General features: G+C 56.5%; 46 protein-coding genes and 1 riboswitch (1 of these 47 running past the window's edge). Of the genes, 22 read left to right on the top strand and 24 right to left on the bottom strand.

The window, feature by feature from the left end; all coding sequences use genetic code 11:
- The 16 genes from ACVCAM_RS17650 to leuO form a co-directional block, all read right to left on the bottom strand.
- Positions 1-653: the 5' portion of a D-alanine--D-alanine ligase gene (locus ACVCAM_RS17650; RefSeq protein WP_023293286.1), read on the bottom strand. The gene continues 268 nt to the left of window position 1, outside the view; 653 of the gene's 921 nt are visible here — the first part of the coding sequence; the start codon lies at positions 651-653; its stop codon lies beyond the left edge, outside the window.
- Positions 646-2121 carry a UDP-N-acetylmuramate--L-alanine ligase gene (murC, locus tag ACVCAM_RS17645; protein WP_023326695.1) on the bottom strand — a complete coding sequence of 492 codons (1476 nt, stop codon included), beginning with the start codon at positions 2119-2121 and terminating at the stop codon, positions 646-648. The genes ACVCAM_RS17650 and murC overlap by 8 nt, the downstream gene beginning before the upstream one ends.
- Before the next feature lie 56 nt (positions 2122-2177).
- Positions 2178-3242 carry an undecaprenyldiphospho-muramoylpentapeptide beta-N-acetylglucosaminyltransferase gene (gene murG, locus ACVCAM_RS17640; RefSeq protein ID WP_021240525.1) on the bottom strand — a complete coding sequence of 355 codons (1065 nt, stop codon included), beginning with the start codon at positions 3240-3242 and terminating at the stop codon, positions 2178-2180.
- Entirely contained in the window at positions 3239-4483 is a 1245-nt protein-coding gene (gene ftsW, locus ACVCAM_RS17635) for a cell division protein FtsW (RefSeq protein WP_008501983.1), read from the bottom strand. The genes murG and ftsW overlap by 4 nt, the downstream gene beginning before the upstream one ends.
- Positions 4483-5799, bottom strand: coding sequence for a UDP-N-acetylmuramoyl-L-alanine--D-glutamate ligase (gene murD, locus ACVCAM_RS17630; RefSeq protein WP_023345434.1), 1317 nt, complete (start codon positions 5797-5799; stop codon positions 4483-4485). The genes ftsW and murD overlap by 1 nt, the downstream gene beginning before the upstream one ends.
- A gap of 2 nt (positions 5800-5801) precedes the next feature.
- The gene (mraY, locus tag ACVCAM_RS17625; protein ID WP_008501985.1) at positions 5802-6884 is read right to left on the bottom strand and encodes a phospho-N-acetylmuramoyl-pentapeptide-transferase; all 1083 of its coding nucleotides are present in this window, start codon (positions 6882-6884) and stop codon (positions 5802-5804) included.
- Entirely contained in the window at positions 6878-8236 is a 1359-nt protein-coding gene (gene murF, locus ACVCAM_RS17620; protein ID WP_025912172.1) for a UDP-N-acetylmuramoyl-tripeptide--D-alanyl-D-alanine ligase, read from the bottom strand. The genes mraY and murF overlap by 7 nt, the downstream gene beginning before the upstream one ends.
- On the bottom strand, positions 8233-9720 hold the full coding sequence (gene murE / locus ACVCAM_RS17615) for a UDP-N-acetylmuramoyl-L-alanyl-D-glutamate--2,6-diaminopimelate ligase (RefSeq protein ID WP_407223055.1): 1488 nt from the start codon (positions 9718-9720) through the stop codon (positions 8233-8235). The genes murF and murE overlap by 4 nt, the downstream gene beginning before the upstream one ends.
- Positions 9707-11473, bottom strand: a complete 1767-nt coding sequence (locus tag ACVCAM_RS17610; RefSeq protein ID WP_008501988.1) for a peptidoglycan glycosyltransferase FtsI — start codon at positions 11471-11473, stop codon at positions 9707-9709. The genes murE and ACVCAM_RS17610 overlap by 14 nt, the downstream gene beginning before the upstream one ends.
- Positions 11474-11488: 15 nt before the next feature.
- The gene (gene ftsL / locus ACVCAM_RS17605) at positions 11489-11854 is read right to left on the bottom strand and encodes a cell division protein FtsL (protein ID WP_008501989.1); all 366 of its coding nucleotides are present in this window, start codon (positions 11852-11854) and stop codon (positions 11489-11491) included.
- A complete protein-coding gene (gene rsmH / locus ACVCAM_RS17600) occupies positions 11851-12792 on the bottom strand; it encodes a 16S rRNA (cytosine(1402)-N(4))-methyltransferase RsmH (RefSeq protein WP_021240527.1) in 942 nt (313 codons plus the stop codon). Before rsmH ends, ftsL begins: the two co-directional genes overlap by 4 nt.
- A gap of 2 nt (positions 12793-12794) precedes the next feature.
- Entirely contained in the window at positions 12795-13253 is a 459-nt protein-coding gene (gene mraZ / locus ACVCAM_RS17595; protein WP_021240528.1) for a division/cell wall cluster transcriptional repressor MraZ, read from the bottom strand.
- A 600-nt stretch (positions 13254-13853) separates the two neighbouring features.
- Positions 13854-14861 carry a catabolite repressor/activator gene (cra, locus tag ACVCAM_RS17590; protein WP_025912170.1) on the bottom strand — a complete coding sequence of 336 codons (1008 nt, stop codon included), beginning with the start codon at positions 14859-14861 and terminating at the stop codon, positions 13854-13856.
- Between the two features lie 179 nt (positions 14862-15040).
- Positions 15041-15532 (bottom strand): acetolactate synthase small subunit, encoded by a 492-nt coding sequence (ilvN, locus tag ACVCAM_RS17585; protein ID WP_008501994.1) that lies wholly within the window; start codon positions 15530-15532, stop codon positions 15041-15043.
- A 1-nt stretch (position 15533) separates the two neighbouring features.
- Complete coding sequence (gene ilvI, locus ACVCAM_RS17580; RefSeq protein ID WP_008501995.1) at positions 15534-17258, bottom strand: acetolactate synthase 3 large subunit; 1725 nt, start codon at positions 17256-17258, stop codon at positions 15534-15536.
- 380 nt (positions 17259-17638) lie between these two features.
- Complete coding sequence (gene leuO / locus ACVCAM_RS17575; RefSeq protein ID WP_025912169.1) at positions 17639-18583, bottom strand: transcriptional regulator LeuO; 945 nt, start codon at positions 18581-18583, stop codon at positions 17639-17641.
- Positions 18584-19189: 606 nt separating this feature from the next.
- Here leuO and leuL point away from each other — a divergent pair.
- From leuL to leuD, 5 genes are all read left to right on the top strand, one after another.
- Positions 19190-19276: a leu operon leader peptide gene (leuL, locus tag ACVCAM_RS17570; RefSeq protein ID WP_071530973.1), complete on the top strand. Its 87-nt coding sequence runs from the start codon at positions 19190-19192 to the stop codon at positions 19274-19276.
- A gap of 91 nt (positions 19277-19367) precedes the next feature.
- Entirely contained in the window at positions 19368-20939 is a 1572-nt protein-coding gene (gene leuA / locus ACVCAM_RS17565; RefSeq protein WP_025912168.1) for a 2-isopropylmalate synthase, read from the top strand.
- Complete coding sequence (gene leuB, locus ACVCAM_RS17560) at positions 20939-22030, top strand: 3-isopropylmalate dehydrogenase (protein WP_021240531.1); 1092 nt, start codon at positions 20939-20941, stop codon at positions 22028-22030. Before leuA ends, leuB begins: the two co-directional genes overlap by 1 nt.
- A gap of 2 nt (positions 22031-22032) precedes the next feature.
- Positions 22033-23433, top strand: a complete 1401-nt coding sequence (gene leuC, locus ACVCAM_RS17555; protein WP_008501999.1) for a 3-isopropylmalate dehydratase large subunit — start codon at positions 22033-22035, stop codon at positions 23431-23433.
- 10 nt (positions 23434-23443) lie between these two features.
- The gene (gene leuD, locus ACVCAM_RS17550) at positions 23444-24049 is read left to right on the top strand and encodes a 3-isopropylmalate dehydratase small subunit (protein WP_023616037.1); all 606 of its coding nucleotides are present in this window, start codon (positions 23444-23446) and stop codon (positions 24047-24049) included.
- Positions 24050-24107: 58 nt separating this feature from the next.
- Here the strand turns inward: leuD and ACVCAM_RS17545 are convergent, their stop codons facing one another.
- A complete protein-coding gene (locus ACVCAM_RS17545; protein WP_025912167.1) occupies positions 24108-25286 on the bottom strand; it encodes a sugar efflux transporter in 1179 nt (392 codons plus the stop codon).
- A 120-nt stretch (positions 25287-25406) separates the two neighbouring features.
- Complete coding sequence (sgrT, locus tag ACVCAM_RS17540) at positions 25407-25559, bottom strand: glucose uptake inhibitor SgrT (RefSeq protein WP_008502002.1); 153 nt, start codon at positions 25557-25559, stop codon at positions 25407-25409.
- Positions 25560-25647: 88 nt separating this feature from the next.
- Between sgrT and sgrR the strand changes: the two genes are divergently transcribed.
- The 4 genes from sgrR to thiQ all read left to right on the top strand — a co-directional run bounded on the left by sgrR (position 25648) and on the right by thiQ (position 30723).
- Entirely contained in the window at positions 25648-27303 is a 1656-nt protein-coding gene (sgrR, locus tag ACVCAM_RS17535; RefSeq protein WP_407223053.1) for an HTH-type transcriptional regulator SgrR, read from the top strand.
- 36 nt (positions 27304-27339) lie between these two features.
- A riboswitch (TPP riboswitch) is annotated at positions 27340-27440 on the top strand.
- 31 nt (positions 27441-27471) lie between these two features.
- Positions 27472-28455 (top strand): thiamine ABC transporter substrate binding subunit, encoded by a 984-nt coding sequence (thiB, locus tag ACVCAM_RS17530; RefSeq protein WP_025912165.1) that lies wholly within the window; start codon positions 27472-27474, stop codon positions 28453-28455.
- Positions 28431-30041 (top strand): thiamine/thiamine pyrophosphate ABC transporter permease ThiP, encoded by a 1611-nt coding sequence (gene thiP, locus ACVCAM_RS17525; protein ID WP_025912164.1) that lies wholly within the window; start codon positions 28431-28433, stop codon positions 30039-30041. The genes thiB and thiP overlap by 25 nt, the downstream gene beginning before the upstream one ends.
- The gene (thiQ, locus tag ACVCAM_RS17520; protein WP_025912163.1) at positions 30025-30723 is read left to right on the top strand and encodes a thiamine ABC transporter ATP-binding protein ThiQ; all 699 of its coding nucleotides are present in this window, start codon (positions 30025-30027) and stop codon (positions 30721-30723) included. The genes thiP and thiQ overlap by 17 nt, the downstream gene beginning before the upstream one ends.
- 28 nt (positions 30724-30751) lie before the next feature.
- Here thiQ and ACVCAM_RS17515 read toward each other — a convergent pair whose 3' ends face one another.
- Together ACVCAM_RS17515 and araC are read right to left on the bottom strand one after the other, a co-directional pair.
- Positions 30752-31519 (bottom strand): DedA family protein, encoded by a 768-nt coding sequence (locus ACVCAM_RS17515; RefSeq protein ID WP_407223052.1) that lies wholly within the window; start codon positions 31517-31519, stop codon positions 30752-30754.
- 128 nt (positions 31520-31647) lie between these two features.
- Entirely contained in the window at positions 31648-32493 is an 846-nt protein-coding gene (gene araC / locus ACVCAM_RS17510; RefSeq protein WP_023293301.1) for an arabinose operon transcriptional regulator AraC, read from the bottom strand.
- 337 nt (positions 32494-32830) lie between these two features.
- Here araC and araB point away from each other — a divergent pair, with 337 nt between their 5' ends.
- The 7 genes from araB to ACVCAM_RS17475 all read left to right on the top strand — a co-directional run bounded on the left by araB (position 32831) and on the right by ACVCAM_RS17475 (position 46797).
- Positions 32831-34540, top strand: coding sequence for a ribulokinase (araB, locus tag ACVCAM_RS17505; RefSeq protein WP_135345821.1), 1710 nt, complete (start codon positions 32831-32833; stop codon positions 34538-34540).
- A gap of 10 nt (positions 34541-34550) precedes the next feature.
- Complete coding sequence (gene araA, locus ACVCAM_RS17500; RefSeq protein ID WP_135346508.1) at positions 34551-36053, top strand: L-arabinose isomerase; 1503 nt, start codon at positions 34551-34553, stop codon at positions 36051-36053.
- Between the two features lie 88 nt (positions 36054-36141).
- Positions 36142-36837, top strand: coding sequence for an L-ribulose-5-phosphate 4-epimerase (gene araD, locus ACVCAM_RS17495; RefSeq protein ID WP_055321283.1), 696 nt, complete (start codon positions 36142-36144; stop codon positions 36835-36837).
- Positions 36838-36911: 74 nt separating this feature from the next.
- Positions 36912-39269 carry a DNA polymerase II gene (gene polB / locus ACVCAM_RS17490; RefSeq protein WP_407223049.1) on the top strand — a complete coding sequence of 786 codons (2358 nt, stop codon included), beginning with the start codon at positions 36912-36914 and terminating at the stop codon, positions 39267-39269.
- Positions 39270-39397: 128 nt separating this feature from the next.
- Positions 39398-42304: an RNA polymerase-associated protein RapA gene (gene rapA, locus ACVCAM_RS17485; RefSeq protein WP_008502013.1), complete on the top strand. Its 2907-nt coding sequence runs from the start codon at positions 39398-39400 to the stop codon at positions 42302-42304.
- Positions 42305-42316: 12 nt separating this feature from the next.
- Positions 42317-42976: a bifunctional tRNA pseudouridine(32) synthase/23S rRNA pseudouridine(746) synthase RluA gene (rluA, locus tag ACVCAM_RS17480; protein WP_008502014.1), complete on the top strand. Its 660-nt coding sequence runs from the start codon at positions 42317-42319 to the stop codon at positions 42974-42976.
- Between the two features lie 308 nt (positions 42977-43284).
- Positions 43285-46797 (top strand): autotransporter outer membrane beta-barrel domain-containing protein, encoded by a 3513-nt coding sequence (locus ACVCAM_RS17475; RefSeq protein WP_348581695.1) that lies wholly within the window; start codon positions 43285-43287, stop codon positions 46795-46797.
- Between the two features lie 60 nt (positions 46798-46857).
- Here ACVCAM_RS17475 and djlA read toward each other — a convergent pair whose 3' ends face one another.
- Entirely contained in the window at positions 46858-47673 is an 816-nt protein-coding gene (djlA, locus tag ACVCAM_RS17470; protein ID WP_008502016.1) for a co-chaperone DjlA, read from the bottom strand.
- 239 nt (positions 47674-47912) lie between these two features.
- On the opposite strand from djlA, the gene lptD reads away from it, so the two are divergent.
- Genes lptD through apaH form a run of 6 tightly spaced genes read left to right on the top strand, consistent with a single transcriptional unit; the run spans position 47913 to position 54666 of the window.
- Positions 47913-50288 carry an LPS assembly protein LptD gene (gene lptD, locus ACVCAM_RS17465; protein WP_025912155.1) on the top strand — a complete coding sequence of 792 codons (2376 nt, stop codon included), beginning with the start codon at positions 47913-47915 and terminating at the stop codon, positions 50286-50288.
- Positions 50289-50341: 53 nt separating this feature from the next.
- Entirely contained in the window at positions 50342-51628 is a 1287-nt protein-coding gene (gene surA, locus ACVCAM_RS17460) for a peptidylprolyl isomerase SurA (RefSeq protein ID WP_025912154.1), read from the top strand.
- Complete coding sequence (gene pdxA / locus ACVCAM_RS17455) at positions 51628-52614, top strand: 4-hydroxythreonine-4-phosphate dehydrogenase PdxA (protein ID WP_008502019.1); 987 nt, start codon at positions 51628-51630, stop codon at positions 52612-52614. Before surA ends, pdxA begins: the two co-directional genes overlap by 1 nt.
- The gene (gene rsmA / locus ACVCAM_RS17450; protein ID WP_008502020.1) at positions 52611-53432 is read left to right on the top strand and encodes a 16S rRNA (adenine(1518)-N(6)/adenine(1519)-N(6))-dimethyltransferase RsmA; all 822 of its coding nucleotides are present in this window, start codon (positions 52611-52613) and stop codon (positions 53430-53432) included. Before pdxA ends, rsmA begins: the two co-directional genes overlap by 4 nt.
- A 3-nt stretch (positions 53433-53435) precedes the next feature.
- Entirely contained in the window at positions 53436-53813 is a 378-nt protein-coding gene (gene apaG / locus ACVCAM_RS17445) for a Co2+/Mg2+ efflux protein ApaG (RefSeq protein WP_008502021.1), read from the top strand.
- Between the two features lie 4 nt (positions 53814-53817).
- Positions 53818-54666: a bis(5'-nucleosyl)-tetraphosphatase (symmetrical) ApaH gene (gene apaH, locus ACVCAM_RS17440; RefSeq protein WP_044597163.1), complete on the top strand. Its 849-nt coding sequence runs from the start codon at positions 53818-53820 to the stop codon at positions 54664-54666.
- 41 nt (positions 54667-54707) lie between these two features.
- Here the strand turns inward: apaH and folA are convergent, their stop codons facing one another.
- The 3 genes from folA to kefF form a co-directional block, all read right to left on the bottom strand.
- Entirely contained in the window at positions 54708-55187 is a 480-nt protein-coding gene (gene folA, locus ACVCAM_RS17435) for a type 3 dihydrofolate reductase (protein WP_008502023.1), read from the bottom strand.
- A gap of 114 nt (positions 55188-55301) precedes the next feature.
- A complete protein-coding gene (gene kefC / locus ACVCAM_RS17430; RefSeq protein WP_159125666.1) occupies positions 55302-57167 on the bottom strand; it encodes a glutathione-regulated potassium-efflux system protein KefC in 1866 nt (621 codons plus the stop codon).
- The coding region (kefF, locus tag ACVCAM_RS17425) for a glutathione-regulated potassium-efflux system oxidoreductase KefF (protein ID WP_447093629.1) at positions 57160-57671 on the bottom strand (512 nt) is incomplete at its 5' end. The genes kefC and kefF, both read right to left, overlap by 8 nt.

Genomic DNA, 57671 nt, shown 5'->3' with positions numbered 1-57671 from the left:
GAGAGATACTTCGCCTCATAATCATAGAAGACTCCGGCGGGTTGGATACGGATTGACGGTAAAATTTCTTCGCCAAGCATCGCGACGGTAAATTCCGGCCCGCTAAGCCATTTTTCTATCAGAACTTCATCATCATGTTGAAATGCCAGCGCTAAAGCGGACGCTAAATCGTCAGCTTTGTCGACTTTGGACATTCCCACGCTGGAGCCTTCCCGGCTGGGCTTTACAATAACCGGTAAGCCCAGTTCAGCAATGCGTGCATTAACGCTATCCGGCAGGCCCAATTCAAATTCGCGACGCGTCAGTGCCACCCATGGCGCAACAGGTAAACCAGCGCCCTGCCACAGCAGCTTGCTGCGCAGTTTATCCATAGAGATAGCAGACGCCATCACGCCGCTGCCGGTGTACGGCAGACCGATCAGATCCAGAAGCCCCTGCAGGGTGCCGTCTTCACCGCCACGACCGTGTAAAGCGATAAAGACTTTATCGAAGCCCATGGCTTTTAACTGCGTCACGTCGACCTCTTTTGGATCGACCAGGTGCGCATTGACGCCACCTTCACGCAGGCCCGCCAGTACAGCGGCGCCGGAATTCAGGGAAACCTCGCGCTCGGCGGAGGTGCCGCCAGACAGGACAGCAATCTTATCAGCCATGATGCTCATCCTCCTGGTTTTGCGGCTTCAGTTTGATTTCAGCTAAGGTACGGGCGATTTTGCCGATATTTCCCGCGCCCTGAATCAGAATCAGATCGTTACCTGTCAGGACAGGTGCCAGAATTTCCGCCACCTGCGCAGGGTCAGAAACCAGAATAGGGTCAACTTTACCGCGTCCACGAATGGTGCGACACAGAGAACGACTGTCTGCACCAGGAATCGGCGTCTCGCCTGCGGCGTACACATCCAGCATTAACAGGGTGTCTACCTGTGACAGGACGCTGGCGAAATCGTCATATAGATCGCGCGTACGCGTGAAGCGGTGCGGCTGGAACACCATCACCAGATTTTTGTCTGGCCAGCCTGCACGAGCGGCTTTAATGGTGGCGTCCACTTCGGTCGGATGGTGGCCATAGTCGTCCACCAGCATCGCCGTACCGGCTTTACCGTTCACGGCATCCAGCGGGAATTCACCGAGGAAATCGAAACGACGCCCGGTGCCCTGGAAGCTTTCCAGTGCGCGCAGAATCGCATCATCATCAATGCCTTCTTCCGTCGCGACGGCCACTGCCGCTGCGGCATTGAGCGCGTTATGGCGCCCTGGTGCATTCAGCGTCACGTGCAGCAACTCTTTGTCCTGACGCGCCAGCGTGAAGTGTCCCTGCGCGCCAATCTGTTTGTACTCTTCCACGCGGACGTCAGCGTCTTCGCTGAAGCCGTAGGTGGTGATTTGACGACCCACGCGCGGCAGCAACTCGCGGATCACCGGATCGTCCACGCACATCACCGCGCGCCCGTAGAACGGCAGGTTGTGCAGGAAGTTGATAAAGGTCTGCTTTAAGTTCTCGAAGTCACCCTGGTAGGTATCCATATGGTCAGCTTCGATGTTGGTGACAATCGCCACCATCGGCTGCAGGTGCAGGAACGACGCGTCGCTCTCGTCCGCTTCAGCAATCAGATAACGACTGTGGCCCAGACGCGCATGTACGCCCGCGGCTTTGACCAGGCCGCCGTTGACGAACGTCGGGTCGAGACCCGCTTCTGCATAAATACTGGAAACCATCGCCGTGGTCGTGGTTTTACCGTGGGTCCCGGCAATCGCGATGCCGTGGCGGAAGCGCATCAGTTCCGCCAGCATTTCGGCACGGCGGATCACCGGAATGCGCGCGTCATGCGCGGCAACGATTTCCGGGTTGTCAGAGGAGATGGCGCTTGAGACCACCACCACGCTCGCATCGCGCACGTTTTCCGGGCGATGGTTGAAATAGATAGTCGCCCCAAGCGACGCCAGCTGCTGCGTTACAGGGTTTGGCGCCAGGTCAGACCCGCTGATCTGATAGCCTTCGTTAGCTAACACTTCGGCAATACCGCCCATGCCGGCACCACCGATGCCAACAAAGTGAATGTGCCGGACGCGACGCATCTCGGGCACGATTGAACGCAGTTTTGCCAGTTGTTGTGTATTCATTCTCTAAACGCCATCGACTACTTAAAATTCGTGCCGCGCTTCACGCGCTGCGAGGGTTAAGCCTGGGCTGCCAGGCTCACTTCTTTTGCCACCCGTTCCGTCGCATCAGGGATAGCCGCCGCGCGCGCGCGTTCAGCCATCTCAAGCAATACGTCTCTGTTCCAGCCCGCCAGGGTGGTGGCGACCGCGTCAGCGGTAAATTGTGGCTGCTCAAAAATTTTCGCCGCACCGGCTTTCTCAAGCGGCAGGGCATTCCAGTACTGCTGTCTGTCTTTGTGCTGGAAAGGCACAAACAGGGCTGGCAAACCCGCGGCAGCGATTTCGCTTACCGTTAAGGCTCCAGAACGACAGACCACGACATCGGCCCAGGCATAGGCTGCCGCCATGTCGTCGATAAATTCCGTCACGTTATGCTGCGGCTGCCCCGCCTCGGCGTAAGCCTGCTCAACGGTCTGCTGAGCGCCTTTTCCGCTCTGGTGCCAGATGGTGACGGCATCCCCCAGCTTTGCAGCAACCTGCGGCATCGTCTGGTTTAAAATGCGTGCCCCCTGAGAGCCACCGACGACCAGCACACGAACCGGCCCTTCACGGCCCGCCAGGCGAGCGTCCGGCAACGGCAGTGCCAGTACGTCCACACGGACCGGGTTACCTACCACGTCCGCTTTCGGGAACGCGCCGGGAAACGCCTGCATGACTTTGGTGGCGATTTTCGCCAGCCATTTGTTGGTCAGACCCGCAATACCGTTCTGCTCATGCAGGACGACGGGAATACCTAACGACCACGCGGCTAACCCGCCCGGCCCCGAGACATAGCCGCCCATGCCCAGCACCACATCGGGCTTAAAGCGCTTCATAATGGTGCGCGCCTGACGCCAGGCGTTAAAAATGCGCACCGGAGCCAGCAGCATTGCCTTGAGGCCTTTGCCGCGCAGGCCGGAAATACGAATAAAGTCGATCTCAATACCGTGTTTCGGTACCAGGTCGGCCTCCATGCGGTCTGCGGTTCCCAGCCAGCGTACCTGCCAGCCCTGATCCATTAAATGGTGCGCAACCGCCAGTCCCGGGAACACATGTCCGCCGGTACCGCCTGCCATCACCATTAACCGCTTCGGTTGATTCATCGTGAACCTCGTGTAAACGCCTGGGCTTTTTCCAGACGCGTTTCATAATCTATGCGCAACAACAGCATGATGGCCGTCGACATAATCAACAGACTGGAACCACCATAACTGATCAACGGCAACGTCAGACCTTTGGTCGGCAGCATACCCGCTGCGGCCCCGACGTTAACCAATGCCTGGAAACTAAACCAGATACCAATTGAGCAGGCCAGGAAGCCTGAGAAACGGTGATCGATCTCCAGCGCTTTCCGGCCGATGGACATGGCGCGGAAAGCGACGAAGAATACCATTAATAGCGCTAATACCACACCGATATAACCCAGTTCTTCCGCAATAATGGAGAAGATGAAGTCAGTATGCGCTTCCGGTAAATACTCCAGTTTCTGTACCGAGTTACCCAGCCCCTGCCCCCAGAGCTCACCACGACCAAAGGCCATGAGTGACTGCGTCAGCTGATAACCGCTGCCGAACGGGTCTTCCCACGGGTTCCAGAAAGAGGTCACGCGGCGAATACGGTAAGGCTCGGCGAGGATCAGCAGCACAACCGCTGAAATCCCCATCCCAATGATGGCGATGAACTGCCACAGCTTCGCGCCCGCCAGGAACAGCATGGCCAGCGTGGTCACAAACAGTACCACCACGGTACCGAGGTCAGGCTGCGCCAGCAGTAAGACCGCCAGCACCAGAATCACGCCCATCGGTTTTAAGAAGCCGCGCAGGTTATTACGCACTTCATCTACTTTACGCACCAGGTAGTTCGCCAGGTAGCAGAACAGGGAGAGCTTGGTAAATTCCGCAGGCTGAATACGCAGCGGGCCAAAGGCGATCCAGCGTGATGCCCCGTTTACGGAACTCCCCACCACCAGAACGATCAGCAGCATAATGATCGAGGCGATCAGCATCGCCGTACTGTGCCGCTGCCAGAACTCCATCGGTAGACGCAAGGTCACCAGCGCCAGGCAGAATGCCAGGATGATGTACAGACCATCACGTTTGGCAAACAGGAAAGGATCGTTCGCCAGACGCTGCCCGACGGGCATTGACGCTGACGTCACCATAATAAAGCCGACCGCCGCGAGCCCCATTGTGAGCCAGAACAGCGTGCGGTCGTACATGATCAGGCTGTCGTTATCTTTTTGACGAGAGCCCATCACCCAGCCTTTGAGCGCCGCAAACAACCACACCAGGATCCCAAATCCTGGCAGGCGCGGCATTTTCAGGCGAGGGAGAGATAAACGCATCAGCCTAACTCCTTCGCCAGGCGGGTAAAGACATCACCACGCTGTTCGAAATTCTTGAATTGATCGAGACTGGCACAGGCCGGAGAGAGCAGCACCATATCACCCGGCTTCACGCGAGGGGCAATCAGCCGCATCGCCTGTTCCATGGTTTCGGTTTGCTCGGCGATCTCAGGGCGCAGTTCAGCCAGCTCGCTGCCGTCACGGCCGAAGCAGTAGAGACGGATGTTATCGCCGGAGAGATACGGCTTCAGGGACGAGAAATCAGCAGACTTACCGTCGCCGCCCAGCAGCAGATGCAGGGTACCGTCAACGTGCAGCCCGTTCAGCGCGGCCTCCGTGCTGCCCACGTTGGTGGCTTTGGAGTCGTTGATCCAGCGCACGCCGTTGTGCTCCAGCGCCAGCTGGAAACGGTGCGCCAGACCAGAAAACGTGGTTAACGCTTTCAGGCTCGAGGAGCGCGGCAGCCCCACGGCATCCGCCAGCGCCAGCGCCGCCAGCGCATTGGTATAGTTGTGCTGACCAGAGAGCTTCATCTCTTTCACGTTCAGCACTTTCTCACCTTTCACGCGCAGCCAGGTTTCACCCAGCTGGCGGTTCAGATGGTAATCCCCCATGGTGATGCCAAAACTGATGCAGCGCTCGTCTGCGCCACGCACCGGCATGGTCAGCGCATCATCGGCGTTCACCACGCAGACTTTGGCATTCTCATAAACGCGCAGCTTGGCGGCACGGTACTGCTGCAGACCAAAGGGATATCTGTCCATATGATCTTCAGTCACGTTGAGGATCGTCGCAGCGGCAGCATGCAGGCTGGAGGTCGTTTCCAGCTGGAAGCTGGAAAGCTCGAGAACATACAGTTCACAGCCTTTATCCAGCAGCATCAGAGCAGGCAAACCAATGTTACCGCCAACGCCGACGTTCATGCCCGCCGCTTTCGCCATTTCCCCCACCAGGGTGGTGACGGTGCTTTTACCGTTAGAACCGGTAATCGCGATAACGGGAGCCTGCGCTTCGCGGCAGAACAGCTCGATATCGCCAACAATCTCAACGCCCGCATCTGCGGCAGCGCTCAGGGAAGGATGCGCCAGCGCCATACCCGGGCTGGCGACAATCAGATCGGCTGCCAGCAGCCAGTCATCATTCAGACCACCCAGGTGGCGTTCAACCTGTTCCGGCAGCTTGTCCAGACCCGGCGGAGAGACACGCGTATCCATCACGCGCGGCGTCACGCCACGCGCGAGGAAAAAGTCCACGCAGGAGAGCCCCGTGAGGCCCAACCCGATGATAACGACTTTTTTGCCCTGGTAATCTGCCATGATTAACGTACCTTCAGCGTTGCCAGGCCAATCAGCACCAGCATCAGCGAAATAATCCAGAAGCGCACAATGACGCGCGGCTCCGGCCAGCCTTTCAGTTCATAGTGGTGGTGAATCGGCGCCATACGGAAGATGCGCTGACCGCGCAGCTTGAAGGAGCCGACCTGCAAAATCACCGACAGCGTCTCAACCACAAACACGCCGCCCATGATCACCAGCAGGAACTCCTGGCGCAGCAGCACGGCAATAATGCCCAGCGCGCCGCCCAAAGCCAGTGAACCGACGTCACCCATAAAGACCTGAGCCGGATAGGTGTTGAACCACAGGAAGCCAAGACCCGCGCCGACAATCGCCGTACAGACGATCACCAGTTCACCCGCATGACGCAGATAAGGGATGTGCAGGTAGTTCGCAAAGTTCATGTTACCTGTCGCCCACGCCACCAGCGCAAAACCGGCCGCCACGAAGACGGTAGGCATGATTGCCAGGCCATCCAGACCGTCGGTCAGGTTAACGGCGTTACCGGTGCCGACAATCACAAAGTACGCCAGCAGAATGTAGAACAGACCCAGCTGCGGCATCACGTCTTTAAAGAACGGCACGACCAGCTCGGTCGCTGGCGTGTCTTTCCCGGCAAGATACAGTGCGAAGGCCACGCCCAGCGCGATCACCGACATCCAGAAATACTTCCAGCGGGCAATCAGGCCTTTGGTATCTTTGCGGACGACTTTGCGGTAATCATCGACGAAACCGATGATCCCGTAACCCACCAGTACCGTCAGCACACACCAGACGTACGGGTTGGACGGGTACGCCCACAACAGCACGGAAACGACGATGGCAGTCAGGATCATGATCCCGCCCATGGTCGGCGTACCGCGCTTGCTGAAGTGCGATTCCGGGCCGTCGTTACGCACAACCTGGCCGAAAGAGAGCTTTTGCAGACGGGCAATCATGCGCGGGCCCATCCACAACGAGATGAACAGCGCAGTCAGCAGGCTGACGATGGCGCGAAACGTCAGATATGAAAAGACGTTAAAGCCTGAGTAATATTTGACCAAATGTTCGGCCAGCCAAACTAACATGTCCCGTTCTCCTGTAATGCGTGCACAACCTCTTCCATGGCGGCACTACGTGAACCTTTCACTAACACTGTCACAATTTGTTTTTCTGTCATTAATGCCTTAAGGCGCTCAATCAAGGCGGCTTTATCGGCAAAATGCTCACCAACGCCGCTGGCCTGGCTAATCGCCTGGCTCAATTTTCCTGTGCTCAGTACACAGTCCAGCCCCGCCGCTTTCGCCGCTTCACCGACCTGGGTATGACAGGCTTCGCTTTCGTCGCCCAGTTCTGCCATGTCGCCAACCACCATGATGCGGTAGCCCGGCATTTCAGATAACACCTGCACCGCCGCCGTCATCGAGCCAACATTCGCGTTATAGGAGTCATCCAGCAGTAGCTTGTTTTCCGAAAGCTGAATCGGGAACAGGCGTCCCGGCACGGCTTTCAGGTTCGCCAGCCCGGCTTTGATTGCCGCATGTGAAGCGCCCACCGCCGTTGCCAGCGCCGCCGCCGCAAGGGCATTGGCGATGTTATGGCGACCCGGCAGCGGCAGCAGCACCTCCACGCCACCCGTTGGGGTAGTGAGGGTGAACTCGGTGCCGTGCGACGTCACATGGATATTGGTCGCCGTAAAATCACTGTTGGCCGCATTTGGTGAGAAGCGCCAGGTTTTACGCGCACCAATGATGCTCTGCCAGTTAAGCCAGTCGTTGTTATCGGCGTTCAGAATGGCAATACCGTTATCCGGCAGGCCGGTGTAAATTTCACCTTTCGCTTTCGCCACGCCTTCCAGCGAGCCAAAACCTTCCAGGTGCGCAGCCGCGAGGTTATTCACCAGCGCCGCTTCCGGGCGAGTCAGGCTCACGGTCCAGGCGATTTCACCCTGGTGGTTTGCGCCTAACTCGATCACCGCATAGTCATGCTCTTTGGTCAGGCGAAGCAATGTCATCGGCACGCCGATGTCATTATTGAGGTTGCCCGCGGTAAAAAGCGTATTGCCGCACTGGCTGAGGATCGCCGCCGTCATCTCTTTCACTGACGTTTTGCCTGATGACCCTGTCAGCGCGACGACGCGAGCCGGCACCTGCTGACGAACCCAGGCAGCCAGCTCACCGAACGCGAGACGTGTATCTTTCACCACAACCTGCGGCAGATCGATATCAAGCTTGCGGCTGACCAGCAGCGCACCGGCGCCGTTCTCTTTGGCCTGCTCGGCAAAATCATGCGCGTCAAAACGCTCGCCTTTCAGCGCCACAAAGAGACAGCCTGCGGTGACTTTACGGGTGTCCGTCGTCACGGCATCGATGGTCAGGTCTTGCCCGTGCAGGTCGCCGTGCAGTACTTCTGCGGCCTGGCTTAAGGAGAGGCTAATCATGCGACAACTCCCAGCAGGCGAGCTGCCGTTACGCGATCCGAGTAGTCCAGACGGAGATTGCCAACGATCTGATAATCTTCATGGCCTTTGCCCGCCAGCAGAACAACGTCATTCTCCTGCGCCTGCATGATGGCGTTTGTCACGGCTTCAGCACGGCCTTCCACGACGCGCGCGCGGCCTGCGTCCAGCATACCCGCCAGAATGTCATTAATGATGGCGCGCGGCTCTTCGGTACGCGGGTTGTCATCGGTGACAACCGGAATATCCGCGAACTGTTCCGCAATCGCCCCCATCAGCGGGCGTTTGCCTTTGTCGCGATCGCCGCCGCAGCCAAACACGCACCAGAGCTTACCGGTACAGTGCAGGCGCGCCGCTTCCAGCGCTTTTTCCAGCGCATCCGGCGTGTGGGCATAATCAACCACAACGGTCGGCTTACCCGGCGCGCTAAATACTTCCATACGGCCACAAACCGGCTGCAGTCGCGCGGCGGTTTTCAGCAGTTCAGCCATCGGGTAACCCAGCGCCAGCAGCGTTGCCAGGGCCAGCAGTAGGTTGCTGACGTTAAACGCCCCCATCAGGCGGCTTTCAATTTCGCCTTCACCCCAGGAAGAGGCAAAGCGGATGGTCGCCCCGCTGTCGTGATAATTCACCTCAACCGCTTTCAGCCAGCGGCCGTGGCAGTTCGGATTGATATGGTCTTCCATCGAGACGGCAACTGCATCTGGCAGCTTCGCCAGCCAGCGGCGGCCCACTTCATCGTCGGCGTTGATGATGGCCTGACCGTAATGGTGAGTAGAGAACAGCAGCCATTTCGCGGCTTCGTAGTGCTCCATATCGCCATGATAATCAAGATGGTCGCGGCTCAGGTTGGTAAACACGGATGCAGCAAATTTCAGCGCCGCGACGCGGTGCTGTACCAGACCGTGCGAAGAGACCTCCATCGCGGCGAAGGTTGCGCCCTGCCCTGCCAGACCGGCAAGCACGTGCTGTACGTCAACCGCCGAGCCGGTGGTGTTTTCCGTCGGGCTCACTTTGCCCAGCAGACCGTTACCCACGGTTCCCATCACCGCACCGGTTTCACCCAGCAGCTGTGCCCACTGCGCCATCAGCTGCGTGGTGGTGGTTTTACCGTTCGTACCCGTTACGCCAACCAGACGCAGCTGGTCGGAAGGTTCGTGATAAAAACGTCCCGCCAGTGCGGAAAGACGTTCGTTTAACTGGCTGAGATAGATGACCGGCACGCCGTGCATTTCACGGATCTCACCGTCGGTTGCCTCATCTTTAGCCTCAGCAATAATGGCAGCCACACCTTGCGCAATCGCCTGCGGGATATAACGACGCCCGTCCGCCTGATGACCGACCACCGCCACAAAAAGATCGCCAGAAGCCGCTACGCGGCTGTCCAGAACCATCTCTCGCAGTGCTCGCTCCGGTGCATTTGGCACCCACGGAGCGAGAAGGTCGCGCAAATTACGATCTGCCACCTGTACCCTCGCCTTGATTAATTACAAATTCACTTTTTTCGCCCGTCGCCAGCGCATCCGGTTCAATGTTCATGGTGCGTAACACGCCGCCCATGATGGCCCCGAACACAGGCGCGGAGACGGCGCCGCCGTAGTATTTACCCGCCTGTGGATCGTTTATCACGACCACCAGCGCAAAACGCGGATTGCTTGCAGGCGCAACGCCTGCGGTATAGGCAATGTATTTGTTGATGTAGCGGCCGTCTGGCCCCACTTTTTTCGCTGTACCGGTTTTAATGGCGATACGATAGCCTTTAATCGCCGCCTTCACGCCGCCGCCGCCCGGCAGCGCCACGCTTTCCATCATGTGCACCACGGTACGAACGATAGATTCCGGGAAGATACGCTCGCCCGGGACCGGTGGATCAACTTTGGTAATCGACAGCGGGCGATAGACGCCATAGCTGCCAATCGTTGCGTAGACTCGCGCTAACTGTAACGGGGTTACCATTAGCCCGTAGCCGAAAGAGAAGGTGGCCCTCTCTATGTCAGACCACCGTTGTTTTTGAGGATATAAGCCACTGCGTTCTCCGACCAACCCCAAATTGGTCGCCTTTCCCAGTCCAAAACGTGAGTAAGTTTCTACTAACGCTGAGGACGGCATCGCTAACGCCAGCTTTGAAACACCGACGTTACTCGACTTCTGTAACACCCCGGTCAGGGTCAATTCGCTGTAGCGCGCCACGTCTTTTATCTCGTGGCCGTTAATACGGTATGGGACAGTGTTCAGGACCGTGTTTTCATTGACAATACCGCGCTGGAGCGCGGTCATCACCACCATCGGCTTCACCGTGGAGCCGGGTTCGAACACGTCGGTAATTGCCCGGTTACGCATGGCATCTTTTGCGGTGCCGGTAAAGTTGTTCGGGTTGTAGGACGGGCTGTTGGCCATCGCCAGCACTTCACCGGTGCTGACGTCCACCAGCACGGCGCTGCCTGACTCCGCCTTGTTGAACGCCACCGCGTTGTTCAACTCGCGGTAGACCAGCGCCTGCAGGCGCTCGTCGATACTCAGGGCCAGGTTATGCGCTGCCTGACTGTCCGTGGAAGAGATATCTTCGATGACGCGCCCGTAGCGGTCCTTACGCACGATTCGCTCGCCCGGCTGGCCGGTGAGCCACTTATCGAAGCTTTTCTCAACGCCCTCAATCCCCTGGCTGTCGACGTTGGTAAAGCCAATGAGGTGAGCGGTTACTTCGCCGGATGGGTAGTAACGGCGGGATTCTTCACGCAGATGAATACCCGGCAGCTTCAGTTTGCGAATGTAGTCCGCCATGTCAGGGTTAACCTGACGCGCCAGATAGATAAAACGTCCTTTCGGGTTCGCGTTAACGCGGGAAGCCAGCTGATCCAGCGGCATTTTCAGCGCATCAGAGAGGGCTTTCCAGCGGTTATCAAGGGTAATGCCACCGGCGTCGTGCAGCTCTTTCGGATCGGCCCAGATCGCTTTCACCGGCACGCTCACCGCCAGCGGACGACCGGAGCGGTCGGTGATCATCCCGCGGGACGTGGAAACCTCCTGAACGCGAAGAGAGCGCATATCGCCCTGGCGTACCAGCATGTCAGGGGCGACGATTTGCAGCCAGGCCACGCGGCCCAGTAGAAAACCCAGCGCCAGTAAAATGCAGCCGCAAAGCAACGCAAAACGCCAACTGATAAAGTTGGCCTGTTCTTCCTGACGTTTTGGTTTTAGCGTTTTTGCCGCTGCTTTCATGCGTCGCGTTTTCCCTTATTTTTGTACTACGATATTTTCCTGTGAAGGATCAACATGCTGCAGCTGCAGCTTTTCCGTTGCGATCCGTTCAACCCGGCTGTGATCGCCGAGCGCGTTTTCTTCAAGGATCAGATTTCGCCATTCAATATCCAGCGCATCGCGTTCCAGTACCATCTGCTCGCGTTGCGCAGTCAATAAACGTGTGTGGTGGGCGGTGGTGACCACCGTCACAGCCGTGACAATGATGCAAATGAACAGACAGAGTGGCAGTTTCCCAAACCGCAAAAGATCGTCGCCGATCACGCCAGGCAAGGCATGGCGCTCGTTGCTTCCTAACGAATCCTTAACTTTGCTTAGGGTCTCTGTCACTCTGCCGATCATGCGTTCGTCCTCTCTGCAACACGCAGCACTGAACTACGGGCGCGTGGATTCTCTGCCACCTCTTCTTCGCCCGGCATCAACTTGCCTAATGCTCGCAACTGACGGCCACCCAGCTTCCTGAGTTGTTCTTCCGTCATCGGCAGCCCCGCGGGTACCTGTGGACCGCGGCTTTGTTCACGCATAAAGCGTTTCACAATACGGTCTTCCAGCGAATGGAAGCTAATGATGGATAACCGCCCACCCGGGGCCAGCACGTCGAGCGAGCTTTTTAGCGCCAGCTCTATTTCCTCCAGTTCACTGTTTACCCAGATGCGAACCGCCTGGAAGGTACGGGTCGCGGGATGTTTGTGCTTATCCTTCACCGGCGTTGCCGCCGCGATCACCTCGGCCAACTCTTTGGTGCGGGTCATCGGCTCAATGCGATTGCGCTCAACAATGGCGCGCGCAATACGTTTGCCAAAGCGCTCTTCGCCGAAGGTTTTGATGACCCATGCAATATCCGCTTCGTCAGCGGTCTGTAACCACTCGGCGGCAGACTGGCCGCGAGTCGGGTCCATACGCATGTCCAGCGGACCATCACGCATAAAGGAGAAACCGCGTTCAGCATCATCAAGTTGGGGTGAAGAGACGCCAAGATCGAGAAGAATCCCGTCGATCTTGCCCGTCAGGCCGCGCTCAGCCACATAGTCCGCGAGCGCAGAAAAGGGTCCATGCACGATGGAAAAGCGTGGGTCATTGATAGTCTGTGCAACGGCAATTGCCTGCGGATCGCGATCGATTGCCAGCAGACGCCCCTCCTCACCCAGTTGGGAGAGGATCAAACGCGAGTGACCACCGCGACCAAAAGTGCCATCAATGTAGATGCCATCCGGACGAATATTCAGGCCGTTAACGGCCTCGTCCAGTAACACCGTTTTATGTTTATAATTTTCCATCATATTTATAGAGACAAGTCCTGCAGCCGTTCCGATAATGTCGCGGAATCAGACTGCTCAGCGTCGATATCTTCCTTGACCTGTTGATACCAGGTCGTTTCATCCCACAGTTCAAATTTGTTGAACTGCCCGACCAGCATCACTTCTTTGGTCAGACCGGCATGTTGCCGTAACACAGGTGCGATCAGTAATCGCCCTGCGTTATCCATCTGACATTCACTGGCATGTCCCAATAACAACCGCTGCACGCGGCGTTCCTGCGGGTTCATGCTCGACAGTCGCGACAGCTTTTGCTCAATAATTTCCCATTCAGGCAGGGGGTAAAGCAGCAGGCAGGGGGAGTTAATGTCAATGGTGCAAACCATTTGACCCGCAGCGTTCTCAATCAGCTGGTCGCGGTATCGGGTTGGTACCGATAAACGCCCTTTACTGTCGAGATTGACTAACGTAGCTCCACGGAACATGCCAGTCTCACCCCTCCTCACCACTTTAACCCACAAATTCCCACCTAAAGGAGTTTACGGAGCGAGGGAAAAGCTTGTCAAGCCAGGACTCTCGGCATAAGGACTCGAAAGCCCTCTATTTACAGAGATAAACAGTCCTGGTCAATAACTGCACAACTGGCGAGGCAAAATTAACGTTATGAATATTTGTAAGAAAAAAACCGAATATGCACACTAGCGTTAAGGCTCACTCAATATCATCGCAGATAAATATAAAGTGTCAGTTTGCGACGCGGGCAGCATTTTATGACAGATTCTCAGGGGATGACAGCGCCAGATTCACTCAGGCGAGCGGTAAGCGCAGTGGTTATCGCGTAAGCTGTCAAAGGAAGAGGAAAAAACGTCTGAATATTCATCGACCGAAGAGGGTTTGTAACAAAATAATACAAAGAGTGCCGTTTAAAATCGCTGAGATGTTGTTTAAAGGGCAATTTAAAAGCCAAAATGAATAAAGAAAAATAGGCGATTATGATCTCCCAAGAATTATCCTAATTTCTCTCCGGGAATTATCTGCACGAATTATTGCAGCAAAAAGGGGCAGATTTCACCGCCCCGGTCATTTCATTTTTGGCGGCTCAAAATTCCGCGATGGTAGAGGTTACGTTTGATACGCGTCAGGCCCGGCTTCGGTTTGCGGGGTTCATCCAGACTTGCCAGCACAATCTCCAGCACGCGTTCAGCCACATCGCGATGGCGCTGTGCAACCGCCAGCACCGGGCACTGAAGGAAGTCGAGCAGCTCATTATCCCCGAACGTGGCAATCGCCAGATCGGAAGGCAGTTTACCTTCACGACGTAAGGTCACATCCATGACACCCTGCAAGAGCGCAAACGAGGTAGTGAACAGCGCCTGAGGCATTGGATGCGTTTCCAGCCATTTTTCGAACAGCTGCGCGGCGGCTTCACGTTCGTAGCTGTTGGCATAGAGGTAGTGAACCTCGCGCGGATCGTCTCTCCATGCCGTTCTGAATCCCTGCTCGCGCAGGAAGCTCACGGAAAGTTCAGGCAGCGCGCCAAGATACAGCACCGTTTCCGCCGGGAACGTCCGCAGCTCTGCGGCCAGCATTTCGGCATCATCCTGATCGGCACCCACCACGCTGGTGAAATGCTCGCGATCGAGGGCACGGTCAAGCGCAACGATCGGGAACGGATCATTCGCCCAGCGCTGGTAGAAAGGATGCTCCGGCGGTAAGGAGGTCGAAACAATAATGGCATCCACCTGGCGCTGAAGCAGATGTTCAATGCAGCGCATCTCGTTATCAGGCTGGTCTTCCGAGCAGGCAATCAGCAATTGATAGCCGCGCTGACGCGCCTGACGTTCAAGATAGTTGGCGATACGGGTATAGCTGGTGTTTTCCAGGTCCGGGATTACCAGACCAATAGAGCGGGTGCGCCCGGCGCGCAGACCGGCTGCGACAGCATTCGGATGGTAGTTATGTTCACGAACCACCGCCATAACTTTTTCAACGGTCTTGTCGCTGACACGGTACTGCTTTGCTTTACCGTTAATCACATAGCTGGCCGTTGTTCGTGACACGCCGGCTAGCCGGGCGATTTCATCCAGTTTCACAATTGCCCCTTAAAAAAAGAAAAGAGTCCATGGCCCTGTCAAGGTTATGGTTAAATCTTTTAACATCTAAACGCAGAAAAGCCTTCGCGGCAACCGCTTTTATCTGCGTTGTCGGCTGATTACGCAAAAAAAAGCCCGGCTTTGGTGACCGGGCAGAAAGAGGCGAACCTTTTTGACAACTAACGCATGATTTTCTCGCCGCGTGACAGACCCACAACACCCGATCTCGCCACCTCGACAATTTTTGCGACATCCCGTACGGACGCCAGGAACGCATCCAGCTTGTCGCTCGTCCCGACCAGCTGAACGGTATAAAGAGAAGGCGTGACGTCGATAATCTGTCCGCGGAAAATATCCGCATTGCGTTTGACTTCTTCACGCCCGTAGCCGCTGGCCTGAATTTTCACCAGCATGACCTCACGTTCAACGTAGGCCCCTTGCCCCAGCTCGCTCACGCGCAGCACGTCGACCAGCTTATGCAGCTGTTTCTCAATCTGTTCAAGCACCTTAGCGTCGCCGACGGTTTGGATCGTCATGCGCGACAGCGTTGGGTCTTCCGTCGGGGCGACGGTCAGGCTTTCAATGTTATAACCGCGCTGCGCAAAAAGGCCAATGACGCGCGACAGTGCGCCAGACTCGTTTTCCAGTAAAACTGATAATATCCGGCGCATATCAGGTTCTCTCCGTTTTGCTTAACCACATTTCATCCATACCACCACCCCGAATATGCATCGGATAGACGTGCTCGGTTCCATCAACAATCACATCCATAAAGACGAGGCGGTTGTTTTTAACGTGCTCAAGCGCTTGTGCGAGCTTCGTTTCCAGCTCGGCCGGATCGGTTACCCGCATGCCAACATGGCCGTAAGCTTCAGCAAGACGAACAAAATCCGGCAGCGATTTCATGTATGACTGTGAGTGACGGCCAGAATAAATCATATCCTGCCACTGCTTCACCATGCCGAGGTAGCCGTTATTCAGGTTCAGCACGAGAACCGGCAGTTCATACTGCAGCGCGGTAGACAGCTCCTGAATGTTCATCTGGATACTACCGTCTCCGGTCACGCAGACGACGGTTTCATCCGGCAGCGCCAGCTTCACGCCCAGCGCGGCAGGCAGACCAAAGCCCATGGTGCCTAAGCCACCCGAGTTGATCCAGTGTCGCGGTTTATCAAACGGATAATACAGGGCAGCAAACATCTGATGCTGGCCCACGTCTGAGGTCACATACGCTTCACCTTTCGTCAGTCGCCACACCGCTTCGATGACCGCCTGCGGCTTAATGTTTTCGCTCTGCGTGTCATATTTCAGGCACTGACGCGCGCGCCACTGTTCAATCTGCTGCCACCAGTCGCGGATCTCATCCAGCGGCTGGGTCGCTTTCTCCTGGGCCAGCAGCTCCAGCATCTGTTCCAGAACCTGACGGGCATCACCGACGATCGGCACATCAGCCGACACCGTTTTAGAAATTGACGTCGGATCGATATCAATATGCAGCACGGTGGCATTCGGGCAATATTTCGCCAGGTTGTTGGTGGTACGATCGTCAAAACGCACACCGACGGCAAAGATCACATCGGAGTGATGCATCGTCATGTTGGCTTCATAGGTACCGTGCATACCCAGCATACCCAGCGCCTGGCGGTGGGTGGCGGGAAACGCCCCCAGCCCCATCAGCGACGACGCAACAGGAAGGTTGAGTTTTTCAATCAGTTCACGAAGCTGGGCTTCACAGGCTGCATTGATCGCTCCGCCCCCGACATAGACGACCGGTTTCTTGGCTGCCAGAAGCGTTTGCAACGCCCGCTTGATCTGACCTTTATGCCCTTGCGTTGTCGGGTTGTAAGAACGCATGCTCACCGATTCCGGCCAGACGTAAGGCAGCTTGTTTGCCGGGTTCAGAATGTCTTTAGGCAGATCGACCACCACCGGTCCCGGGCGTCCGCTTGCCGCCAGCCAGAAGGCTTTTTTCAGTACGCCGGGAATATCTTCGGTTTGCTTAACCAGGAAGCTGTGCTTCACCACGGGACGCGAAATCCCGACCATGTCGCACTCCTGAAAAGCATCGTAGCCAATCAGCGAGGTGGCTACCTGCCCGGAGAGGATCACCAGCGGGATAGAGTCCATATACGCCGTCGCAATGCCGGTAATGGCGTTTGTCGCGCCGGGGCCGGACGTGACCAGGACCACGCCCACTTCACCCGTCGCACGCGCCAGGCCGTCGGCCATGTGTACGGCCGCCTGCTCGTGACGTACCAGAACATGGTCAATGCCCCCTACCGTATGGAGGGCATCATAAATATCGAGGACCGCGCCGCCAGGGTAGCCGAACACTTGCTTTACGCCCTGATCGATCAGCGACCGCACGACCATTTCCGCGCCAGACAACATCTCCATGCTTTGCCTCCAGGCATTTTGTTATAGACGGACTGCCGAATTCATTTCCGCACCGTCTTACGATTGGGATGAACCAATCTTATATTTTGCAGAGTGTTCTTTACCTTAACCGCTCGTTATGAGGCAGGCAATTAGCAAACCCGGGGAGATAAACGGTGCGTAAAGCAGAAAACGCAGCCGTTAACAGAAGATATGGTTAATTCCTCTGAGAATAGAGGACGGTGTGATAAATCATCACTGAAAAGCGCGACAATGCAGGAAATCATCTATTTTTGCGTGCCGAAGAGCCGCCCGAAAAAAAGACTCACAGAACAAAATAGCAACTATCCAAAAAAACTCAGGATAAATCACATGATCCGATGCGATTTATCCCGATGCGTTTACCGGCGACAGATACCAACCAGCAACTCTTCCATCCACTGGTGTCCTTTATCCCGTCCGGCCGCTTCATGCCAGGAGAGATAACAGGTTCGGCTATTTAACTTAAGCGGCAGTGGCAAAATTTGCAGATTTAATGGGTCAGAAAACTCTTCTGCCAGCCAGCGCGGTGCAATCGCCACCAGCTGTGTCTGGGAGACCACATTTAATACGCTGACCATAGCCATGCCCTGATAAGCCACGCACGCCTGTTTATCCGCAGTGTCATACCACGGCAGGCTAAAGGAAGCATATCTGTCGAGAGCAACAACGGCGTGCTGTTCGTTATAAACATCGTGTTCTCGCAGCGGAGAATTCAGACGTGGGTGTTTTTTACTGGCGACAAGAACCATTTCATCTTTAAAGAGCGGCACGCAGGAAAATTCCGGACGACGGAACTCTTCATACCCCAGAACGAATTCGATCTCCTGATAGCGTAACTGATGTTCCGTGTTTTGATTCAGGGATGATTTAAAAACCAGATTGATATTTGGTGCGATTTCTTCAACTTTATTATAAATAATCGACGTTAAATAATTATCTAATGGACTGCAGACACAAAGATGGAATACGCGCTCGCTGCTCAAGGGTTCAAAGCCCGATCCCGGCAGCTCATTTTGCACCAACTGCAACGCCTGGCGGATGGAACCGAACAGCTGGAATGCGCGTGCCGTAGGCTGGATCCCCCTCCCGTAACGAACGAATAATTCGTCGTTAAACATGAGCTTGAGTCTGGCAACGGCATTACTCACAGCAGGTTGCGACATCCCCAACGCCTGGGCGGCGCGGGTGATATTCTGTTCCTGCATGACCGCATCAAACACCGTCAGAAGATTAAGATCCACCGTGCGTAACTGCGGTTTAATCCCATCAGTAGCTTGAGGTTGTTTAATATTATTTTCTGGCACTTCTGACTCCACTGTCACGCTAAACTCCCTTTGCCAACGTACGCTAATCATCTCGAAAAATATGATTTATCATGCAAATACGATCAGCGAAAGAGAATTATTTAAAATTCAGAATATATAAAGACGCTATATAAACGAAAAGAAAATAGCGCAAATGATATGTTTGACTTTAGGATTGAAATGAAACCATAAACCAAACAAATACACAATGACCGCCAGGTTAATGATGACTTAAGTATTATTAAACTGTTATCGCCACCGCTCTGCAGTTAGTTAATAACATGTTATCTCTTTTCGTTTTTCAGCGAAGCGCAATAGATTCACCATAATTATAACTTAATGATATTAAAACCCTTTACGTACAGAGCATTCTCAGTAACGCGCGTCACTCATTTGAAACAATTATATTTATTTGTTTCTGCAACTGTTTTCTTCAGTCCAAAATTAGACAATTAGTCGGGTCGTAAAAGCCAAAACCAGCACAATTAGCTAAAGTAATTATCCTGCTGATTACGCCCGTCGGGCCCGTTTTTATCATCAGGGGTTGACATCAACTGGCGTATCCAGTACCACTAAAAGCATATTGAATTTAACGGAGCACGATTCATGATTCGCACCATTCGTTTCACCGGTCTACTACTACTAAACGCATCCACTGTGCGCGGTAGACTGGCGGGCGAAATTCAGCGTTGAATCGTCACCAGTAAGACTAAAAACCCGCGCCACTGCGCGGGTTTTTTTATGCTCGTAGCAAGGCGCCCTAAGACTGACAAGGACCTAACCCATGAGCCAGCAAGTCATTATTTTCGATACTACTTTACGTGACGGTGAACAGGCATTACAGGCAAGCCTGAGTGTAAAAGAGAAACTGCAGATCGCGCTGGCTCTCGAACGTATGGGTGTCGACGTGATGGAGGTGGGTTTCCCGGTCTCGTCTCCGGGTGATTTCGAATCCGTCCAGACTATCGCCCGCACCATTAAAAACAGCCGCGTGTGCGGTCTGGCACGCTGTGTTGAAAAAGATATCGACGTCGCGGCTGAGTCGCTGAAAGTGGCCGAAGCGTTCCGTATCCACACCTTTATTGCCACCTCACCTATGCACATCGCCACCAAGCTGCGCAGTACGCTGGATGAGGTTATTGAGCGCGCGGTATATATGGTGAAACGCGCACGCAACTACACCGATGACGTTGAATTCTCCTGTGAAGATGCGGGCCGCACGCCAATTGAAGATCTGGCCCGTGTGGTGGAAGCCGCCATCAATGCCGGTGCCAAAACCATCAACATCCCTGATACCGTCGGCTACACCATGCCGTTTGAGTTCGCCAATATCATCACCGGCCTGTATGACCGCGTACCGAACATTGATAAAGCGATTATCTCCGTCCACACCCACGATGATTTGGGTCTGGCCGTGGGCAATGCCATCGCAGCCGTCCACGCCGGCGCGCGTCAGGTAGAAGGCGCGATGAACGGTATCGGTGAACGCGCGGGCAACTGCTCGCTGGAAGAAGTGATCATGGCGATCAAAGTGCGCAAAGACATCATGGACGTGCACACCCGCATCAATCACAACGAGATCTGGCGCACCAGCCAGACCGTCAGCCAGATTTGCAACATGCCGATTCCGGCCAACAAAGCGATCGTCGGCACGGGCGCCTTCGCGCACTCCTCCGGTATTCACCAGGATGGCGTGCTGAAGAACCGTGAAAACTACGAAATTATGACCCCGGAATCCATTGGCCTGAATCAGGTCCAGTTGAACCTGACCTCCCGTTCCGGCCGTGCGGCGGTGAAGCACCGCATGGAAGAGATGGGTTATAAGGACAGCGATTACAACATGGATCAGCTGTACGACGCTTTCCTGAAGCTGGCCGATAAAAAAGGTCAGGTGTTCGACTACGACCTGGAAGCGCTGGCCTTTATTAACAAGCAGCAGGAAGAGCCAGAGCACTTCCGTCTGGATTACTTCAACGTGCAGTCCGGCTCCAGCGACATCGCCACTGCCTCGGTCAAGCTGGCCTGCGGTGATGAAATTAAGGCCGAAGCGGCGAACGGAAACGGCCCTGTGGATGCCATTTATCAGGCGATCAACCGCGTCACCGAGTACGACGTTGAGCTGGTGAAATATGACCTGACGGCCAAGGGCCACGGCAAAGATGCGCTGGGCCAGGTCGACATTGTTGTGAACCACAATGGCCGTCGTTTCCATGGCGTGGGCCTGGCGACCGATATCGTTGAATCCTCCGCGAAAGCGATGGTGCATGTGCTGAACAACATCTGGCGCGCCGCCGAAGTCGAAAAAGAGTTGCAACGCAAAGCTCAGAATAAAGAGAACAACAAGGAAACCGTGTAATGTCGAAGAATTACCATATTGCTGTGTTACCGGGCGACGGTATTGGCCCGGAAGTGATGGCACAGGCGCTGAAAGTACTGGAAGCCGTTCGCGCGCGTTTTGCGATGAAAATCACTACCAGCCACTACGATGTGGGCGGTATTGCGATTGATAACCACGGTACGCCACTGCCGAAAGCGACCGTGGAAGGCTGTGAAAATGCCGATGCCGTGCTGTTTGGTTCCGTCGGTGGCCCGAAGTGGGAACACCTGCCGCCTGCAGAGCAGCCAGAGCGCGGCGCGCTGCTGCCGCTGCGTAAACATTTCAAGCTGTTCAGCAACCTGCGTCCGGCGAAGCTGTATCAGGGCCTGGAAGAGTTCTGCCCGCTGCGCGCGGATATCGCCGCCAACGGCTTCGACATTCTGTGCGTGCGTGAACTGACCGGCGGGATCTATTTCGGTCAGCCAAAAGGGCGTGAAGGCAGCGGCCAGCATGAGAAGGCGTTCGACACTGAAGTGTATCACCGCTTCGAAATTGAACGTATCGCCCATATCGCCTTTGAGTCAGCGCGCAAGCGCCGCCATAAAGTGACCTCCATTGATAAAGCGAACGTGCTGCAGTCTTCCATCTTGTGGCGCGAGATCGTCAGCGAAGTCGCGAAGCAGTACCCGGACGTTGAGCTGTCGCACATGTACATCGACAACGCGACCATGCAGCTGATTAAAGATCCGTCCCAGTTTGACGTGCTGCTGTGCTCCAACCTGTTCGGCGACATTTTGTCAGACGAGTGCGCGATGATCACCGGCTCTATGGGCATGCTGCCATCCGCCAGCCTGAATGAAGAAGGTTTTGGCCTGTACGAGCCGGCAGGCGGTTCCGCGCCGGATATTGCGGGCAAAAACATCGCTAACCCGATTGCGCAGATCCTCTCTCTGGCCCTGCTGCTGCGCTACAGCCTGGATGCAGGCGATGCAGCAACCGCAATTGAAAATGCCATTAACCGGGCGTTAGAAGAAGGCGTTCGTACCGGTGATTTATCACGCGGCGCGGCGGCAGTCAGTACCGATGAAATGGGCGACATTATTGCCCGCTATGTCGCTGAAGGGGTGTAATCATGGCCAAAACGTTATACGAAAAATTGTTTGATGCGCACGTTGTCTACGAGGCACCAAACGAAACCCCACTGCTGTACATTGACCGTCATCTGGTACACGAAGTGACCTCTCCTCAGGCATTTGACGGCCTGCGCGCGCACAAGCGCCCGGTACGTCAGCCGGGTAAAACCTTCGCGACGATGGATCACAACGTTTCCACACAGACCAAAGACATTAATGCCTCGGGTGAGATGGCGCGTATCCAGATGCAGGAGCTGATCAAGAACTGCAACGAATTTGGCGTTGAGCTGTACGATCTGAACCACCCCTATCAGGGCATCGTTCACGTGATGGGGCCAGAGCAGGGAATTACCCTGCCGGGCATGACCATCGTCTGCGGCGACTCCCATACCGCAACCCACGGCGCGTTTGGCGCCCTGGCGTTCGGCATTGGCACGTCTGAAGTTGAACACGTGCTGGCGACGCAGACCCTGAAGCAGGGCCGCGCCAAAACGATGAAGATTGAAGTGAAGGGCAAAGCGGCACCTGGCATTACCGCGAAAGACATCGTGCTGGCGATCATCGGTAAAACCGGCAGCGCAGGCGGTACCGGCCACGTCGTTGAATTCTGCGGCGACGCGATTCAGGCGCTGAGCATGGAGGGTCGCATGACCCTGTGCAATATGGCCATTGAGATGGGTGCCAAAGCCGGTCTGGTCGCGCCAGATGAAACGACCTTCAACTATGTGAAGGGCCGTCTGCACGCGCCGAAGGGCCAGGATTTTGACGACGCGGTAGCGTACTGGAAAACCCTGAAAACCGACGACGGGGCAACGTTTGATACCGTTGTCACGCTGCAGGCAGAAGAGATTGCCCCTCAGGTGACCTGGGGAACCAACCCGGGCCAGGTAATTTCCGTCAACGACGCCATTCCCGATCCGGCCTCCTTCGCCGATCCGGTCGAGCGCGCCAGTGCGGAAAAAGCGCTGGCCTATATGGGGCTGAAACCCGGCGTACCGTTGACCGACGTGACCATTGATAAGGTATTTATCGGCTCCTGCACCAACTCCCGTATCGAAGATTTGCGTGCGGCGGCAGAGATTGCCAAAGGCCGTAAAGTCGCACCGGGCGTGCAGGCGCTGGTGGTTCCAGGCTCCGGTCCGGTGAAAGCCCAGGCGGAAGCCGAAGGTCTGGATAAGATCTTTATCGAAGCAGGATTCGAGTGGCGCCTGCCTGGCTGCTCCATGTGCCTGGCCATGAACAACGATCGCCTGAATCCGGGTGAGCGCTGTGCCTCCACCAGCAACCGTAACTTTGAAGGCCGTCAGGGCCGCGGTGGGCGTACCCATCTGGTCAGCCCGGCAATGGCCGCCGCTGCGGCAGTCACCGGCCATTTCGCCGACATTCGCAGCCTGAAATAAGGAGACAATCATGGCAGAGAAATTTACCCAACATACGGGCCGTGTTGTCCCGCTGGACGCCGCTAACGTTGATACGGACGCGATCATTCCTAAGCAGTTTTTGCAGAAGGTGACCCGCACCGGCTTTGGCGCGCACCTGTTCAACGACTGGCGTTTCCTGGACGATAAAGGCGAGGTGCCTAATCCGGAATTCGTTCTGAACTTCCCGGAGTACAAAGGCGCATCCATCCTGCTGGCGCGGGAAAACTTTGGCTGCGGCTCGTCGCGTGAACACGCCCCCTGGGCGTTGACAGACTACGGCTTTAAGGTGGTCATTGCCCCCAGCTTCGCGGATATCTTTTACGGCAACAGCTTCAACAACCAGTTGCTGCCGGTGACGCTGAGCGACGAACAGGTCGATGAATTGTTCGCGCTGGTTAAGGCAAATCCGGGCATGTCGTTTGAAGTGGATCTGGAAGCGGAAGTGGTGAAAGCCGGGGATAAAACCTACAGCTTCAGCATTGATGCCTTCCGCCGCCACTGCATGCTGAACGGTCTGGACAGCATTGGTTTGACGCTCCAGCACGAAGACGCCATCTCCGCGTACGAGAAAAAACAGCCTGCGTTTATGGGCTAAAGGCAATGGCCCGCAAAAAGCGGGCCATTGATTTGTTTTGTGAAGCCGCCTTCCAGAATCAGACATCCTTAACCCGGCAAGTCAGCCCAAGCGTAACCACCGAAATCGCGGCAATCATCCAGTAAACTGAGCCATGCCCGTAACTTTGCGCCAGCGCCCCCTGAATCACCCCCGCCAGGATCACTCCGGTCGAAATGCTGTTGGTAAAAAGCGTGGTCGCCGACCCGGCGCGGCCCGGCATTAAATCCTGGAACCAGAGCATGCCGATCCCGGCAACGATGCCAATAAACACAGCATTAAACAGCTGCAGCGCAAGCAGCGCTTCACGCGAATGGAAAAGGATCAGTCCCGCGTAAAACAGCACCCCGGCCGCCACGGCGACGATCATCATCCGACGCTTCCCAAAGCGCTTAACGTAGTAACCCGCCAGAATCATCGCCGGAATTTCCAGCCCGGCAGCGGTGCCCATTAAGATCCCCGCGAGCTTGTCCGGTAAGCCCAGATCGCTGCTGATCCACAGCGGCATGTCGATGATGTACATGGTGTTGCAGGTCCACATCAGCGTGGAGGCAATAAACAGCATGCGGACGTTTTTGTCCTGCCAGCCGCTCACCTGGGTGAGCGGTTTATCCGTTGTCTGTTCGACGCGCGCCACGGACGGCAGCGCAAAGGCTATCAGCGCCAGGCTGATGACAAAAATCCCGGCGGCGATGGAGAACATCGCGGTAAAGCCGTAGTTCAACGCCAGCATGAAGGCCAGCGGCGGGCCAATGACCCACGCCAGCGAGAGCTGGGCACGCATCACCGAGCTGAACATCACCACTTCCCGCGCCGAGCTATCCGCATATTCCCGGGCCAGCGCGAACAGCTGCGGCATGGCGGTGTTCGCCAGCGACGCCAGCAGCACGCCGCAGGTAATGAGCGTCAGGTAATGACGATTGAAAGCAAAGAGCAGCGCGTTGCCCACGGCCATGGCGCAGCAAAAGAGGATCAGCCTGCGGCGATCGCCCTGGCTGTCCGATCGCTTCGCCAGCGCGAGGCTGACCAGGATCCCGGCTATCGCGTTGACGGTATAAAACAGCCCCACCCAGAACGGCTGTGCCCCCACCTCGCGGCTGAGAAACAGGCTCAGCGTCGGCGCCTGCAGCGCTCCCGCCACGCCCATCATAAAGGCCACCAGCATAAAAGCGGCATACACGCCGTTCAGGCGTCGCCCCATCGTCATCAACCACAGCATGCGCAAGTCCTTGTGAAAGCGAATCGAAATTGGGTGAAAGAATAAACGAAAAAAGCCAGCAAAAACATTTTGCTGGCGGGTGATTAGCACCAATACTCAGTCACACATGATCGAGGCGAGTCAGCGAGAAGAGGCCGGTTTCGTAACGTCCCACTGCATCAGTTCTTCTAACATTTTCAGCCGTTGCTCTGCACACGGGCGGGCCAGCCAGGACGATCCTTTTGTCGCTGAAAAGTACTGCTGATAAAACTGACGTGCGGTAGACCTCTTCATCATTTACCTCCTCGCTTCATCGGGAAGCATTATTGGCCTAATATAGGGATTAATAAATTGCTGGTTTTTTGTCAGGAGTTCCTCTTTTATGCCTTCCGGTCGTCTGCAGCAACAATTTATCCGCCTCTGGCAGTGCTGCGAGGGGCAATCGCAGGAAACCACGCTCAACGAGCTGGCTGACCTGCTTAGCTGTTCCCGCCGCCATATGCGCACGCTGCTCAATACCATGCAGCAGCAGGGGTGGTTAAGCTGGGAAGCGGAGGCGGGACGCGGAAAACGCTCGCGGCTGACCTTTCTCTACACCGGGCTGGCATTGCAGCAGCAGCGTGCAGAAGACCTGCTCGAGCAGGACCGTATCGATCAGCTGGTCCAGCTGGTGGGCGACAAGGCCGCCGTGCGCCAGATGCTGGTCTCCCATCTCGGACGCAGTTTTCGTCAGGGCCGACACATTCTGCGGGTGCTCTACTACCGTCCGATGAAAAATCTGTTGCCCGGCACGGCGTTACGGCGTTCTGAAACCCACATGGCCCGACAAATCTTCAGCGGCCTGACGCGGATAAATGAGGAAAACGGGGAACTGGAGGCGGATATCGCGCACCACTGGCAACAGCTTTCCCCGCGCCACTGGCGCTTCTTCTTACGCCCGGGCATCCACTTTCACCACGGTCGCGAACTGGAGATGCACGACGTCATCGCCTCTCTGGAACGCGCCCGCAGGCTGCCGCTCTACTCGCATATTTCGCGCATCCACTCCCCCACGGCCTGGACGCTGGATATTGAGCTGTCGCAGCAGGACAAGTGGCTTCCCTGGCTGCTGGGCTATGTGCCCTCAATGATTTTGCCCGCCGAGTGGGAATCATTGAACAATTTTGCCAGCCAGCCGATTGGCACCGGGCCCTACTCCGTCTCCCGCAATAACAGCAACCAGCTGAAAATCCGCGCGTTCGATGACTACTTTGGCTATCGGGCGCTGATCGACGAAGTGAACGTGTGGGTATTGCCGGATCTCAATGAAGACCTGAGCTGCGGGCTGACGCTTGAAGGCCCCACCACCGGAGAAAAGGCCTTGGAGAGCCGCCTGGAGGAGGGCTGCTACTATCTCCTCTTTGACCGCCGCACCCACCGTGGGGCAAACCCGGCTGTCCGCAAGTGGATCAGCCACGTGCTGTCTCCTTCCAATCTTATCTACCATGCGGAAGAGCAATACCAGACATACTGGTTCCCGGCGTACGGCCTGCTTCCGCGCTGGCACCATGCCCGACCAACGCGCTGCGACAAACCCGCAGGGCTGGAGTCCATCACCCTGACCTACTACCGCGATCATGTTGAGCATCGTTTTATCGCGAGGATCATGACCCGCCTGCTGGCAGCGGAGGGAGTCAGGCTGGACATCAGGGAAGTGGACTATGACGAATGGCATCAGGGGGAAATCGCCAGCGATATCTGGCTGAACAGCGCCAACTTCACCCTGCCGCTCGATTTTTCCCTCTTCTCGCATTTGTATGAAGTCCCGCTGATCCAGCACTGCATCGACCGGGACTGGCAGCAGGATGCCGCTCTGTGGCGTGCGGGCGAGATGAATCTTGCCGTATGGTGCCAGCAGCTGCTGGCCGAGCAGGCGATCGTCCCGCTGATCCACCACTGGCTGATGATCCAGGGCCAGCGCAGCATGCGCGGCCTGCGGATGAACACCCTGGGCTGGTTTGATTTTAAATCCGCCTGGTTTGCGCCCCCGGAGCCATAACGCTTTCGTAATATTCACCAAATCATTACAATAGCGCCGTTCTCAACGGGGTGCTGCATCACAGATGTGCGCTGAGATAATACCCGTCGAACCTGATCCGGATAACGCCGGCGAAGGGATTTGAGGCTGTCGCTCAAAATCCTTTGCCACTCAACCCTGAGGTGCAAAGTGTTAAAAAAAGTTCTCCCCCTGCTGGCGCTGTTCGCGCTGCCCGCTTTAGCCAAGCCCGTTCTGACGGTCTACACCTACGACTCCTTCTCCGCCGACTGGGGCCCTGGCCCGGTCGTCAAAAAAGCCTTTGAAGCCGACTGCAACTGCGAGCTGAAGTTCGTGGCGCTGGAAGATGGCGTTTCGCTGCTCAACCGCCTGCGCATGGAAGGCAAAAACAGCAAGGCCGACGTGGTGCTCGGGCTGGATAACAACCTGCTGGAAGCCGCCTCGCAAACCAAACTCTTTGCCAAAAGCGGCGTCGCGGCAGAGGCCGTTAACGTGCCGGGCGGCTGGAACAACGACACCTTTGTGCCGTTCGACTACGGCTACTTTGCTTTCGTCTACGATAAAAACAAGCTGAAAAACCCGCCGAAGAGCCTGAAAGAGCTGGTGGAAAGCGACCAGAAGTGGCGCGTGATTTATGAAGATCCGCGGACCAGCACGCCGGGCCTGGGCCTGCTGCTGTGGATGCAGAAAGTCTACGGCGATAAGGCGCCGGAAGCGTGGCAGAAGCTGGCCGCCAAAACCGTCACCGTGACCAAAGGCTGGAGCGAAGCCTATGGCCTGTTCCTGAAAGGTGAAAGCGATCTGGTGCTGAGCTACACCACCTCCCCGGCCTACCACATTATCGCCGAGAAGAAAGACAACTATGCTGCGGCTGATTTTGCGGAAGGGCACTATCTGCAGGTGGAAGTGGCCGCGCGTACCGCCGCCAGCAAACAGCCGGAACTGGCCGAGAAGTTCCTGAAATTTATGGTTTCACCGGCATTCCAGAACGCCATTCCAGCGGGCAACTGGATGTATCCGGTCACCAGCGTTACGCTACCCGCAGGTTTTGAGCAGCTGACCAAGCCGAAAACCTCGCTGGAGTTTACGCCGCAGCAGGTCGCCGCGCAGCGTGCCGCATGGGTAAGTGAATGGCAACGCGCCGTCAGCCGTTAATTCCCGGCTGGTTACTCCCCGGATTGCTCGCCGCCGTCGTGATGGTGGCGGTCAGTCTGGGAGCCTTTCTTGCGCTGTGGTTTAACGCACCGGAGAGCGACCTGCTCGCCCTCTGGCACGACAGCTACCTCTGGCACGTTATCCGGTTCTCCTTCTGGCAGGCGGCTCTTTCTGCCCTGCTGTCGGCGATCCCGGCTATTTTTCTTGCACGCGCGCTCTATCGGCGGCGTTTCCCCGGCAGGCAGGCCCTGCTGCGCCTGTGCGCCATGACGCTGATCCTGCCCGTGCTGGTAGCGGTATTTGGTATTCTGAGCGTTTACGGCCGCCAGGGCTGGCTGGCCTCGCTGTTCGGCCAGCTTGGTATTGAGTGGTCATTCTCGCCTTACGGACTGCAGGGCATTCTGCTGGCGCACGTATTTTTCAATATGCCGATGGCAACGCGCCTCTTTTTGCAGGCGCTGGAGAACATTCCCGGCGAGCAGCGGCAGATTGCCGCCCAGCTCGGCATGCGCGGCTGGTCGTTCTTTCGTTTTGTCGAATGGCCGTGGCTGCGCCGCCAGCTCCCGCCCGTGGCGGCGTTAATCTTTATGCTCTGCTTTGCCAGCTTTGCCACCGTGCTGTCACTCGGCGGCGGGCCGCAGGCCACCACCATTGAGCTGGCGATTTACCAGGCGCTGAGTTACGACTACGATCCCGGTCGCGCCGCACTGCTGGCGATAGTCCAGATGGCGTGCTGTCTGGTGCTGGTGCTGTTGAGCCAGCGGCTGAGTAAAGCCATTCCCGCAGGTAGTCATCAAATAACCGGCTGGCGCGATCCGCAGGACAGCCTGCACAGCCGCATCAGCGATGTTATCCTGATCGCGCTGGCGCTGCTGCTGTTGCTGCCGCCGCTGCTGGCCGTTATCGTTGACGGCCTGAACCTCAATCTTATATCCGTCCTGCAACAGCCCGTTCTCTGGCAGGCGACCTGGACCTCGGTACGCATAGCGCTGGCTGCCGGACTGCTGTGCGTTATGCTGACCATGATGCTGCTGTGGAGCAGCCGTGAGCTCTACGCCCGCCAGGCGCAAAAAGCCGGACAAATGCTGGAACTGACGGGCATGCTGATACTGGCGATGCCGGGCATCGTGCTGGCAACGGGCTTCTTTTTACTGTTCAACAGCACCCTCGGCCTGCCGGAAAGGGCCGATGGCATTGTGATTTTCACTAACGCCTTAATGGCCATCCCCTACGCGCTTAAGGTGCTGGAAAACCCGATGCGCGACGTCAACAGCCGCTACGGTTTGCTGTGTCAGTCGCTGGGCATGCAGGGCTGGCAGCGGCTGAAGGTTGTGGAACTGCGCGCGCTAAAACGCCCGCTGGCGCAGGCGCTGGCGTTTGCCTGCGTGCTCTCCATTGGAGACTTTGGGGTCGTGGCGCTGTTCGGTAATGACGATTTCCGCACGCTGCCGTACTGGCTTTATCAGCAAATCGGCTCTTATCGCAGTCAGGACGGCGCGGTCACCGCGCTGTTACTGCTGCTGCTCTGCTTTGCCTTATTTACCGTTATCGAAAAACTTCCGGGGCGCGATGTTAAAACTGACTGATGTAACCTGGCTCTATCAGCATCTGCCGATGCGCTTTACGCTCTCCGTTCAGCAGGGCGAGCGGATTGCGGTGCTTGGCCCAAGCGGTGCCGGGAAAAGCACCTTGCTCAATTTGATCGCCGGTTTTCTGCAACCTGCCAGCGGGTCGATAGCCATCGATAATCGTGATTTCACCAACGCCCCTCCGGCTAAACGCCCTGTGTCGATGCTGTTTCAGGAAAACAACCTGTTTACCCATCTGACGGTGCGGCAAAACATCGCGTTGGGAATGCATCCGGGGCTCAGGCTGAACGATGCCCAACGCGAAAAACTTGAAGTGATTGCCGCACAGATGGGGATCGCTGAATTCATCGACAGGCTCCCGGGCGAGCTCTCCGGCGGCCAGCGTCAGCGCGTGGCGCTGGCGCGTTGTCTGGTGCGCGAGCAGCCGCTGCTGCTGCTGGATGAGCCGTTCTCGGCGCTCGATCCCGCGCTGCGCCAGGAGATGCTCGCCCTGGTGCAGGAGGTCTGCCAGCGCCAGCAGCTTACGATGCTGATGGTTTCGCACAGTATCGAAGATGCCGCACGGATTGCGCCGCGATCGGTGGTGATCGCGGAGGGACGCATTTTGTGGGATGGAGCAACAGAAGCATTAATGAGCGGAAAAGAAAGCGCTTCTGGATTATTGGGTATAAAACCGTAGGCCGGGCAAACGCAGTGCCGCCCGGCGCTTAACGGCTCACAACTTTCAACAGGATCTCACCGTACACCGGCATCAGAGGGTGGCGAATCAGCGCCACAAGCGCCACCACGGCCACACCCAGCGTCAGCGGGGCCAGCCACAAAAGACGAGAGCGCGGAAGATAGCGCGTCAGGCGATCGACGCTCGCTTTCGCGCTGCGCCACAGGCGCCAGCAGAGCCAGACCGCCAGCCACAGCAGCACCGCCGTGCCCAGCAGCAGCCACTTAAACTCACCGCTTTGCATACCGTCAGGAATATCAATCGCCGCACCGGCCAGAATACCCGGCAGGAAGTAGAACGGCGGCCAGAAGACGCAGCCGATAATGTTCGGCACCACAAATTTCGCGACGGGCAGATCCAGCATCCCGGCCACCATCGGCACCAGCGGACGCGTTGGCCCAACAAAGCGGCCCACGAGGATGGTAAACATGCTGTGCTGGTGCAGCGCATGCTCGGTTTTATCGAGCAACGCTTTGTTCTTTTTCATGAACGACCAGCGGTGCAACGGCTTCTTAAAGCGCCAGCCCAGCCAGAAGGAGATCCAGTCCCCCAGCAGACAGCCGATAATCCCGGCCAGCCATGCCTGCCAGAAATTGACCTCACCGCTGCCGATAAGCGCCCCAAGCCCCGCCATCATCACGGTGCCGGGCAGGATTAACCCGACAAGCGCCAGCGATTCCAGAAACGCTACCAGCGCCACGGCGATGAGCGAGTACATAACGGACTGGGTAATAAAGTGTTCTAGCAATGACTGCATAACTATTCCGGTCAGAAAACGAATCAGCGATTCTGCTTAGCGCCCCGCACCGCGTCAAGGCAACAATTGTCTGAATAGTTTACAGGTTGCTTTCTGCATTCACCTGTTTGTTTATCTTTTTTTACCGTTTATTCACATCCCGCGCGAAATTCACTGGGGCTGGCACCGGTGCATTTTTTAAATACGCGGGAGAAATAGAGCTGATCCTCAAAGCCCACGTTGCGCCCCACGGTGGCGATGGGCATCCGGGTGGTGCTGAGCAGCAGCTTCGCCTGGCTGATCCGCTGATCCTCGCGCCAGCTCAGTACGCTAACGCCAAGCTGCTGGCGGAACAGGTGCGACAGCCGCGACGGCGACAGGCAGACGTGCTGGGCAACGCTGGCGATATCAAACTGGCTATCGGCCAGGTGGTCGCTGATGTACTGGCAGGCGTCGCGCACGCGGTTATCCAGCGGCGGGTTAAGCGACGCGTTAATCGCCTCCATCCGCCGCAGCAGCAGCTGTTCAAGGAGGTTTATCGCCAGCAGTTCGGCATAGCGTCCACCAGCCTGCCCCGCCTCGATTATCTGGGCAAAAAGCTCGCGAAACTGCGCCAGATGCACCTCATCCGGGCGATAAAACCCGGTGTGAGCAAAAATAGCCGGCCAGGAAAGCCACTCCTGCCAGTAGGCGCGCGGACGGAAGTAGACCCACTGGTGATACCACTCTTTGGCATCCGGATGACGGCCATAGTGGTGGATCTCCCCCGGCGGGAACAGCAGGATATCCCCCGGGCGGCAGACGAACTGCTGGTCACCGTTCTTGATGATCCCTTCCCCCCGCACGGTCAGGTTGAGGATATACCCTTTCATCCCGAGCGGTCGGTCGACGTAAAAGTCGAGATATCCCTCAGCCTCGATAGGGGTCAACCCCGCCACAAGATGCGCGTTAAACGAGTATCCCGGCAGCAGGGGATCGTTCTGCGTTTCGGCCATAGATTCAGTTCTCCCAAGGGTCCTGAAGGAAACCAATTGTCCATATCACTAAATGCAGGTTAAAAATGGCCCGCGAAAAGATCCAAAAAGCATCACGTCGCTTTTACGTCCGCCATGTTTCAGCCTTTCCCCCTGATTTCTCCGCCAGAGCAGGCAGATAACCAGTAACAAAAGTGTCTATAAGTGCGGCAGAAATGTCCACATTGAATATTTGCACGGCGTCACACTTTCCGTTGCAACAGCAATTTAGTCCATAAGATTAGCGGATCCTGCCTGACGACTTTTGTCCCCAGTCTCTAATGTTCTTCCATACCTGTTTTTTCGATGGAGCAACACCATGGCAATTGCGATTGGCCTCGATTTTGGCAGCGATTCAGTTCGCGCGCTGGCAGTGGACTGTACGTCCGGCCAGGAGATAGCAACCAGCGTTGAGTGGTATCCGCGCTGGCAAGAGGGGCGCTACTGCGATGCGCCAAACAACCAGTTCCGTCACCACCCGCGGGACTACATCGAGTCGATGGAAGCGGCGATCAAAACCGTTCTGGCAGACCTGACCGACGCCCAGCGGGCCGATGTTGTGGGGATTGGCGTCGACAGCACCGGCTCTACGCCTGCCCCTGTGGATGCCGAAGGCCGCGTGCTGGCGCTGCGTCCTGAGTTTGCCGACAACCCGAACGCCATGTTCGTGCTGTGGAAAGACCATACCGCCGTGGAAGAGGCCGAAGCCATCACCCGCTTATGCCATCAGCCGGGCAAAACCGACTACTCACGGTATATCGGCGGGATTTACTCCAGCGAGTGGTTCTGGGCCAAGATCCTGCACGTCACCCGCGCGGACGCGTCTGTCGCACAGGCAGCGGCGTCATGGATTGAGCTATGCGACTGGGTTCCCGCCCTGCTCTCCGGCACCACGCGCCCGCAGGATATCCGCCGCGGCCGCTGCAGCGCCGGGCATAAATCCCTGTGGCATGAAAGCTGGGGCGGTCTGCCTCCGGCCGCGTTCTTTGATGAGCTCGACCCGATCGTCAACAAGAGCCTGTCATACCCGCTGTTTACCGACACCTTCACCGCCGATATTCCCGTCGGCACCCTCTGCGAAGAGTGGGCGACGCGTCTCGGCCTGCCGCAGAACGTAGCTATCTCCGGCGGCGCGTTTGACTGCCATATGGGCGCCGTGGGCGCGGGCGCGCAGCCAAACACGCTGGTCAAAGTGATCGGCACCTCCACCTGCGACATCCTGACGGCAGATAAATCCACCGTCGGCGACCGCGCGGTAAAAGGCATCTGCGGCCAGGTTGACGGCAGCGTGGTGCCAGACTTTATCGGCCTCGAAGCCGGTCAGTCCGCGTTTGGCGATATCTACGCCTGGTTTGGCCGCGTGCTCGGCTGGCCGCTGGATCGGCTGGCGGCGTCACATCCTGAACTGAAAACCCAGATCGCCGAGAGCAAAAAGCAGCTCCTGCCGCAGCTTACCGACGCCTGGGCCAAAAATCCGTCTCTCGACCACCTCCCGGTGGTGCTGGACTGGTTTAACGGCCGCCGCACGCCGTTTGCCAACCAGCGCCTGAAAGGGGTGATTACCGACCTCAACCTGGCGACCGACGCGCCTGCGCTGTTCGGCGGTCTGATTGCCGCCACCGCCTTCGGCGCCCGCGCGATTATGGAGTGCTTCACCGAGCAGGGCATCGACGTGAACAACGTGATGGCGCTGGGCGGCATCGCCCGTAAAAACCCGGTGATCATGCAGGCCTGCTGCGACGTGCTGAACCGTCCGCTCCAGATTGTGGCCTCCGATCAGTGCTGCGCGCTGGGGGCGGCAATTTTCGCCGCCGTAGCCGCTGGCGTCCATGCGGATATCCCCACCGCGCAGCAGCATATGGCGAGTGCCGTCGAAAACACCCTTCAGCCGCGTGCCCAGCAGGCACAACGCTTTGAACAGCTTTATCAGCGCTACCAGCAATGGGCAAAAAGCGCCGAACTTCACTATCTCCCTGTCGCCGCCCCGGCCAAAAGCACCGCGGACACTACGGCAACCCTGACCCATTAAGGACACGATGATGACCATTTTTAATAACTATGAAGTGTGGTTTGTGATTGGCAGCCAGCATCTTTACGGACCGGAAGCGCTGCAGCAGGTAACGAAACACGCGGAGCATGTCGTTAACGCGCTGAACGCGGAAGCCAAACTGCCGTGCAAACTGGTGCTGAAACCGCTGGGCACGACGCCGGACGAAATCACCCACATCTGCCGCGACGCCAACTACGACGATAAATGCGCCGGTCTGGTGGTGTGGCTGCACACCTTCTCACCGGCAAAAATGTGGATCAACGGCCTGTCTATCCTCAACAAACCGCTGCTGCAGTTCCATACCCAGTTCAACGCCTCCCTGCCGTGGGACAGCATCGACATGGACTTTATGAACCTGAACCAGACCGCACACGGCGGCCGCGAGTTCGGCTTCATCGGCGCGCGTATGCGTCAGCAGCACGCGGTGGTCACCGGCCACTGGCAGGATGGCAAGGCGCAACAGCGTATCGGCGCCTGGATGCGTCAGGCGGTCTCTAAGCAGGACACCCGCCATCTGAAAGTGGTGCGTTTCGGCGACAACATGCGTGAAGTGGCGGTCACCGACGGCGATAAAGTGGCCGCGCAGATCAAGTTCGGCTTCTCCGTGAATACCTGGGCGGTGGGCGATCTGGTGCAGGTGGTAAATGACATCAGCGATGGCGACGTGAGCGCGCTGGTGGACGAGTACGAAAGCAGCTACCGCCTGACGCCTGCGGCACAAATCAACGGCGACAAGCGCCAGAACGTGCTGGACGCGGCGCGCATTGAGCTGGGCATGAAGCGCTTCCTGGAACAGGGCGGTTTCCACGCCTTTACCACCACCTTTGAAGATCTCCACGGTCTGAAACAGCTGCCGGGTCTGGCAGTACAACGCCTGATGCAGCAGGGCTACGGCTTTGCGGGCGAAGGCGACTGGAAAACTGCCGCTCTGCTTCGCATCATGAAGGTGATGTCGACCGGTCTGCAGGGCGGCACCTCCTTTATGGAGGATTACACCTACCACTTCGAAAACGGCAATGGCCTGGTGCTCGGCTCGCACATGCTGGAAGTGTGTCCTTCCATCGCGGTAGAGGAAAAACCGATCCTTGACGTGCAGTACCTCGGCATCGGCGGTAAAGCCGATCCGGCGCGTCTGATCTTCAACACCCGCACGGGCCCGGCCATCAACGCCAGCCTGATCGATCTGGGCGATCGTTTCCGCCTGCTGGTGAACTGCGTCGATGCGGTTGAAACGCCACACTCCCTGCCGAAACTGCCGGTCGCCAACGCCCTGTGGAAAGCACAGCCGGATCTGCCGACCGCGTCAGAAGCCTGGATCCTGGCCGGCGGCGCGCACCATACCGTCTTCAGCCACGCGCTGGATCTGAACGACATGCGTCAGTTCGCCGAGCTGCATGATATCGAGCTGACCGTCATTGATAACGATACCCGCCTGCCCGCCTTTAAAGACGCGCTGCGCTGGAACGAAGTCTATTACGGTTCAAAACGCTAAGCCCTGAATGCCCGGTGGCACCGCGTTTACCGGGCCTACGGTTCTGTAGGCCGGATAAGCGAAGCGCCATCCGGCACTGGAGACAACAATGTTAGAAGAGCTCAAACGCCAGGTGCTCGAAGCCAACCTGGCGCTGCCGAAACATAATCTGGTCACCCTGACCTGGGGCAACGTCAGCGCCGTTGACCGCGATAAAGGCGTGTTTGTGATCAAGCCTTCCGGCGTCGATTACGCGGTGATGACGGCGGACGATATGGTGGTGGTCAGCATCGAAACGGGTGAAGTGGTGGAAGGGAACAAAAAGCCCTCCTCCGATACGCCAACCCACCGCCTGCTGTACCGCTCATTCCCAACCATCGGCGGTATCGTGCATACCCATTCACGCCATGCCACCATCTGGGCGCAGGCGGGCCAGTCCATCCCGGCGACCGGCACCACCCACGCGGACTACTTTTACGGCACCATTCCCTGCACGCGTCTGATGACCGATGCGGAGATCAACGGCGAGTATGAGTGGGAAACCGGCAACGTCATTGTCGAAACCTTCGAAAAACAGGGTATCGATGCGGCGCAAATGCCCGGCGTGCTGGTGCACTCCCACGGCCCGTTTGCCTGGGGTAAAAACGCGGAAGATGCGGTGCATAATGCCATCGTGCTGGAGGAAGTCGCCTACATGGGGATCTTCTGCCGCCAGCTGGCGCCGCAGCTGCCGGACATGCAGCAGACCCTGCTCGATAAGCATTATCTGCGCAAGCACGGCGCGAAGGCCTATTACGGACAATAAACTGTATATATCCCCAGCATAAAACATTCAACCAGGCTATAATCAGGCCTGGTTTTGTTTTATGGGATAACGGCGTGGCGCAGGCGCAAGAAGGCTTTTTACTGACCCGACACTGGCGGGATACCCCTCAGGGCACCGAGGTCGCGTTCTGGCTGGCAACCGATAACGGTCCGCTATACGTTACGCTGCCCCCGCAGGAATCCGTGGCCTTTATTCCTGAAGCGCACGTCGAAAAAGTGAAACAGCTGCTGCGCGGTGAAAACGGCTGGCGCATTACCCCGCTTGAACTGAAAGATTTCCACCGTCAGCCGGTTTACGGCCTCTACTGTCGCGCCCATCGTCAGCTGATGCGCTATGAAAAACTGCTCCGTGAAGCAGGCGTGACGCTCTACGAAGCGGATATCCGCCCACCCGAACGCTTTCTGATGGAGCGGTTTATTACCGCGCCCGTCTGGGTCGATGGTTCTCCGCAAAATGGCGGTCTCATCAACGCGCGGCTAAAGCCGAACCCGCACTACCGCCCGCCGCTGAAGTGGGTCTCCCTGGATATCGAAACCACCCGTCACGGCGAACTGTACTGTATAGGACTTGAAGGCTGCGGCGATCGGGTTGTCTATATGCTCGGGCCACCGAATGGTGATGCCTCCGCGCTGGATTTCCGGCTTGAGTATGTTACCAGCCGGCCGCAGCTGCTGGAGAAGCTCAACCAGTGGTTTGCCGACTTCGATCCCGACGTTCTGATCGGCTGGAATGTGGTGCAGTTCGACCTGCGTGTGCTGCAAAAACACGCCGAGCGTTACCGCATCCCGCTGATGCTCGGACGCGGCAACAGCGAGCTTGAGTGGCGCGAACACGGTTTTAAGAACGGCGTTTTCTTCGCACAGGCGAACGGCCGCCTGATTATCGACGGCATCGAGGCGCTCAAGTCCGCCTTCTGGAACTTCTCGTCATTCGCCCTCGAAGCGGTGGCGCAGGAGCTGCTTGGCGAAGGCAAATCCATCGACAACCCGTGGGACAGAATGGACGAGATCGACCGGCGCTTTAACGAAGACAAGCCCGCGCTCGCCACCTATAACCTGAAAGACTGTGAGCTGGTCACGCGGATTTTCCACAAAACCGAGATCATGCCCTTCCTGCTGGAGCGCGCGACGGTGAACGGACTCGCGGCGGACAGGCACGGCGGCTCCGTGGCGGCCTTTAGCCACCTCTATTTTCCCCGAATGCACCGGGCAGGATACGTTGCCCCCAACCTCGGGGACGTGCCGCCGCAGGCCAGCCCCGGCGGCTACGTCATGGATTCCCGACCAGGACTGTATGACTCCGTTCTGGTCCTGGACTACAAAAGCCTCTACCCGTCGATAATTCGCACCTTCCTGATCGATCCCGTCGGGCTGGTTGAGGGGCTGGCCCAGCCGGATGATGAACACAGCACCGAAGGCTTCCTCGGCGCACGCTTCTCGCGGGAAAAACACTGCCTGCCCGACATCGTGGGCAACATCTGGCACGGCCGCGATGAGGCCAAGCGCCACGGCAACAAGCCCCTTTCTCAGGCGCTGAAAATCATCATGAACGCCTTCTACGGGGTGCTGGGCACCAGCGCCTGTCGCTTCTTCGACCCGCGGCTGGCCTCCTCGATCACCATGCGTGGGCACGAGATCATGCGTCAGACTAAAGCGCTGATTGAATCCCGGGGCTATGACGTCATCTACGGCGACACGGACTCCACCTTTGTATGGCTTAAGGGTGCGCATTCCGAAGACGATGCCGCGCAAATCGGCAAAGCGCTGGTTGCCTTCGTGAACGACTGGTGGCAGGAACATCTGCAGAAAGCGCGCTTAACCAGCGCGCTGGAGCTGGAATTTGAAACCCATTTTGCCCGCTTCTTAATGCCCACCATCCGCGGTACCGATCAGGGCAGCAAGAAGCGCTATGCCGGGCTGATTCAGGAAGGCGACGCGCAGCGGATGGTGTTTAAAGGGCTCGAGACAGTGCGTACCGACTGGACGCCGCTGGCCCAGCAGTTCCAGCAAACGCTCTATCTGCGGATATTTCGCAATGAGCCGTATCAGGACTACGTGCGCGAGACGATAGCCAGCCTGATGGCAGGCGAACTTGACGCGCAGCTGGTGTATCGCAAACGCCTGCGCCGCCCGCTCGCGGAGTACCAGCGTAACGTTCCTCCGCACGTTCGCGCCGCGCGCCTCGCGGACGAAGAAAACGTCCGCCGTGGCCGCGCGCCGCAGTATCAGAATCGGGGAACCATCAAATACGTCTGGACGATAAACGGTCCGGAACCGGTGGATTATCAGCACTCGCCTCTGGATTATGAACACTATCTGACGCGTCAGCTTCAGCCGGTTGCCGACGGAATTTTGCCCTTCATCGACGATGATTTTGCTACACTAGTGACAGGGCAACTTGGCCTATTTTGACGCGTGACGAAATGGCTGCCATCCAGTACCATAGCGCCCTTTCCATTCCCGGACCCATTTTTCGATGACCGTCTTTTTTGACGGTGGTCGAACTATTGCCTGCAATTAAAGATTAGAGCCGAACAACTATGCCTTTTACACTTGGTCAACGCTGGATCAGCGATACAGAAAGCGAACTTGGATTAGGAACCGTCGTTGCCGTTGATGCGCGCATGGTTACCCTCCTCTTCCCTGCCACCGGTGAAAACCGCCTGTACGCCCGCAATGACTCCCCTGTAACCCGCGTGATGTTTAATCCGGGTGACACCGTGACCAGCCACGACGGCTGGCAGCTCAAGATTGAAGACGTAAAAGAAGAGAATGGACTGCTCGCCTACATCGGCACTCGCCTGGACACCGACGAGGCCAATGTCATCCTGCGCGAAGTGCTGCTCGACAGCAAGCTGGTGTTCAGCAAGCCGCAGGACCGCCTGTTTGCCGGGCAAATCGACCGTATGGATCGCTTCTCCCTGCGCTATCGCGCGCGTAAGTTCCAGAGTGAACAGTACCGCATGCCCTGGAGCGGCCTGCGCGGCCAGCGCACCAGCCTGATCCCCCACCAGCTGAACATCGCCCATGACGTGGGCCGTCGCCATGCGCCGCGCGTGCTGCTGGCAGATGAAGTGGGCCTGGGTAAAACCATCGAGGCGGGCATGATCCTGCACCAACAGCTGCTTTCCGGCGCTGCCGAGCGCGTGCTGATTGTGGTGCCAGAAACCTTACAGCACCAGTGGCTGGTTGAGATGCTGCGCCGCTTTAACCTGCGCTTCTCTCTGTTCGATGACGAACGCTACGCCGAAGCCCAGCACGATGCGGACAACCCGTTTGAAACCGAACAGCTGGTGATTTGTTCTCTCGACTTCGTGCGCCGCAGCAAGCAGCGTCTTGAGCATCTGTGCGATGCCGAGTGGGACCTGATGGTCGTCGACGAAGCGCACCACCTGGTCTGGAGCGAAGACGCGCCGAGCCGCGAATATATGGCTATCGAGCAGCTTGCCGAGCGCGTGCCTGGCGTCCTGCTGTTGACCGCTACGCCGGAACAGCTGGGTCTGGAAAGCCACTTCGCCCGTCTGCGCCTGCTCGATCCAAACCGTTTCCACGACTTCGGGCAGTTTGTGGAAGAACAGAATAACTACCGTCCGGTTGCGGATGCCGTCGCGCTGCTGCTGGCGGGCAAGCGTCTTTCTGATGACGAACTCAACACCCTGAGCGATCTGATTGGCGAGCAGGATATCGAGCCGCTGCTGCAGGCCGCTAACAGCGACAGCGACAACGCGGAATCCGCGCGTAAAGAGCTGATCGACATGCTGATGGATCGCCACGGCACCAGTCGCGTCCTGTTCCGTAACACCCGTAACGGTGTGAAAGGGTTCCCGAAACGCGAACTGCATACCATTAAGCTGCCGCTGCCGACGCAGTATCAGACGGCAATTAAAGTTTCCGGCATCATGGGCGCGCGCAAAACGCAGGAAGAGCGCGCCCGCGACATGCTCTACCCGGAACAAATCTACCAGGAATTTGAAGGCGATACCGGCACCTGGTGGAACTTCGATCCGCGCGTAGAGTGGCTGATGGGCTACCTGACCGCGCACCGCTCCCAGAAGGTGCTGGTGATCTGCGCCAAGGCGGCCACCGCGCTGCAGCTGGAGCAGGTCCTGCGCGAGCGCGAAGGCATTCGCGCCGCCGTGTTCCACGAAGGCATGTCCATCGTTGAACGCGACCGCGCCGCGGCGTGGTTTGCCGAAGAGGACAGCGGCGCTCAGGTTATGCTCTGCTCTGAAATCGGTTCTGAAGGCCGTAACTTCCAGTTCGCCAGCAACCTGGTGATGTTCGATCTGCCGTTCAACCCGGATCTGCTGGAGCAGCGTATTGGTCGTCTGGATCGTATCGGTCAGGCGCACGATATTCAGATCCACGTGCCGTATCTGGAAAAAACGGCCCAGTCCGTGCTGGTGCGCTGGTTCCACGAAGGTCTGGATGCGTTTGAACATACCTGCCCGACGGGCCGCACTATTTACGATCAGGTGCACGGCGATCTGATCGGCTATCTGGCCGCGCCGGAAAACACCGACGGCTTTGACGATCTGATTAAGTCCTGCCGCGAGAAGCACGACGCGCTGAAAGCGCAGCTTGAACAAGGCCGCGACCGCCTGCTGGAGATCCACTCCAACGGCGGGGAAAAAGCGCAGGCGCTGGCTGAGAGCATTGAAGAGCAGGATGATGACACCAGCCTCATCAGCTTCTCCATGAACCTGTTCGACATCGTGGGCATTAACCAGGACGACCGCGGCGAGAACCTGATTGTCCTGACCCCGTCCGATCACATGCTGGTGCCAGATTTCCCGGGCCTTCCGGAAGATGGCTGCACCATCACCTTCGAGCGTGATGTGGCGCTGTCCCGCGAAGATGCCCAGTTCATCACCTGGGAACACCCGCTGATCCGTAACGGGCTGGATCTGATCCTCTCTGGCGATACCGGCAGCAGCACCATCTCCCTGTTGAAAAACAAGGCGCTGCCCGTAGGCACGCTGCTGCTGGAGCTGATCTACGTTGTGGAAGCGCAGGCGCCGAAACAGCTGCAGCTCAACCGCTTCCTGCCACCAACGCCGGTGCGTCTGCTGCTGGATAAAAACGGCACGAACCTCGCAGGACAGGTTGAATTTGAGAGCTTCAACCGCCAGCTGAGCGCGGTGAACCGCCATACCGGCAGCAAGCTGGTCAATGCGGTGCAGCAGGACGTGCATGCCATTCTCCAGCAGGGTGAAACCCAGATTGAAAAAGCGGCCAGAGCGCTGATTGACGCCGCGCGCAGTGAAGCCGACGAGAAACTGTCTGCAGAGCTGTCGCGTCTGGAGGCGTTGAAGGCCGTGAACCCGAACATTCGTGACGACGAGCTGGCGGCGATTGAAAGCAACCGTCAGCAGGTGCTGGAAAGCCTGGATCAGGCAAGCTGGCGTCTGGATGCCCTGCGTCTTATCGTTGTGACGCATCAGTAAACGGAGCGCAAGATGGTGATGGAGCCGTACAATCCGCCACAGGATCCCTGGCTGGTCATTCTGTATCAGGATGAACACATTATGGTGGTCAACAAGCCCAGCGGGCTGTTGTCTGTGCCGGGTCGTCTGGATGAGCACAAAGACAGCGTGATGACGCGCATTCAGCGCGATTATCCTCAGGCGGAGTCGGTCCATCGCCTGGACATGGCGACCAGCGGCGTGATTGTGGTGGCGCTGAACAAAGCGGCAGAACGCGAGCTGAAGCGCCAGTTCCGCGAGCGCGAGCCGAAGAAGCAGTATGTCGCCCGCGTCTGGGGTCACCCGGCGCAGGCGGAAGGGCTGGTGGATTTACCGCTGATCTGCGACTGGCCGAATCGGCCAAAGCAGAAGGTGTGTTATGAAACCGGTAAAGCCGCGCAAACTGAGTATGAAGTGCTTGAGTACGCGCCGGATAATACCGCGCGCGTCCTGCTTAAGCCGATTACCGGACGTTCACACCAGCTGCGCGTGCATATGCTTGCGCTGGGTCATCCGATTCTGGGCGACCGCTTTTACGCGCCGCCTGAAGCGCTGGCCTTAGCGCCACGTCTGCAGCTGCACGCGCAGACGCTTACCATCACCCATCCGGCCTTCGGTAACGCGATGACGTTTAAAGCCCCGGTCGATTTTTAAATTCCTGATGTGAATATTTACTGCCAGCTCACTGTCGACGGTAAATATTCACACAGCATATATATCTCCCCTGCTCATCTGAAAACCCGCCCAAGTTCATTCACGATAATTATCTCTTCCTTAAATAACACTCAGTATTTTTAGAAAGACTAAGGTTTGGATTAAAAAATATTAAATTGAACACGATGCAATTTATTACTGATAATCCAGCTCATTTTAAGGAAATACTAACTCTACCCTATCCAAACGGAGTTATTTTTCTACTCAACAGCCACACTTAGTTTACTCATTGATTCACAAGGAAGTGTATGAACCGTTCGTATAACATCGTCTGGAATTGCGCCAGAAATATGTACATCGTTGCCTCGGAGTTTTCAAAAGGGGACAGCAAAGTCAAATCCTGCGTACGCGCCGGAAGCGCGATCGCAACGTTTATCTTGACAGGTGTTGTGGGTACCGCACACGCCAGTGACACGACGTTTGTTGCAGTCCCGGGTAGTAATACCATCAGTGGTGAATATTCAACGACGAGCCCTAATACCTCGGCGGTATCCGCCTCTGGCTCTGATGTCATCGTCACCGATAACGGCGCCTTAACGATATCCACAACCGGGGATGCAGGCATGGGGCTATCCGTGTCGAATGGAGCGAAAATCACGCTCGATGATTCGGGATCCACAATCCGCACTTCCGGGGAAGGCAGTCATGCGATAACCATTGTCGGTGATAACTCAGAAGCCATGTTGAACAACCTTACCGTTTCGACGGAAGGCGAGATCGCCTCTGCCGTATTGTTTAGCTCTAATGCAAAAGGCACCATTGACGGGGGGAGCTATACGGCGACGGGAGAGGGTTCTTATGGTGTTGAGATATTGAATGGCGCAGACCTGACGATAAAAAACGCGACCATTACGACTTCCGGGTATGGCATGGCTCGGGCTATTGTTAACCGATATGCCACCCTTTCATTAGACAATGTGAATATAAACACCACGGGAGATTTTGGTAATGCAGGTATATATAACGACGGTGAATTGACCGGCTCAAACGTCACGATTACCACTACCGGAAGCCAGAGCTTTGGTATTCAAAACTATACCAACACATTTAATTTAGCGGCATCCCACGTTGAAACTTACGGTGAGCAGTCAGTTGGCATAATGAATACCGGACGCGCAGAACTCACTGACACTCATATCGTCACTCATGGGAAAAATGCTGACGCAATATCCTCTGACGGGGCAAAGAGCACATTCGTACTGAATAACGGTTCAACGATCGCGTCCGGAGAAAATTCGCGGGCAGTGGCGATGACTCACGGTGGAGCCCTTGAGGCGAACAGCACAGATATCACCAGCGAACAATCTGCTGCCATTGCCTTAGAAAGCGCCAGCAGCGCGACCGTCACCCACAGCAACGTTTCCGGTAGCAATGTCGCCTTCTCGTTCAGCGGTGGAAAAAATGTCGCTACGATTGACGGAGGGAGCATTACGGCAACCGCGTCAGGAGGAAGTGCTTTTGCGGTGGATTCCGGATCTGCCGATATTAACGTGAAGAATGTGCAAACGATGAACGCAGACAATCTGCTCACCGTGGCCAATACCACTGATGCAGTCACCCTTCGCGCTGAAAACAGCAAGCTGTCCGGCGCCGTTAAGGCCAGCGGTGATAACGTCAGCATGACGCTGGATGCGAACAGCCAATGGCTGCTGACGGCCGATTCCAGCGTCGGTAATCTTACCAGCAGCGGACGCATCACACTCGGCGATGAAAACGGCAGTACTGGTACACTCAATGTCGGTAATCTCACCCTTCGGGCTAACAGCCAAACTGATGTCTATCTTGACGCAAACGCGACCAGTGCGCCTATTGTCGCTCAGAATGCGACGCTTGATGGCACACTGAATATTACAGGTTACGGTAGTGCCAGCACGCTTTCCGCGGATAGCGCCTTCACGGTGATTGACGCTGAAAATGCAATCAATGGCAATTTTACCAACCTCACCGTCGCGGGCATGGCATCTGGCTCCGTTGACTTCATCACCTTTAGCGGCACCATTGATCCCGCCGACTTGACCAATTACGTCCTGACACCGTCATTAACCTGGTATGCCAGCCAGAACCCAGCGGCAACAGCGGCTCACGGCACATTCACTCTGAACAATCCTGACGGCAGCTTTACGCTGAGCACGGCGCTTGTCGATCAAAACGCCGAAGCCACGACCGGATGGGACGGAAAATCGCTGACCAAAGAGGGGCAAGGTACGCTGATCCTTAATGCCGCAAACAGTTACAGCGGCACAACGGATGTGAACCAGGGCACGCTCTGGCTGGACGAGGCTGGCGTTATCGGCGTACAAAACAGCGAGCAGGCCGTGAATGTCGCGGCAGGCGCCACGTTTGGCGGTTCCAACGGTGTGGTGAACGGCAATGTTAATAGCAAGGGCACCGTTCAGTTCAACGACACGCTAACGATCAATGGTGATCTGAGCAACGCAGGCAGCATTGTCAGCGGCAATATTGAGGGAACCAATGGTGCGACGACCGGCAACACGCTGATCGTAAACGGCGATTACACCAGCAACCAGGGTTCTGTGACGCTAAATACGCAGTTAGGCGACGACACGTCTCCAACCGATATGCTTAACATTACGGGGAATACGTCCGGGAACACCACCCTGTACATTAACAACGTTGGCGGTCAGGGCGCACTGACCCAAAACGGTATTGAAGTGATTCAGGTTGGCGGTGCATCAAACGGTACCTTTGTTCAGGGTAATCAGGTCCAGATTAACGCCTACGAATACCGCCTGTATCAGGACTCAGGGGACTGGTATCTTCGTTCCCAGGCCACGAGTGATAATGGCGACGTAACGCCTCAGTATCGTGCCGATATCGGTTCATACCTCAGCAACCAGTGGCTGGCTCGCGATCTGCAAATGCAGACCCTGTCAGACCGAGAAGGCAGTCAGTTCAAATCGGAAAACGGCACGACATGGGCGCGTTTCAAAGCAGGTAAGAACCAGTCTACTGCGGCAGAGAGCAATATTGATATCGACAGCAACTACTCCCAGTTCCAGATTGGGGGCGATGTTGCCGCCTGGAACAACGGCGAACAAAGCCTGGTGGTCGGGGTTATGGGTAGCTATATCAACGCCAGCAGCGACAGCACTGGCAATAAAGGTGCTGACGGCAGTCGCTTTAGCGCTGACGGTAAAGTCGATGGCTATAACCTCGGAGTCTATGCAACATGGTTTGCCGATGCCCGACAGCATCAGGGTTTTTATGTCGACAGTTGGTATCAGTATGGGATGTACCACAACAGCGTAGATAACGGTGACGTTGGCTCAACGGATTACGATTCAAACGCCAACGCCGTTTCGCTGGAAACAGGCTACCGCTACGATATCGCACTCGGCGACAACACGCTGAGCCTAACGCCGCAGGCACAGGTCGTCTGGCAGGATTACAGTGCGGATGACATCAAAGACAGCAGCGGCACGACGATTGATGGGCAAAACGGCGAAAGCTGGACCACCCGTTTAGGCCTGCGCATTGACAGCAAGATGAATAAGTCGAACGACGCGGTTATCCAGCCGTTTGCGGAGGCCAACTGGCTGCATACCTCTGAAGACACGGCAGTCAACTTTGGTGACACACAGATCAAACAGGACCTTCCTGCCGATCGTGCGGAGCTGAAAGCGGGTATTCAGGCAAATGTGAGCAAACAATGGAGCGTTATTGCCCAGGTCTCCGGACAGAAAGGTGATAATGATTACAGCGATGTAAACGGTAGCCTGAACGTACGCTACAGCTGGTAACGCTGTATAAAGGGCCTGGCAGCTCATGCCGTCAGGCCCTTCATCATTCTAAAAAGGGGCTTATTTGAAGCCTTTCTTCTCTTTAATCAGCTCGTACGCTTTCTGAATTTCCTGCGCTTTTTGCTTCGCCATCTCCATCATTTCAGGCGGTAAGCCTTTTGCAACGAGCTTGTCTGGATGGTGCTCGCTCATGAGCTTACGATAGGCACGTTTGATGGTGGTCTGATCGTCAGAGGGTTTTACGCCAAGCACGTTGCAGGCATCTTCCAGCGTCGGACCACGCTGCGCCTGCTGCCAGGCACCGCCAGAAGACTGCTGGTGATACCCGCCGCCAAACTGCGCGCCACCCTGCATCATGCGCAGGAACTGATCGAACTGCATACGGGAGATACCCAGCTCTTCCGCAATCACGTATAAAACATCGCGTTCGTTAGGGTGAAGCGAGCCGTCGGCGAAGGCCGCCTGAATCTGAATTTCCAGAAACATCCGAATTAAATCAAAACGGCCGAAGCAGATGCTGCGGAACTGGCGCATTTTTTCGCGAAGCGGGTAGTTATCGGATTTCCCGATGCGAAACGCATTTTGCGCCTCCAGGCGGGAGTCACCGTGCAGATTCATGCGATCCATAAAGACGCTGGCAATCTGAATATCGGCTTCCGTGACGCGCCCTTTGGATTTGGTTAAATGCCCCATCACCTCAAAAGTGGTGGAGAAAAAGAGTGACTGGCGCTCGCGCTGGTTGGCAAACCAGGCCATTTTACGGCTGCGCGCCTTATCAAACATATGGCCAATAATAAGCCCCAGCACTATTCCCCAGAACCCGGCACCCATGATGATGGCGAACGCAACGCCGATTATTTTACCCCAATACTGCATATACTCCCCGGATAGTCATATTCCTGGCCGACGCAACGTCATCATCACTGTGTTCAAGTCACGGTCAATTGAAGGACATCGCCTATAATTTGCTTTATCATACTCGTCATTCGATAGCGAGCCTAACACTCTGGCACGCAAACGGGCAGGATTAACGCTGGTACTGCGCAGATGAGTAAGATAGTCTCTGAGCGTTTGTAAGCCGTAGCCACTGATGACGGAACAATAAAATACAACGTATGAAAAAACGTATCCCCACCCTCCTGGCCACAATGATTGGCACCGCCCTGTACAGTCAACAGGGGCTGGCGGCCGATCTCGCCTCGCAGTGCATGCTTGGCGTCCCAAGTTATAATCGCCCACTGGTGAGTGGCGATACCAATAGCTTGCCGGTAACCATTACTGCCGACAGTTCAAAAGGGACTTACCCTGACAATGCCACCTTTACAGGCAATGTCGATATTAACCAGGGCAATAGCCGCCTGCAGGCAGATGAAGTGCAGTTGCACCAGAAGCAGCCGGAAGGTGCGGCCGAGCCGGTACGAACGGTGGATGCGCTGGGTAATGTGCACTATGACGACAATCAGGTCATCCTGAAAGGTCCGAAAGCCTGGTCAAACCTGAATACCAAAGACACTAACGTCTGGAAAGGTGATTACCAGATGGTGGGTCGCCAGGGGCGCGGTGACGCGGACCTGATGAAACAGCGCGGTGAAAACCGCTATACGATCCTGGAAAATGGCACGTTCACGTCGTGTCTGCCGGGTTCAAATACCTGGAGCGTGGTCGGGAGCGAAGTTATCCATGACCGCGAAGAGCAGGTCGCAGAGATCTGGAACGCCCGCTTCAAGGTGGGTCCGGTCCCCATATTCTACAGCCCTTATCTGCAGCTTCCGGTGGGTGACAAACGTCGCTCCGGTTTCCTGATCCCGAATGCCAAATACAGCACCACGAACTACTTTGAGTTCTACCTGCCGTATTACTGGAACATCGCGCCTAACATGGATGCGACGATCACGCCGCACTATATCCACAAGCGCGGTAACGTCATGTGGGAGAACGAGTTCCGCTATCTGACTCAGGCAGGTGCGGGTCTGATGGAGCTGGATTATCTGCCGTCGGATAACGTTTACAAGGACGACGCCAGAAACGTTTCTGGTGATAACCGTCACCGCTGGCTGTACTACTGGCAGCATTCCGGGGTGATGGATCAGGTGTGGCGCTTTAATGTTGATTACACCAAAGTCAGCGATTCGGCTTATTTTAATGACTTTTCGTCCAAATACGGCTCGAGTACTGATGGCTATGCCACGCAGAAATTCAGCGTAGGCTATGCGGTGCAGAATTTTGATGCAACCGTCTCGACCAAGAAATTCCAGGTGTTTTCTGACCAGTCCACGCCTACCTATGGTGCTGAGCCACAGCTGGACGTCAACTGGTACCAGAATGACGTAGGTCCATTCGACACCCGGATTTACGCTCAGGCAGTGCATTTCGTTAACACGGATTCGGACATGCCTGAAGCCACGCGTGTTCACCTTGAGCCGACGATCAATCTGCCGTGGTCTAACGACTGGGCAAGCCTGAATACCGAAGCCAAGCTGATGGCGACTCACTATCAGCAAAAAAATCTTGATAATTACAACTCAACTAACAGTGCGCATCTGGAAGAGTCGGTCAACCGAACGCTCCCTCAGTTTAAAATGGACGGCAAGCTGATTTTCGAGCGTGATATGGCCCTGCTGGCGGATGGTTATACCCAGACGCTTGAACCGCGGATGCAGTATTTGTACGTGCCATACCGCGACCAGAGCAATATTCAGAACTACGACTCCTCTTTACTGCAGTCTGACTATAGTGGTCTGTTCCGTGACCGTACTTACGGTGGTCTGGACCGTATCGCCTCAGCGAACCAGTTAACGACCGGCGTCACAACACGTGTTTATGATGATGCAGCCGTTGAACGTTTTAACGTTTCTGTGGGTCAAATCTACTACTTCACAGAGTCTCGCACGGGCGATGACAATATTCAGTGGGAGAAAGACAACAAAACGGGATCGATAGTTTGGGCGGGAGATACCTACTGGCGTATGACTGACCGTTGGGGCCTGCGTGGCGGCGTGCAATATGACACGCGTCTCGACAACGTTGCTAACAGTAGTGCCGCCATAGAGTATCGTCGTGATGAAGATCGCATGATTCAGGTAAGCTATCGCTACGCTAGCCCGGAATACATTCAGGCAACGCTACCGAAAAGCAATGACCAGAACAGCATCAACTACTGGAAATCACCGCAATATTCGGATGGTATTTCTCAGGTCGGTGCGGCAGCGAGTTGGCCTATCGCCGACCGTTGGTCAATCGTAGGCGCTTACTACTTTGACACTAACACCAATAAAGCTGCTGACCAGATGTTGGGGCTGCAATATAACTCCTGCTGCTACGCGCTGCGTGTCGGTTACGAACGTAAGCTTAACGGCTGGGAAAACAATCAGAGCAAATACGATAACGTGATTGGCTTTAACTTCGAGTTACGCGGCCTGAGTTCCAACTACGGTCTGGGTACGCAGAAAATGCTGCGCTCGAACATTCTGCCTTACCGCAGTTCCTTGTAATGTGCTTGATTTGCAACGTAATCCGCTTTGCGGTTAATTGAAATGGAAAAAGTATGAAGAACTGGAAAACGCTGCTGCTCGGTGTCGCTATGGTTGCGAATACCAGCTTCGCGGCCCCCCAGGTTGTTGATAAAGTCGCTGCTGTGGTTAACAACGGCGTCGTGCTTGAAAGTGACGTTGACGGTCTGATGAAATCGGTGAAGCTCAATTCGGGCGAAGCGGGTCAGCAGCTTCCGGATGACGCTACGCTGCGCCACCAGATCCTGGAACGCCTGATCATGGATCAGATCGTTCTTCAGATGGGGCAGAAAATGGGTGTGAAGGTTACTGACGAGCAGCTCGATCAGGCGATCGCTAACATCGCAAAGCAGAACAATATGTCTTTAGACCAGATGCGCAGCCGTCTGGCCTATGACGGCATCAGCTACGCTACCTACCGTAACCAGATCCGTAAAGAGATGCTGATTTCGGAAGTGCGTAACAACGAAGTGCGTCGCCGCGTTACTATCCTGCCTCAGGAAGTGGACGCGCTGGCAAAACAGGTGGGTAACCAGAACGATGCAAGCACAGAGCTGAACCTGAGCCACATTCTGATCCCACTGCCAGAGAACCCTACGTCCGATCAGGCTGCGGAAGCAGAAAGCCAGGCACGTTCAATTGTCGAACAGGCGCGTAACGGCGGTGACTTTGGCAAGCTGGCCATCACCTACTCCGCAGACCAACAGGCGCTGAAAGGCGGCCTGATGGGCTGGGGACGTATTCAGGAGCTGCCATCCCTCTTTGCTCAGGCACTGAGCACGGCTAAGAAAGGCGATATCGTCGGTCCAATCCGTTCAGGCGTGGGCTTCCACATTCTGAAAGTGAACGATCTGCGCGGCCAGAGCCAAAATATCTCCGTTACCGAAGTTCACGCTCGCCACATTCTGCTGAAGCCGTCACCAATCATGACTGACGATCAGGCGCGTGCGAAGCTGGAACAGATTGCGGCAGATATTAAGAGCGGTAAAACCTCGTTTGCGAAAGCAGCAAAAGAGTTCTCTCAGGATCCTGGCTCTGCTAACCAGGGTGGCGATCTGGGCTGGGCAGCGGCGGATATTTACGATCCTGCCTTCCGTGACGCGTTGATGAAGCTGAACAAAGGCCAGATCAGCGCGCCGGTCCACTCTTCGTTTGGCTGGCATCTGATCGAGTTGATGGACACTCGTAACGTTGATAAAACGGATGCAGCACAAAAAGACAGAGCCTACCGCATGCTGTTTAACCGTAAGTTCTCTGAAGAAGCAGCCACCTGGATGCAGGAACAACGCGCCAGTGCTTACGTGAAAGTGCTGAGCAACTAATGAAACAGCATCGTGTTGTTATCACGCCCGGCGAACCCGCCGGGATTGGGCCTGACCTCGTTGTCCAGCTTGCCCAGCGCAGCTGGCCAGTAGAACTGGTTGTCTGCGCCGATGCAACACTGTTACAAGACCGGGCAGCGCTGCTCGGTCTGCCTTTAACGCTCATCCCTTACGTTGAAGGTCAACAGCCTGCACCGCAGCAAGCCGGTACCCTCACCCTTCTTTCTGTTCCCCTTCGTACGCCGGTCATTCCCGGCCAGCTCAGCACGGAAAACGGCCACTATGTCGTTGAAACCCTTGCGCGCGCCTGCGACGGTTGCCTGAAGGGCGAATTTGCCGCCCTGATTACCGGCCCCGTCCACAAAGGCGTGATCAACGAAGCGGGCATACCGTTTACCGGGCATACGGAGTTCTTTGAAGAGCGCTCGCACAGTCCGAAAGTGGTGATGATGCTGGCGACGGAAGAAATGCGCGTTGCGCTGGTGACCACCCATCTGCCGATCAAAGCGATTCCTGATGCGATCACGCCTGAACTCCTGCGCGAGATCATCGGGATTTTGCATCACGATCTGCAGACAAAATTTGGGATCCCGCAGCCGCATGTGCTGGTCTGCGGCCTGAATCCGCACGCCGGCGAAGGCGGGCACATGGGTACCGAAGAGATCGACACCATCATTCCGGTACTCAACGAAATGCGGGCGAAGGGGATGAATCTCAGCGGTCCGCTGCCTGCTGATACCCTTTTCCAGCCGAAATACCTGGATAATGCCGACGCCGTGCTCGCGATGTACCACGATCAGGGCCTGCCCGTGCTAAAATACCAGGGCTTTGGCCGCGGCGTGAATATCACCCTCGGTTTACCCTTTATTCGAACGTCCGTTGACCACGGTACTGCGCTGGATCTGGCAGGCCAGGGGAAGGCGGATGTCGGCAGTTTTATTACGGCGCTTAATCTCGCCATCAAAATGATTGTTAATACTCAATGACTAATCGAGTCCATCAGGGCCACTTAGCCCGTAAACGTTTCGGGCAAAACTTCCTAAACGATCAGTTCGTGATCGAAAGCATTGTCTCGGCTATTAATCCGCAAAAAGGCCAGGCGATGGTCGAAATCGGCCCGGGTCTTGCCGCGCTGACCGAGCCGGTAGGCGAACGCCTCGACGAACTGACCGTCATCGAACTGGACCGCGATCTGGCCGCACGCCTGCAAACGCACCCGTTCCTCGGGCCGAAGCTGACCATCTATCAGCAGGACGCCATGACCATGAACTTCGGCGAACTGTCAGAAAAAATGGGTCAGCCGCTGCGCGTATTCGGCAACCTGCCGTATAACATCTCCACGCCGCTCATGTTCCACCTCTTTAGCTATACTGATGCCATTGCCGACATGCACTTCATGTTGCAAAAAGAGGTGGTTAACCGCCTGGTTGCAGGCCCGAATAGTAAAGCGTATGGTCGTTTAAGCGTGATGGCGCAATATTACTGCAACGTGATCCCGGTACTCGAAGTACCGCCGTCAGCGTTCACACCACCACCGAAAGTGGATTCAGCGGTTGTGCGCCTTGTGCCGCACAAAACGAAACCGTACCCGGTAAAAGATCTGCGTGTACTGAGCCGCATTACCACTGAAGCCTTTAACCAGCGTCGTAAAACGATCCGTAACAGCCTCAGCAATTCCTTCACCGTTGAGGTGTTAGCTGAGCTTGGGATCGACCCGGCAATGCGTGCGGAGAACATCTCCGTAGAGCAATACTGCAAGCTGGCTAATTACATCAGCGAAAATGCGCCGCCGAAGGAGAGTTAAGCCATGATTGATTCGCCCCGCGTATGTGTCCATGTACAAAGCGTTTATGTTGAATCACAGTCCTCACCGGATGAAGAACGTTTTGTCTTTGCTTACACCGTGACCATTCGCAATCTGGGGCGGACGCCCGTGCAGCTGCGCGGTCGCTACTGGCTTATCACCAACGGCAATGGCCGCGAAATCGAAGTCCAGGGGGAAGGTGTGGTCGGTGAACAGCCTCATATCGCCCCTGGCGAAGAGTACCAGTACACCAGCGGCGCGGTGATTGAAACGCCGATGGGTACCATGCAAGGCCATTATGAAATGGTCGACGTCGATGGTAATGATTTCCGCGTTGCCATTCCTGTGTTCCGTCTCGCCGTAACCACACTCATTCATTAATCTAATGTCTACATATCTGATTGGCGACGTTCACGGTTGCTACGATGAACTGATCGCATTATTAAAACAGGTCGACTTTACGCCAGGACAGGACACACTCTGGCTGACGGGCGATTTAGTCGCGCGTGGCCCCGGCTCCCTTGAAGTATTACGTTTCGTCAAATCGCTAGACGACAGCGTGCGCATGGTGCTGGGCAATCACGATCTGCATCTGCTGGCGGTGTTCGCCGGGATCAGCCGCAACAAGCCTAAAGATCGCCTCACCCCGCTGCTGGATGCGCCGGATGCCGACGATCTGATTAACTGGCTGCGCCGTCAGCCGCTGCTGCAGGTCGACGAAGAGAAAAAGCTGGTCATGGCGCATGCCGGGATCACGCCACAATGGGATCTTGAGACGGCGAAAACCTGTGCGCGCGACGTTGAGGCGGTGCTGGCGAGCGACTCCTATCCTTTCTTCCTCGATGCCATGTACGGCGATATGCCGAACCACTGGAGCGAGGATCTCAGCGGTCTGGCGCGTCTGCGCTTTATTACCAACGCCTTCACCCGCATGCGTTTCTGCTTCCCGAACGGACAGCTGGACATGTATTCCAAAGAGACGCCGGAGAGCGCGCCCGCTCCGCTCAAACCGTGGTTTGCCATTCCGGGGCCGGTGACAAGTGAGTACAACGTGGTATTTGGTCACTGGGCTGCACTGGAAGGAAAAGGAACGCCGGAAGGGATCTACGGTCTGGATACCGGATGCTGCTGGGGCGGAGAGTTAACCTGCTTACGCTGGGAAGATAAAACTTACTTTGTTCAGCCGTCCAACCGACAGCTGGACTTAGGGGAAGACGAGGCGGTTGCCTCCTGATATGCACTTCCCTCTCCCGGCCGGGAGAGGGAAAAAATCACTTAACGACGTTCCAGAATCTCGAAGCAGTAGCTGTGGGAGTTCTGTGCATCCGCGTCGTGGAATTCACTGAACACCGATTCCCACTCGTCCGGATCGTAGTCAGGGAAATGGGTATCCCCTTCCACTTCCGCATCAATGTGGGTCAGATACAGCTTCTGCGCTTTTGGCAGGAACTGCTCGTACACGCGCCCGCCGCCAATCACCATGATCTCTTCGGCATTGCCGCATGCAGCAATCGCCTCGTCGACTGATTTTACCCATTCGACGCGATCGTCAGTGCCCGGCTGGCTGCTGATAACGATATTTTTACGACCCGGCAATGGACGACCAATCGACTCCCAGGTCAGGCGGCCCATCACTACCGGCTTGTTTAACGTAGTACGTTTAAACCATGCGAGATCGGCAGGCAGGTTCCACGGCATGGCATTTTCCATACCGATAACGCGGTCCACCGCCAGCGCTGCAATCAGACTGATCATTGAAAATTTCCCGGATGCAAAAAATTGCCGCCACTATACGGAAAGCTTAATCTTTCGTCGACTGGCGGCAGGGTAAAGATAAAGAAATTTTTTATTATTGCTGGCAACTCCACTTCACGCGGAAGGTTTACTCTCCGGTTCGTCAGCCGGATCCCCGGTATGCTTGCCCTCTTCCGTTCCCTGCCAGCCGTGACGCTGGATCAGCGACAGGTGATTACGGTCCTCGTTAATGATTTCCGTCAGCATCGCGCTGGTGCGTTTAAACACCGCCGCACGCTCGGTGGCCGTACTCCCGGCCATCGCCGCCATCTCTTCCACCATCTCAGTATTAAAGCGACGGAACAGGTCCGCACGCTCGCGCGCTTCGTACGCGCCGAGCCCCAGATTTTCCAGCGCCATGCGGCCAGATTTCAGCGCACCTTCAAAGGTTTCACGCTCCGGTGCTTCTACCCCCGCCTGCCGCAGCCGGATATAGTGATCCACATCGCGGGCGCGGGAAATGATGGTCAGATTCGGGAAATGTTCTTTCGCCATTTCCACCATCTGCATGCTGGTCTCCGGATCGTCAATGGCGTTAATCAACACCTCCGCGTTTGCCGCCCCGGCAGATTCCAGCAGATCGACGCGGGTCGCGTCGCCGTAAAACACCTTCATATCAAATTTTCGCAGGGTATCGACATGGTCGGGGTCGTGATCGAGGATAACCATTTTCACTCCGCTGGACAGCAGCAGACGGCCAACGATCTGCCCGTAGCGGCCAAATCCGGCAATAATGACGCGCGGCTGCTCTTCGTCAATTTCATCGGCTTCGCGCTCCTGCTCGCTACCCGATTTTTCCAGACGCGTCAGCACCACCAGCAGAATAGGCGTCGCGGCCATCGAAAGCGCGACCGCGAGCGTCAGCGCTTTCGCCCATTCTGGGTCGAGGACGTTTGCCATCTGTGCTGCGCCAAAGACCACAAACGCAAATTCGCTCCCCTGCCCCAGCAGAACCGCAAACCAGCTGCGCTGCTTATTCGGCACCTTCAGCGGACGCGCAATCAGCCACAGCATCGCCATTTTAATGATCAGGAAGCCAACCAGCAGGATGACGATCCGCAGCGGGTGCGTCACCAGCGTGCCGAAGTCGACGGACATCCCCACGCCGATGAAAAACAGCCCCAGCAGCAAGCCTTTAAACGGCTCGATATCGCTTTCCAGCGCGTGACGGTATTCGGAACTCGCCAGCAGAACGCCGGCCAGGAACGCCCCCATCGCCATCGACAGCCCGGCTTCCTCCAGCAGCAAACCAAAGCCAAACACCAGGAAGAGCGCCACGGCGCTGAACACTTCGCGAAGGCCCGAGCGGGCAACGAACCGCAGCAGCGGACGGGTGACGTAGCGACCAAGCAGCACCACCAGCGCCAGCGCCCCCACCACTTTTAATGCCGACAGCGCAAACGCCCCCAGCGTCGTGGCGGAACCGCTGGCCGCCAGCAGTGGGATCATCGCCACCAGCGGGATAGCGGCAATGTCCTGGAACAGCAGCACCGAGAACGCGCTGCGTCCCATCTGGGAGACCGTCAGATTGCGCTCGTTCATGGCCTGCATGGCAATGGCGGTCGAGGAGAGTGCCAGCGTCATGCCGATAAGCTCTGCCACTTTCCAGTCCATGCCCAGCAGGATGCAGAACCCACCCAGCAGCAGGCCGCAGGCCACCATCTGCAGCGCCCCGCCGCCAAACACCGAGGCGCGAAGCTTCCACAGGCGCTGCGGATCGAGTTCCAGACCAATCACAAAGAGCATCAGCACAACGCCGATTTCAGCGAAATGGAGGATTGCCTCTGCATCCGTCACCAGTCGAAAGCCCCACGGCCCAATGACGCAGCCCGCAATCAGATAGCCGAGAACAGAGCCCAGTCCCAGGCGAACCGCCACGGGCACAATCAGCGCCGCCGCGCCGAGGTATATCAGCGCCTGTATCAGCGTATGGCTATCCATGGTGCGCCTCCTGCCACTCAAGTAAGCGTTGTTTATAATGGCGCGCCTGCGCCTGCAGCGTTTCATCGTCGCAGACAAAAGTGCAGTGCATCGCAAAAGGCGGGAGCCAGTTCAGCCCGCAATAAAGTGCGGTCGCTTGCAGCGGCTGTGCCAGAACCTCAAACCCCGGGAAGGAACCAATATCAAAGTGGCTTTCCCCTCCACCCGTGGTGACCGCCCACATCAGGCTTTTCCCTTTTAGCGCATTGCCGTTGTGGCCATACGCCCAGCCGTGGGAGAAGACTTTATCAATCCACAGCTTCAGGAGCGGGGGCGTGCTGTACCACTGCATGGGATGCTGCCAGACGATCAGATCGGCACGGGAGAGCGCCTCCTGTTCGGCGGCAATATCGATGTTGAAATCGGGATAGAGTTGATAGAGGGAACGTATCTCGACGTTTTCAAGCGTCCTTACCTGCTCAAGCATCCGCTTATTCGCATGCGAGTGCTGCGGATAGGGGTGCG

This window comes from Enterobacter sp. CFEC122 (assembly GCF_052983755.1).
This window is presented reverse-complemented; position numbering and strand designations above follow the sequence as displayed.

Coding starts and splice junctions, on each gene's coding strand:
- rluA (WP_008502014.1), top strand. CDS start 42,317: ATGGTGATGGAGCCGTACAATCCGCCACAGGATCCCTGGCTGGTCATT.
- rsmH (WP_021240527.1), bottom strand. CDS start 12,792: ATGATGGAAAATTATAAACATAAAACGGTGTTACTGGACGAGGCCGTT.
- folA (WP_008502023.1), bottom strand. CDS start 55,187: ATGATCAGTCTGATTGCAGCGCTGGCGGTGGACCGCGTTATCGGTATG.
- thiP (WP_025912164.1), top strand. CDS start 28,431: ATGGCAACGCGCCGTCAGCCGTTAATTCCCGGCTGGTTACTCCCCGGA.
- ftsW (WP_008501983.1), bottom strand. CDS start 4,483: ATGCGTTTATCTCTCCCTCGCCTGAAAATGCCGCGCCTGCCAGGATTT.
- araA (WP_135346508.1), top strand. CDS start 34,551: ATGACCATTTTTAATAACTATGAAGTGTGGTTTGTGATTGGCAGCCAG.
- leuA (WP_025912168.1), top strand. CDS start 19,368: ATGAGCCAGCAAGTCATTATTTTCGATACTACTTTACGTGACGGTGAA.
- murD (WP_023345434.1), bottom strand. CDS start 5,799: ATGGCAGATTACCAGGGCAAAAAAGTCGTTATCATCGGGTTGGGCCTC.
- apaH (WP_044597163.1), top strand. CDS start 53,818: ATGTCTACATATCTGATTGGCGACGTTCACGGTTGCTACGATGAACTG.
- sgrR (WP_407223053.1), top strand. CDS start 25,648: ATGCCTTCCGGTCGTCTGCAGCAACAATTTATCCGCCTCTGGCAGTGC.
- mraZ (WP_021240528.1), bottom strand. CDS start 13,253: ATGTTCCGTGGAGCTACGTTAGTCAATCTCGACAGTAAAGGGCGTTTA.
- leuC (WP_008501999.1), top strand. CDS start 22,033: ATGGCCAAAACGTTATACGAAAAATTGTTTGATGCGCACGTTGTCTAC.
- rapA (WP_008502013.1), top strand. CDS start 39,398: ATGCCTTTTACACTTGGTCAACGCTGGATCAGCGATACAGAAAGCGAA.
- murF (WP_025912172.1), bottom strand. CDS start 8,236: ATGATTAGCCTCTCCTTAAGCCAGGCCGCAGAAGTACTGCACGGCGAC.
- araB (WP_135345821.1), top strand. CDS start 32,831: ATGGCAATTGCGATTGGCCTCGATTTTGGCAGCGATTCAGTTCGCGCG.
- pdxA (WP_008502019.1), top strand. CDS start 51,628: ATGAAACAGCATCGTGTTGTTATCACGCCCGGCGAACCCGCCGGGATT.
- araD (WP_055321283.1), top strand. CDS start 36,142: ATGTTAGAAGAGCTCAAACGCCAGGTGCTCGAAGCCAACCTGGCGCTG.
- leuD (WP_023616037.1), top strand. CDS start 23,444: ATGGCAGAGAAATTTACCCAACATACGGGCCGTGTTGTCCCGCTGGAC.
- araC (WP_023293301.1), bottom strand. CDS start 32,493: ATGGCCGAAACGCAGAACGATCCCCTGCTGCCGGGATACTCGTTTAAC.
- kefC (WP_159125666.1), bottom strand. CDS start 57,167: ATGGATAGCCATACGCTGATACAGGCGCTGATATACCTCGGCGCGGCG.
- djlA (WP_008502016.1), bottom strand. CDS start 47,673: ATGCAGTATTGGGGTAAAATAATCGGCGTTGCGTTCGCCATCATCATG.
- sgrT (WP_008502002.1), bottom strand. CDS start 25,559: ATGAAGAGGTCTACCGCACGTCAGTTTTATCAGCAGTACTTTTCAGCG.
- thiQ (WP_025912163.1), top strand. CDS start 30,025: ATGTTAAAACTGACTGATGTAACCTGGCTCTATCAGCATCTGCCGATG.
- ACVCAM_RS17475 (WP_348581695.1), top strand. CDS start 43,285: ATGAACCGTTCGTATAACATCGTCTGGAATTGCGCCAGAAATATGTAC.
- ACVCAM_RS17515 (WP_407223052.1), bottom strand. CDS start 31,519: ATGCAGTCATTGCTAGAACACTTTATTACCCAGTCCGTTATGTACTCG.
- murG (WP_021240525.1), bottom strand. CDS start 3,242: ATGAATCAACCGAAGCGGTTAATGGTGATGGCAGGCGGTACCGGCGGA.
- surA (WP_025912154.1), top strand. CDS start 50,342: ATGAAGAACTGGAAAACGCTGCTGCTCGGTGTCGCTATGGTTGCGAAT.
- leuB (WP_021240531.1), top strand. CDS start 20,939: ATGTCGAAGAATTACCATATTGCTGTGTTACCGGGCGACGGTATTGGC.
- lptD (WP_025912155.1), top strand. CDS start 47,913: ATGAAAAAACGTATCCCCACCCTCCTGGCCACAATGATTGGCACCGCC.
- ilvI (WP_008501995.1), bottom strand. CDS start 17,258: ATGGAGATGTTGTCTGGCGCGGAAATGGTCGTGCGGTCGCTGATCGAT.
- ACVCAM_RS17610 (WP_008501988.1), bottom strand. CDS start 11,473: ATGAAAGCAGCGGCAAAAACGCTAAAACCAAAACGTCAGGAAGAACAG.
- ACVCAM_RS17545 (WP_025912167.1), bottom strand. CDS start 25,286: ATGCTGTGGTTGATGACGATGGGGCGACGCCTGAACGGCGTGTATGCC.
- apaG (WP_008502021.1), top strand. CDS start 53,436: ATGATTGATTCGCCCCGCGTATGTGTCCATGTACAAAGCGTTTATGTT.
- leuL (WP_071530973.1), top strand. CDS start 19,190: ATGATTCGCACCATTCGTTTCACCGGTCTACTACTACTAAACGCATCC.
- murC (WP_023326695.1), bottom strand. CDS start 2,121: ATGAATACACAACAACTGGCAAAACTGCGTTCAATCGTGCCCGAGATG.
- ilvN (WP_008501994.1), bottom strand. CDS start 15,532: ATGCGCCGGATATTATCAGTTTTACTGGAAAACGAGTCTGGCGCACTG.
- rsmA (WP_008502020.1), top strand. CDS start 52,611: ATGACTAATCGAGTCCATCAGGGCCACTTAGCCCGTAAACGTTTCGGG.
- ftsL (WP_008501989.1), bottom strand. CDS start 11,854: ATGATCGGCAGAGTGACAGAGACCCTAAGCAAAGTTAAGGATTCGTTA.
- mraY (WP_008501985.1), bottom strand. CDS start 6,884: ATGTTAGTTTGGCTGGCCGAACATTTGGTCAAATATTACTCAGGCTTT.